Here is a 57,671-nt window from a genome sequence, read left to right on the forward strand (position 1 = left end):
ATAATACTCAAAATTAAGGCGGTTTTATACCGCCTTAATTTATTCAAAACAACAATATACCTCTTTTTTGGTATTTTAAAAGATAAGCTTGATCAAGCTCAAACTTTAGCATTCTGCGAGTAGAAAAACTTTTTTCTTTTGGTATCTTACGCTTGAATGAAAATATATATCTACGTTTTGTGTGGATATTAATAATAATTCTCAACTTTCTACTTAACCTTTTTATTACAACAAATGGAGTAATTATCGTGAACGCATTCAAAAAAAGCCTTATTGTGGCAGCGTCTTTCGCGAGTTTAAGCTTATTTAACTCAGCTACTGCTGAGCTTGTATATAAGCCATTAGAACAACCTGTTGAACCCGCAAAACCTGATTTGAAAATTGAATCTGTAAATGAAAAATTTGCAGAAAAATATCCAAATCAATATAACAGCTGGCGTTCTACAGCAAACGGCGATGGCGAAAACATTATTTATGCTGATGAAGAAAATCCGCGCCTAATCGTACTTTGGGGTGGTTATGCATTTGCAAAAGAATATAACGCACCACGCGGTCACTTTTATGCGGTAACAGATGTGCGTAATATTTTACGTACAGGTGCGCCAAAAACTGCAAATGATGGCCCTCAAGCTATGGCATGTTGGACATGTAAAGGTCCTGATGTTCCACGTTTAATCGCGGAATGGGGTGAGAAAGATTATTTCAATGCGAAATGGGCAAAGGGAGGGCCTGAAATCGTGAACTCAATTGGCTGTGCTGACTGTCACGACACAACCTCTAAAGATTTTGCTGAAGGCAAACCTGCATTACGTATTGCTCGTCCACACGTATTACGCGCCCTTGATGCTTTAGAAAAAGCCACTGCTGAAAAAGATAAAGCAGAAGGTCGCCCACACAACAATTTAAGCTTCAACACGGCGGCGCGTACTGAAAAACGTGCAGAAATTTGCGCAAACTGCCACGTTGAATACTATTTTGCAGGGGACATCAAGCAAGTAACTTTCCCTTGGGATAATGGTCAAACCGTAGATGATATTGAAAAATATTATGATGATATTGGTTTCACTGACTGGACTCACTCACTTTCTAAAGCACCAATGTTAAAAGCACAACACCCTGACTTTGAAATTTGGTCTTTAGGTATGCATGGTAAAAATGGGGTAACTTGTGTAGATTGCCATATGCCAAAAGTACAAGGTGCGGACGGTAAAGTTTACACCGATCACCAAATTCAAAATCCATTTGAGGCATTTGACAGCACTTGTGCAAATTGTCACGATCAAAGCAAAGAAAAATTACGCGATATTGTTACTTCACGTAAAAAAGAAGTGAAAGATGTAATGGGTCGTTTAGAAGACCAAGTTGTCAAAGCTCACTTTGAAGCAAAAGAGGCTTGGGACGCAGGTGCAACTAAAGAAGAAATGGAAGCAGCATTAATGGATATTCGTCATGCTCAATGGCGTTGGGATTACACTGCTGCAAGCCATGGTGGTCATATGCATGCGCCTGAAGTAGTACTTCGTGTATTAGCTTCTGGCTTAGATAAAGTAGCAGACGCACGTACTAAACTTGCTGTAATCTTAACTAAACGCGGTGTGAAAACTCCAGTTCAAATCCCAGATATTTCAACTGCTGATAAAGCGTGGAAAGTAATGGGTATTGATATTGAAAAAGAACGTAAAGCGAAAGAAGAATTCTTAAAAACTGTGGTACCACAATGGGAACAACAAGCTAGAGAAAAAGGCTTATTAGTTGATCCACCAGCACAAAAATAAATGAAAAATGCACCGCACTTTTTAGTGCAAACTGGAAAGTGCGGTGATTTTCAAGGTCAAATTTGAGGTAACCCAAATGAATTTAACTTCTTTAATCAACAAATCTGCAAAAGCGTTAGCGTTAAGTGCGGCATTTGTAGCATTGCCATTTTTGGCTTATGCCGATGATGCACAAAAACCTGCGGATCATGTTACTTATGAACCGCAATTAGATAACCAACGCGATCCTAATCAATATTGTGCTAAATGCCATAAATTCGACAAAATAGATAAAAACCAAACGCTAGAACAGTCTGGTGGCGAACTCCACTTTGGTAAATTTCACGGCGCACATTTAGATAAGAAAAATCCAAATAACGGTAAAGCAATTACTTGTGTAAGCTGTCACGGTAACATTTCTGAAAATCACCGTCGTGGTGCTAAAGATGTTATGCGTTTTGAAGGGGATATTTTCGGTAATAAAAAACCGATGTATTCAGTTCAAGAACAAAACCAAGTTTGTTTTGCTTGCCATCAACCTGACAAACTTCGTGAAAAATTATGGGCTCATGATGTACACGCAATGAAATTGCCTTGCGCAAGTTGCCATACTCTTCATCCTAAAGAAGACGCAATGAAAGGTATTCAACCAAAACAACGCGTTAAACTTTGCGTAGATTGCCATGGCAAACAACAAAAACGTAAAGCTGAACAAGATAAACTAACCGAACAAAAGGATAAACAATGACAGTCTGCTCACGCCGAAACTTTGTTTCTGGCATGGGGGCAATGATCCTTATGACAGGGACATCTTTACCTGCTTTTGCAAAAGAAAACAAGGCAGATAAACCTAAACGTTACGCAATGATACATGATGAAAATGCGTGTATCGGCTGTACAGCCTGTATGGACGCCTGTCGTGATGTAAACCAAGTGCCAGAAGGCGTTTCTCGCTTAGAGATTCTACGTAGTGAACCTTATGGGGAATTTCCAAATCAAGAATACGAGTTCTTCCGTCAATCTTGCCAACATTGTACAAATGCACCTTGCGTAGCAGTTTGTCCAACTGGCGCATCTTTTATTGATAAAGAGACTGGCATTGTAGATGTACATAAAGATTTATGCGTAGGCTGCCAATACTGTATAGCAGTTTGCCCATATCGTGTACGTTTTATTCATCCAGTACATCGTACCGCAGATAAATGTAACTTCTGCCGAGATACAAATTTAGCCAATGGTAAACAACCGGCTTGTGTGGAAGCTTGCCCAACCAAAGCATTAACCTTTGGGGATATGAATGATCCAACAAGTGCAGTTTCACGTAAAGTGAAAGAAAAATCAGTTTATCGCACTAAAGTGGAATTAGGTACACAACCAAACTTATATCACATTCCATTCCAACATGGGGAGCCTAGAAGATGACGTTAGATTATCCAGTTCCATTTCATACGCCTAATCTAGTGTGGGATTATACCATTGCGATCTACTTGTTTTTATTGGGGATCTCATCTGGTGCAGTACAGTTAGCAATTGCCTATAAACGCAGTAATAAACTAGAAAATCTAAGCCAAAACTGGATTATTCGATCTGGGGTAATTTTAGGATCTGTGCCAACATTAATTGGTTTAACGCTATTAATTTTCCACTTGACTCGACCTTGGACATTCTGGAAATTGATGTTTAACTATCAATTCAACTCCGTAATGTCGATGGGGGTCATGCTATTCCAAATCTATATGTTATTTTTAGTAATTTGGGGTGTAGTGATTTTCAAAAAAGAAATCGAAGCATTAATTAATCGCTTTATACCAAAACTGCAATTTGTGATGAAACTCATCGGTATTGCAGAACGTATTGCAAGTCCAGTCGAAGTTATTCTTTTCATATTGGCTGCAGTGCTTGGTGCATACACAGGGTTCTTACTTTCTGCATTGATTAGCTATCCAATGTTGAATAACCCAGTATTACCCGCATTATTCTTAGCCTCTGGCACATCATCTGGTATTGCTGCAACCTTCTTAATTATCTTAATTGCAGGAAAACTAAAAGGTGATTCTCACGAATCGCACTTCATCCACAAATTTGAAGTGCCAATTATGGTGACAGAACTTGGTTTGCTTGTGTGTTTCTTCGTTGGCTTACATTTTGGTGGCGGACAAAAAACAGTTGCCTTACATAATGCCTTATCTGGTTTTTGGGGAGCGATATTCTGGGTTGGAGTATTGATTATCGGTATCTTGATCCCATTAATCGCCAATATGTTTGTTAATGACCGTTTAAAATACAATCGTAACTTTATTATCTTGGTGTCAATTTTTGACTTAATTGGGGTATTCTGTTTACGTTTCTTTGTTTTATATGCGGGACAACTCACTGTAGCCTAAACTGACTTTTTATAAAAATTAATCTGCATTCTAAAAGTTTGATTAACTTTCTCACTTATTAGAGTGCAGATTTTTATATCTAAATAATCCAACTATGAAGACTAAACAGAATTTACGAAAACTTTCATTCCTGCCGTAATGCTTTATTTAAATTAAAAAGACTAAACTCAATGAATTAAAAGTTTAGTCCTTAATTTAATTATGTATTTTCTTTAATATTATTCTTTTCAACATTCACTAACAAATAGTGGTACCTTCTTCAGTACCTGTCACTACTTGACGTAATGCCCCAGGTTTACCCATATTGAACACTCTAATCGGCATGCCATGATCGCGAGCTAAAGTAAACGCCGATAAGTCCATCACTTTTAATTCTTTATCGATCACTTCTGCATAAGTTAAATTTTTATAAAGTTTTGCATCAGGATTTTTCGCTGGATCACAATCATACACACCATCAACTTTAGTCGCTTTCAACACAACATCAGCTTCAATTTCAATACCACGCAAACAAGCGGTAGAATCAGTGGTAAAGAATGGATTTCCCGTTCCCGCAGAGAAAATGACTATGCGTTTTTCGCGTAACATTTTGATTGCTTCAGACCAGTTATAAGTATCGCAAATACCATTTAATTGGAAAGCGGACATTAATTTTGCGTTCACATCAGCACGGAATAAAGAATCACGCATTGCCAAACCATTCATCACCGTAGCAAGCATTCCCATATGATCGCCCACCACGCGATTCATTCCCGCTTTTGCTAGTTTTGCACCACGGAATAAGTTGCCGCCACCAAGAACGACGCCAACTTCCACACCCATCTCCACTAATTCTTTAATTTCAACAGCCATACGATCGAGAATCGCAGGATCTATACCAAAACCATCTTCTCCTTGTAATGCTTCACCGCTTAATTTCAATAAAATACGTTTATAAATTGGTTGGCTCATTGTTTTTTCCTTCTGGCTTAAAAAAATTGGCTTATTCTATAAAATAACCGCTCAAGAGTGAAGAAGTTAAATATGGAAATTCTGAGTGAAAGGTGGATAATAGCGATATTTTCTTTTCAGGGAAGACAATGATGAACACGAAAAAAACAAGCCAAATTTTGCCCGCACTTTTTGCGGTGATTTGTGCCGCATTCGCGGGTTATTTTATTTTAATCGGTTCTGGGATGTTTACAGAACCAACTGTAGATCTTATTCTGCTTGCGACAATAACTATTCTCTTATTAAGCAGCAGTAAAAAATCCTTCTATTTTATTTTGCTACCTCTTACGTTACTGCATGCTTTTTATACACCTACGGGGCTAAATTTTGGTCCTCCAAGCTATCAATATATCGCCTCGCTTTTCGCGACAGATATATTGGAAACGAAGGAATTTCTATTGCAAATTCCAGTGAGTAGTTACTTAATTGCTTTCGCCATTCCTATTTTGATTTTTCTTCAGTACAAAAGTGCGGTGAAATTTGGCATAAAATTTTATCGTAATAAAACATTTATTGCCTTGGCGACATTGCTTTTTGCTTACAACATGCCGCTTGCTGAACCGATTAAAGAAACGGTAAGTTCCACATTAAAAATTGTAGATGAAGTACAAAAACTAAAACAAATCTCTCAATCTGATAACTGGGGAAAATCAACATTAGAAAATTCACGCTATGATGATTATGTAATTGTACTCGGAGAAAGTGCGCGGAAAGATTACCACCATGCCTACGGTTATCCAATAGAAAACACCCCCTTTATGTCTAACGCTAAAGGCACGTTGATTGATGGTTTTCGTTCAGCAGGAACAAATACCGTCGCCTCACTTCGTTTAATGCTAACCTTTCCAGACAAAGAAAAATGGGAACCCAATTACAGTTTGAGTTTAGTAGATCTCATCAAATCTGCAGGCGTGAAAACTTATTGGCTTTCTAATCAAGGTATGCTCGGTAAATTCGATACGCCCGTTTCATCCCTCGCTTCAAAATCTGATGAAACCTTTTTCTTGAAAAAAGGCGGAAGCTTTAATTCGACTAACTTTAGTGACTTTGATTTATTACCCAAATTCGCCCAAGTATTAGAAAATTCTGTTCAAGGAAAACGTTTTATTGTGTTGCATATTTATGGTTCACACCCAATGGCTTGCGATCGTATCGAAGATTATCCAAAAATCTTTGATGATAAAGATCTTAATCCGAGATATGGTTATTTAAATTGCTATGTTTCATCTATTAAGAAAACTGACGAATTTTTAAAACGTGTATATGATCAGCTTGAAGAAAACGTGAAGAAAAATCACCGCACTTTTTCAATGATTTATTTCTCAGATCACGGTTTGTGCCACCAACAAGATGAAAAAAACAATATACTTTTGTTCAATCAAAACTGTTTCAGCCGAGAGCACCATAATATTCCGCTATTCAAAATTTCATCAGATGATATGGAACGCAAAGAATATAAGGTGTTTAAATCAGGTTTAAATTTCTTAGAAGGGATTGCAAATTGGATAGGAATTCAAAATCCTCAATTAACGCAAACAGAAGATTTATTTTCTAACGAATCGGATAAAAATGACTTTGGATTGCAAAAACGAATTGATGAAAAATATCGTAAAGATGACGATCCTGCCATTGATATTCGTCCTAAACACTAGGCTATATTGAGTACATTTTATTTTTAGCTATAAATATCGTATAATCCGACAGATTTTATTTGTTTATTTTTTGTAAGGTATCAACGTGTCAGAACAACAACCAAGAGTGATCGAATCAAAAGAAATTATGACTTTATTGCCACATCGCTACCCATTTTTGTTAGTGGATCGCGTATTGGATTTTAAAGAAGGCGAATGGTTAAAAGCGATTAAAAATATCAGCGTCAATGAACCTTGTTTCACAGGTCACTTCCCGGGCGAACCTATTTTACCGGGCGTTTTAATTTTAGAAGCTTTGGCACAAGCAATGGGCATTTTAGCCTTTAAAACTCACGAATTCAAAGGCGGTGAATTATTCTATTTCGCAGGTATTGATGAAGCGCGCTTTAAACGCCCGGTGTTACCTGGAGATCAAATGGAATTAAACGTTCAAGTGATTAAAGAACGCCGTGGTATCACTTCATTTACTGGCGTTGCCACCGTAAACGGCGAAATCGCTTGTGAAGCAAAACTAATGTGCGCTCGTCGTTAATTAAGGGGTAAATATGATCCACCCAAGTGCAAAAATTCATCCAACTGCCCTCGTTGAAGAAGGTGCGGTAATTGGCGAAGATGTTTTTATTGGACCTTTCTGTATTATTGAAGGCAGTGTTGAAATTAAAGCTCGCACTGTATTGAAATCTCACGTTGTGGTACGTGGAGATACCGTGATTGGCGAAGATAACGAAATTTATCAATTCACTAGTATTGGCGAAGTAAACCAAGATTTGAAATATAAAGGCGAAGCTACAAAAACCATTATTGGTAATAGCAACCGAATTCGTGAACACGTGACAATTCATCGTGGCACGATTCAAGGCTGTGGCGTAACCTCTATTGGCAATAACAATTTATTAATGGTTAATGTTCACGTTGCACACGATTGCCAAATTAAAAATAACTGTATTCTGGCAAACAATGCAACGCTTGCAGGTCACGTAGAATTAGATGATTTCGTGATTGTTGGCGGTATGTCAGCGATTCATCAATTTGTGATTGTTGGTGCACACGTTATGTTAGGCGGTGGTTCTATGGTAAGCCAAGATGTACCGCCTTATGTTATGGCGCAAGGCAACCACGCCCGTCCATTTGGCGTAAACTTAGAGGGTTTGAAACGTCGTGGTTTTGATAAACCAACCATGCACACAATCCGTAACATTTATAAAATGCTCTATCGTGGCGGTAAAACACTTGAAGAAGTGTTACCAGAAATTGAGCAAATTGCGGAAACCGATTCAGCGATCAGTTTTTTTGTTGAATTTTTCAAACGTTCAACTCGCGGAATTATTCGTTAATAAAACTTCTTCATTTTCAACCGCACTTTGCACACCAAAGTGCGGTTATTTTTTAGGATAAATTTGATGAACAAAACAAATCCAACCATTGCTCTTGTTGCAGGAGAAGTATCTGGTGATATTCTCGGTGCTGGTTTAATTCGCCAGCTCAAAGCACATTATCCTAATGCGCGCTTTATTGGTATTGCAGGCACAAGAATGTTGGCTGAAGGCTGTAAAACGCTCGTCGATATGGAAGAGCTTTCAGTCATGGGATTGGCTGAAATATTAAAACATCTTCCTCGTTTGCTGAAAATTCGTAAAAATGTCATTCAAACTATGTTGCAAGAAAAACCTGATGTTTACATCGGCATTGATGCGCCTGATTTTAATTTGGATGTAGAACTCAAGCTCAAAGCTAACGGAATTAAAACCATTCATTACGTGAGCCCCTCTGTATGGGCATGGCGTCAAAATCGTATCCATAAAATTGCCAAAGCGACCCATCAAGTTCTTGCCTTTTTGCCTTTTGAGAAAGCCTTTTACGATAAATTTAATGTCCCTTGCCGTTTTATTGGACACACAATGGCAGATGCTATTCCGCTCAAACCAAACCGTGCCGAAGCCTGCCAAATGCTACAGATTGATCCCGCACAACGCTATTTAGCTATCCTAGTTGGAAGTCGTGGTTCAGAAGTGGAATTTCTGGCTGAGCCTTTCTTGAAAACCGCTTTATTATTAAAAGAACAATTCCCAGATTTGCAATTGCTCGTTCCTTTGGTAAACGAAAAACGACGAATTCAATTTGAATCCATTAAAGCTAAAATTGCGCCAAATCTAGACCTGCATTTAATTGACGGCAATGCACGACAAGCAATGATCGCCGCTGATGCAACACTGCTTGCTTCAGGAACAGCAGCGCTTGAAGCAATGCTTTGTAAATCCCCAATGGTGGTAGGCTATCGAATGAAACCACTGACCTATTTCTTAGCAAAACGTTTAGTGAAAACTGATTATATTTCTTTACCAAACTTGCTTGCGAATGAAATGCTCGTGCCTGAAATGATTCAAGAAGAATGCACGCCAGAATTGCTCGCTGAAAAACTATCTGCTTATCTTTCTGATGATGAAAGTGCGGTAAAAAATCGCCTTGTTTTAATTCAGCACTTCACGGATTTACACCAAAAAATTCAATGCAATGCCGATAAGCAAGCGGCTCAAGCGGTCATTGATTTATTAGAAGGAAAAGAAAATGTTTGAATATCCACAAGGCTATGAATTGATCGCTGGCGTTGATGAAGTTGGGCGAGGCCCTTTAGTTGGGGCGGTTGTCACGGCTGCCGTTATTTTGGATCCGAATAATCCAATTGAAGGACTCGCTGATTCTAAAAAACTTTCTGAGAAAAAACGTTTAGCCCTTGCTGAAGAAATCAAAGAAAAAGCCCTTGCTTGGGCATTAGGACGAGCTGAAGCTAACGAAATTGACGAGATAAATATCCTGCAAGCCTCCTTGCTGGCAATGACTCGAGCAATAAAATCTTTAAAAATTCAACCGCACTTTGTGTTGGTTGATGGCAATAAGATCCCAAAAGATTTAGCTATTCCAGCGCAAGCCGTCGTAAAAGGCGATAGTATTGTGGCTGAAATCAGTGCAGCCTCTATTTTGGCGAAAGTGGCACGAGACCAAGAAATGGAAGAATTAGACAAGCAATATCCAGAATACGCTTTTGCCAAGCATAAAGGCTATCCGACCAAATTACATTTGGAAAAATTAGCTGAACTTGGCGCGTTACCGCAACATCGTCGTAGCTTTGCCCCAGTGAAAAAAGCACTAGAACAGTTTTAGAGGTTTAACAAAGGCTGTGTTTTAATACTGTGTTGATGCTTCACTAAAATTTGATACAGATAAACAAAATTTTTTGACTTCTGTGAGTCAAAGAAAACAGGTTAAGAGAGTAATTAAACCTGTACGGTCGATAAATATACCTAAACACTCTGCTATTCCTTTGTAATAGCACATTAAAATAACTTATGAGGATTGATAACGATGAAGACAGACATTCAAACCGAATTAACCCAAGCCCTGCGATCACACGAAAAAGTATGGGAAAACGAAGAAAAAACCATTTTAGCCAAAAACATTCTGTTAGATTTGGTGGAAAAAACCGACCCGACCATTATCGGGTTGTTATTGGGGAATGATGATTTAAAACGCCATTTCTTTGTGGAAGTGAATGGTGTTTTGGTGTTTAAATTGCAGGATTTTCGTTTTTTCTTGGACAAACACCGCATCAATAATTCCTACACAAAATACGCCAATCGCATTGGCTTGACGGACGGCAACCGCTTTTTGAAAGACAGTTCGGATATTGTGTTGGATTTTCCGTTTAAAGATTGTGTGTTAAATGGCGGACAAAGCACCGAAGAAGGCGAAGAAATTTATTTTAAACGCAATAATAGCCAGCCAGCCAGCCAGCCAGCCAGCCAGCCAGCCAGCCAGCCAGCCAGCCAGCCAGCCAGCCAGCCAGCCAGCCAGCCAATTATACACTAAATTAACCCGAAAAAGACAAGAAATCTTTTTTAATCAAACCCTTGCTTTTGATGAAATTGACCGACTTTTTGACGCAAAAGCATTCTCAAAATTCTCTCGCTATACCGCAGATGGCAAACAAGCCGTTGGCGAAATCAAACGCCATTTTGACGGCACACCAGCTGAAAATCTCATTATCAAAGGCAATAATCTAATAGCCCTGCATTCGCTTGCCAAACAGTTTAAAGGTAAAGTTAAGCTGATTTATATTGATCCGCCGTATAATACAGGGGAAGATAGTTTTAAATATAACGACAAATTCAGTCATTCCACTTGGCTGACTTTTATGAAAAACCGCTTGGAAATTGCGAAAACTTTATTAGCTGATGATGGGGTTATTCTTGTTCAAATTGATAATTCTCCTAGCTCACTTCGTGAATCCCCTGAATATGGATATTTATTAGTCTTAATGGACGAAATTTTTACACGAAAAAATTACGTTACTACATTTACTTGGAAGAAAAAAGGAAACGCTAGCAATACAAAAGATGGTGTTGGAACTATTACTGAAAGTATTTTAATGTATGCTAAAGACTTTGAAAGTATTACTCCAAATTTGCAAGAATTTAAACGAAAATATAAATATACCGATAAAAATGGCAGGGAATACAATTTAGAAAATCCAGTAAAGACTAATGAAGGTACATATAAAAGGGAAACAATGGTTTTTCCAATTATTACTGCCGAAGGAACATTTTATCCACCTGAAGGCAAACGTTGGACGATTGGTAATAATATTTTAGATGAAAATGGAAAAATCAAGCCTGGTGTAAAATATGAAATTAAAGGCGGTATTTTTTATCTAAAAAAATATAGTCAAGATTATAAATTGGGCGACGCAAAATTATACGCAAACTTATTATTAGAACACGGTTCTTTAAAAGTGGCAAAAGATGAAATTGAAAAATTAGGTTTTAATCGTGAAGATTTTGATAGCCCTAAACCTGAAAAACTTATTCAAGCACTTTTAGAAATCAATACTAACGAAAACGACATCGTCCTAGACTACCATTTAGGCAGTGGCACAACCGCCGCCGTTGCTCACAAAATGAACCGCCAATACATCGGTATTGAACAAATGGATTATATTGAAACGCTTGCCGTTGAACGCTTGAAAAAAGTGATTAAAGGCGAGCAAGGCGGTATTTCCAAAGCTGTAAACTGGCAAGGCGGTGGCGAGTTTATTTATGCCGAACTTGCTCCATTTAACGAAACCGCAAAACAACAAATTTTGGCGTGCGAAAATTCAAACGACATCAAAACACTGTTTAATGAATTATACGAACGCTATTTCCTAAAATACAACGTCAGCGTGGATGAATTTAGTCAAATGATTAACGAGCCTGAATTTCAATCTTTGCCATTGGACGAACAAAAACAAATGGTGCTTGAAATGTTAGATTTAAATCAAATGTATGTTTCATTATCCGAAATGGACGATGAACAATTTGCAGGTTGCCTGAACGATGACGATAAAACGTTAAGCCGTGCGTTCTATCAACCAGTAAAAAATCAAGCGGAGAAAAAAGATGGCGAATGATAAAACGTTGTTTGAAGTAATTGAAAACCGCAAAGCTGTGTATTTGGAAGACGGAGATGATGAAAAATACAGGCTGCCTGAATTTGTTTCAAATAATTTGAAATATCCGTTTTTTGAATGGCAAAAATCGGCTTTAGAAAACTTTGTGATTTTTGACCGCACTTCAAAATTAAAGGATTTTCCCGATATCAAAAACCGCCCTACCCATTTGCTATTTAATATGGCAACAGGTGCAGGCAAAACGATGATGATGGCGGCATTGATTTTGTATTATTTTGAAAAAGGGTATCGGCATTTTCTGTTTTTTGTGAATCAAAACAATATCGTGGATAAAACGGAAAATAATTTTATTGACCCAACGCACGCGAAATTTTTATTTCAGCCAAAAATTTTGCAGGGCGATAAGGTTATTCCTATTCGCAAAGTGGAAACGTTTAGCCTACATTCAGACGGCATTGAAATTAAATTTACCAGCATTCAAAAACTGCATAACGATATCCACGCTGTACGAGAAAACCAAATCACATTGGCGGATTTGCACGAATTGAATCTTGTGATGCTGGGCGATGAAGCACACCATTTAAACGCTCAAACCAAAAGCAAAAAACAAGGCGAATTAGAGTTAGAAAAGGAAATTAACGGAACTAGCGATGCCGAAATTGAACGCAAAGGCTGGGAACACACAGTTTTGGAATTATTACTCAATAAAAAGGGTAATCCTAGCCAAAATGTGCTGTTGGAATTTACTGCCACGCTGCCTGAAAATGCTGACGTGCAACAAAAATACGCTGATAAAATCATCACAAAATTTGGGTTAAAAGAATTTTTGCAAAAAGGTTATACCAAAGAAATCAATTTGGTATCCAGTACACTGGACAAAAAAGAGCGAGTATTGCACGCTTTATTGTTTGCCTGGTATCGCCATCAAATCGCATTGAAATATGGCATTGCCAATTTCAAGCCTGTGATGTTGTTTAGAAATAAGACGATTGATGAATCAAAAGCGGATTATTTGGCATTTTTAAATTGGGTAGAAAATGTGCAAGCGGATGATTTTTCGTTTTTAACGACATTTTCAACAAGCCTGAACGATAGCGATAACGCCAACGAACAAGGCAAAACCCGCACCGAACAAGCCTTAAAATTTATGCGGGAAAATGGCTTTGAGTTTGCACATTTAGCAAATTGGGTAAAACAAAATTATCAAAAACATAATGTGATTATTACCAACTCCAAAACCAACAAAACCAAAAAAGAAAAAACCGACAGTGAAACGGAAAAATTGCTAAATAATTTGGAAGCGGCTGATAATCCGATCCGCGCTATTTTTACGGTGGACAGATTAACTGAAGGTTGGGACGTTCTGAATTTGTTTGATATTGTGCGTTTATATGAAGGGCAAAACGGCGGCGGTTCAAATAAAAAATCGGGCAAAACGGCTGCCGCTACCGTATCGGAAAAGCAGTTAATTGGTCGTGGCGTGCGTTATTTTCCATTTTCGTTTGAAGATAAACAGCCGAATAAACGCAAATTTGACAACGATATGCAACACGAATTGCGTATTTTGGAAGAATTGTTTTATTACACGCACGATGAGCAATCCCGCTATATTTCAGAATTAAAAGCAGAACTTCGCAAAGATGGCTTTATTCCCGAAAACGATAAAGATAAAGTTTTAACCACATTCAAACTAAAATCTGAATTTGCAGATAATGAAAATTTTAAAAACTTATTGATTTGGGCGAATAAAAAAATCCCCAATCCCAATGCCAAAGCCAATAATGCAGACAGCCTAAAAGCCAATCCGCCACCGCAACCGCTTCCATTCCCAGTTCACGGCAAATTGTTGCAGGAAACGCAATTTACAGCCGATGAAAATGATGAAATAGCCTTGCAACTTGGCACACAAAATAATTTTCCTCGAACCATAAAAATGAGTGAAATGGAGCGACACATTTTCAATAAAGCCTTGCATATCAAAGGAAAAAATAGTCAATCTTTATTCCATTTCGATCGCTTGCAAAGCAAACTCAACATTCAAAATCGCAATGAATTGCAAAATAACTTGTTAAAAGATTGGCAAATTGAATTTTTGGGATTGGGGCAAGATAAACAGATTAGCCCAGATGACAAACTTGCAGGCTGCCTGAAAATCTTGGAAAAGGTTGAAAAACATCTCAATGAAAGTGATAAGCCATTTATCGGTACAAAAGAATTTACGCCTAAAAAATTATGGGAAATTTTTGGCACACCAAAACAAAAATGGGTCAAAAAAGATGATGTAAAAACTGCCATTGCCACGCAAAATGATTGGTATGTGATGGATAATTTTGCTGGAACGAGTTTGGAAGAAGCGTTAATTCAATTTATTTCAGAGCGTTTGGGCGATTTGAAGTCTAAATATGATGTTCATTTAATCCGTAATGAAGAAGTGTTTAAATTGAATAACTTTGCTGATGGTGAAGGATTTATGCCGGACTTTATTTTATTGCTGAAAGACAAACAAAAATCTTCTTCCAATGGTGTAAACGACTTTTTGCATTACCAAATTTTCATTGAACCCAAAGGTGAGCATTTAGTGGAGACGGATATGTGGAAAAAAGAATTTTTAGAAGCCATCACAGCAGAATATGGCAAGGATAAGATTCTGCAAAAAGATACACCGCATTATCGTTTGATCGGTTTGCCGTTTTTTACTGACAATGAGAAAAATCCAAAAGAATATGAACAATTTACGAAGTCATTCCCTTTAGGGGAGGCATCGCTTGAAAAATAGAGTGGTGTATTATTAAAACACAACCTTAACAAAACAAGGGAGCATTAAAAAAATGCTCCCTTTCTCTTAATCAACTTAACTTTATGGAATGATGAGTAATTAAGCTTTCTGTACGCTATATGCTTCTAATGCACGTAAAGAATAAGTATAAGCTGCACCTGCATTTAATGCGATAGCTGTTGCTAATGCAGCAGCAACTTCAGCTTCGCTTGCGCCAGCTTTTACCGCTTCTTCTGCGTGTGCACTAATACAGCTTTCACAACGCGTTGTTACAGCAACGGCTAATGCGATAAGTTCACGAGTTTTAGCGTCAAGCACATTGCCCTCTGCAGCTGCCGCGCCTAATGCTTGGTAAGCTTGTAACATTTTAGGGTATTGTTTACCCAATTCACCAAATGATTTTTTAACGTGAGATGTGTGTTCTTTCCAATCTGTAAACATAATGTTCTCCTAAATATATTGAATTAATAACCAACTGGTGTGGCAAATTATAGGCGGATTAGATTATGATACTTGCTTATTTATCTCAATTTTTATCGCTAACATCTCATTATGGACTATTTAGATAAACTTACCCATTTAGCACAAGTGCGTGGAGAAATTAATATTCGCTGTGAATTTCAAGGCGAATGGCAAATATCTCATCAAGAAAAGGATGCAGGAAAAGGCATATTCCATCTTATTGAACAAGGCGAGTGCTGGCTTACACTAAATGAAAAACAATTTCATTTAAAAGAGGGGGATGTTTTTTTTCTTCCTCAAAATCAACCGCACTCTATGCATTATTCAGCAAATAAAAGAGCGGATATTCCTACAAAAAAAAGTCATCAAGGATTATTTGAGTTACATCAGATTGGACGAGGTACACCAGATTTAAAAATGTTCTGCGGTAATTTTTATTATCAACAAGATGCACTTCTTACAGCATCAATGCCTGAATATTTACATATAAATTTATGCGACACGCCAATTCATCCTTTAGTACAGCTTTTTTTACAAGAAGCGCAAAAAAATGATGCGGGTACGAAATCCGTCGTTGATGCACTTTCAAATGTACTTTTAATTTATATTTTACGCCACGCTATTCAACAAAATTTAATTGAACAAGGCATCTTATTTGCCTTGCAAGATAAGCGATTAAATACTGCACTGATCGCAATATTACAACAACCTCAAAATGATTGGCATATTGAACAATTAGCTGAACTTGCAACAATGTCTCGTGCAAACTTTATTCGTATCTTTCAACAACATATTGGTATGTCGCCAGGACGTTTTCTCACGAAAGTGCGGTTACAATCTGCGGCGTTTTTATTAAAACAATCACAACAATCTGTGCTTGCCATTGCTTTAGAAGTGGGGTATCAATCAGAAGCGCATTTTTGTAAAGTTTTTAAAAATTACTACCAACTTTCTCCAAGCCAATACAGAAAATCTGTCAGCCTATAAGTTGATTTGTTTTTGTGCTATAATAATATGCACTTCTAAAAGGCAACCCACGTTGCCTTTTCTTTTTAAGGAAAAGATATGTTTAACAAAATTTTTTCGTGGTTTGAAAATCGTTTAAATCCCTATCCAGAAAGCAATCCAACAACACCTAAAAAAGGTTTGTTCCGTTTTATTTGGTCTAGTATTACAGGAATGAAAGGCTGGATTTTTTTGCTCGCAATTTTAACCGTAGGTACAGGTGTAATGGAAGCTGTATTATTCCAATTTATGGGAACGCTTGTAGATTGGTTAGGCACATTTACACCTGAAAAATTATGGCAAGAAAAAGGTCATTTATTAATTGGAATGGCTACCCTATTACTTATTAGTATTGTGTGGGGATTTTTAGCTTCCACCGTGCATTTACAAACCTTACAAGGCGTATTTCCAATGCGGTTACGTTGGAATTTCCATCGTTTAATGCTTGGACAAAGTTTAAGTTTTTATCAAGACGAATTTGCAGGTAGAGTATCCGCAAAAGTGATGCAAACTGCCCTTGCAGTACGTGACACAGTACTTACACTTGCAGATATGTTCGTTTATGTATTGGTATATTTTATTACCTCTGGCGTAGTTCTAGTGGCATTAGATTCTTGGTTCTTATTACCATTCATTACTTGGATTATACTCTTCGGTTTGATCCTACGAACCCTCATTCCTAAACTATCAAAAACTGCACAACGACAAGCTGATGCTCGTTCTTTAATGACGGGACGTATTACAGATGCTTATTCCAATATTGCTACAGTAAAATTATTTTCTCACGGCTCGCGTGAAGCCACTTATGCCAAGCGTTCGATGCAAGATTTTATGGTAACAGTACACGCTCAAATGCGTTTAGCAACATCACTAGACACGCTCACTTACGCTACAAATATTCTACTTACATTAAGCACCGCAATACTTGGCATTATTTTATGGAAAAATGGTCAAGTTGGTGTGGGTGCAATAGCAACGGCAACTGCAATGGCATTACGCGTAAACGGGCTTTCTCGTTGGATTATGTGGGAATCAGCCCGATTGTTTGAGAATATCGGTACCGTAAACGACGGAATGAATACTTTAACTAAACCTCATACCATTGTAGATAAACCACAAGCATCGCCGTTACAAGTGAAACAAGGGGAAATTAAGTTTAACGATATTACCTTTGCTTATGATCCAACAAAACCATTGCTCAATCGATTTAATCTCACTATCAAACCAGGGGAGAAAGTCGGACTGATCGGTCGTTCTGGCGCAGGAAAATCAACGATCGTGAACTTGTTGCTGCGTTTCTATGAAGCACAACAAGGCGAAATTACCATTGATGGACAAAATGTACTCAATGTGCAACAAGAAAGCTTACGTCGCCAAATCGGTTTAGTCACTCAAGACACTTCGTTGCTGCATCGTTCTGTACGTGACAATATTATTTATGGTCGCCCGAATGCTACTGATGAAGAAATGGTTTTAGCTGCTGAACGAGCGGAAGCCGCTGATTTCATTCCATTCCTCACTGATGCTCAAGGCAGAAAAGGCTATGATGCCCATGTGGGAGAACGCGGGGTAAAACTTTCTGGTGGTCAGCGTCAGCGTATTGCTATTGCTCGTGTCATGTTAAAAGATGCGCCAATTCTATTGTTAGATGAAGCCACAAGTGCGCTGGATTCAGAAGTGGAAGTGGCGATACAAGAAAGTCTCGATAAGATGATGGAAAATAAAACTGTGATTGCCATTGCCCATCGTTTATCCACCATCGCAGCGATGGATCGCCTGATCGTACTTGATAAAGGACAAATTGTTGAACAAGGTACGCACGCTGAATTACTAGAGCTCAATGGCTTATATGCTAAACTTTGGAATCATCAAAGTGGCGGATTTTTAAGCGGAAATGCTGAATAATATTGCGTTTATCATATTTAATAGCTAAAGCAAAGTGCGGTGAGTTTTCACCGCACTTTTTGCTAGATATTTAACGTTTAATTCACGACTTCAGCTGTATATTTCAGCTTGTGAATCGCATCGAATAATTGCTGATTTGTGACTTTTGGATCTTCCACAACCGTCACTAAACCATCTTTAATAGATGCTTTTGTTGAAATAACGCCATCGATATTACGCAGTTCTTTATTGACTAAGTAAGCACAAAGCTGGCAATTCATTTCTTTTACTTTTAGCACAATTTGTTTGGTTTCATTCGCATGAGCGAAAGAAATTGCAAACAGCGAAAGCAAAAGTGCGGTACATAATTTCTTCATTTTTATTCCTAATTAGCTAATTCTAAAATCCAAGGCAAAATTGTTGGATAGGTTAAGAAAAAAATCATCACGATAAATACAATCCAATATAAAACGATGAGTTTTTTACGGGAAATATATTTGCTACAAATGATTTTTTTGGAAAACATCAACAGCCAAAATCCATAGGTAAAGGCGCATAATGAAATTATGAGCATGGGAATACGCAAATAATCATATTCGCCCAAGCCAATAAACCTGAGCTGATTAATAAGTTTGCGGACTTATTGGAAGGGTTTGGGGAGTTGTTGAATAAGGAATTTAAGGCGTGATAGTCACCGTGGGTAGGTATACCCACGGCTAATTATAGCCATAGTGGTTCCCCTTTGGGGAACGCTAACCTACCCCATCGGAGTAGCATTATGCGTAACCCAGGGTATACCTACCCTGGGTAAACAGCGGAGATATATGAAAAATAAAGAATTATTAGCAGAATTAAAAGCCTATTCGGACAGCTTGCGACAAAAGGTCGAGGCAAAGTTTGAGGGGTGGGATGATTCTCTTGCTGCCATTAGTGAGCGACGCAAAAAGGTGCTAGATCCTGTTTCGGGCTATGACTTTTTTGTGTCGAATTACTTTCTGCATTATGTGCGTTCTCGCTCTCGTTCGCAGTTGCATAACTATCTTTTTGAGCAATTGCCACAAGTATTACAACAGCCATCATCAGTGCATTTAGCCATTGCTGCGCCACGTGGTGAAGCTAAATCGACCTTGGTCTCCCAGCTCTTTACACTTTACTGTCTTGTGACACAGAAAAAACGCTATGCGTTGATTGTGATGGATAGTATCGACCAAGCCTATCCAATGTTGGAAGCCATTAAAGTAGAGTTGGAATTTAACCAACGTTTGCGCATTGATTTCCCTGAAATAGCAGGACAAGGGCGTGTGTGGCAAGCGGCAACCATTATCACAAAAGCCAATCAAAAAGTGCAAGTAGCAGGCTCTGGCAAGAAATTGCGTGGTTTACGCCACGGTGCTTATCGTCCTGATTTGGTGGTACTGGATGATATTGAAAATGACGAACAAGTGCGTAGCCCTGAACAGCGTGACAAATTGCACGATTGGTTGAAGAAAACTGTCCTTCCGTTGGGCGCGGCTGGGGATAAGTTAGATGTAGTGTATATCGGGACTATTCTCCATTACGACAGTGTTTTAAACCGCACTTTATCGAGTAAAGCGTGGAAGACAGCCAAGTTTAAAGCCTTAATTCGTCAGCCTGATGATATGAGCCTATGGGATAAGTGGGAGGACTTCTACTTAAACGAAGGCGAAGCGGTAGCTGATGCTTTCTATACGCAAAATCAAGCGGCAATGGATAAAGGTGCGGTAGTAAGCTGGGCTGCTCGCCCGATTTTAACCTTGATGAAAATTCGCGCTCGTGATGGGCATGCCACCTTTGATTCTGAATATCAAAATGACCCGTTAAGCAGTGATGATGCGATGTTTGCTAATAGTTTGACTTATTGGACGGAATTGCCAGCGAATTTAATTTATTTCGGTGCACTTGACCCATCCTTAGGAAAAGCAGGGGCAAGCAGAGACCCCTCTGCCATTTTAGTGGGCGGATATCATCGAGAAACAGGCAAGTTATATGTGGTGGAAGCGCAAGTGAAAAAACGTCTGCCTGATTTAATTATTGAAGATGTGATCCGTATGCAGAAGCAATACCACTGTCAGCGTTGGTTTGTTGAAACGGTGCAATTCCAAGAGTTTTTAAAAGATGAATTAGTGAAACGCTCGGCACAACGTGGCATTCCTGTTCCAGCGACGGCGACTAAACCAAATACAGACAAAATGTTGCGTATTGAGAGCCTACAACCCCACATGGCAAATAGTTTAATTTTGTTGCATAGCTCGCAAGCTACACTGATTTCCCAGTTACGCCATTTCCCGAAAGCAGACCATGATGATGGCCCGGATGCGCTGGAAATGTTGTGGCGTAATGCAGTGGGTAGTTCGGCAGCGATTGAGTGGATTGGGTTGGATCAGTTGGATACGTTTGATGTGGAAGATGAAGACGATGATCTTTATTCGTTTTGGCGAGATTAATTGAAATCGGGTTTCGCCGATGGCGACCTACTTTTATGAAAGTGCGGTTGGTTTTTTTAGGGAGTTTTAAGGTGGGTTAAATGGGATTTTTAGATAAGGTTAAAGGGCTTTTAAAAGGTGACAATACTGAGCCGACGCAAACTGATGAAGCGCAAGTAACGGCATCAGGTCGTGTATTAGATGATCACCCCTCTGCAAAAATTACGCCTTCAAAATTAAAGCAGATTTTAGAGGATGCCGAAAACGGTGATATTCAGGCGCAGCATCAACTTTTCATGGATATTGAAGAGCAAGATAGCAGCATTGCCGCCAATATGATGACACGTAAGCGTTCAGTGCTTACGCTAGATTGGCGTATTGTTGAACCACGTAATGCGACACCAGCGGAAGAAAAATTGCAAGCCGAGATTGATGAGTTATTTTATCAATATCCCAATCTTGAAGACTTGTTTATCGATTTAATGGATGCTGTGGGACACGGTTTTTCCGCGTTGGAAATTCAATGGGCTCAGGTGGATGGCAAATGGGTTCCAAAAGGCTTTAAACCTTGTCCGCAGTCTTGGTTTAAATTGGATAAAGACGATAGTTTATTATTACGCACGCCAGCCAATCAAATGGGTGAGCCATTACGTCCTTTTGGGTGGGTGGTGCATCGCCATAAATCTCGTTCGACACAGTTGGCTCGTGATGGCTTATATCGCACTTTAGCGTGGCTTTATATGTATAAGCATTATTCTGTGCGTGATTTTGCCGAGTTTTTAGAGCTTTATGGTATGCCGATTCGCATTGGTAAATATGGTGCCGGTGCCACTAATGCGGAGAAACGCACATTATTGCGTGCGTTGGCTGAAATTGGGCATAACGCAGCAGGCATTATGCCTGAATCGATGCAGATTGAACTGCATAATGTCGCTAATGCGGGTGCTACATCGGGTAATAATCCATTTTTACAAATGGTTGATTGGTGTGAGAAATCTATTGCTCGGTTGATTTTGGGGCAAACTTTAACATCAGGGGCGGATGGTAAAAGCTCCACCAATGCGTTAGGTAATGTGCATAATGAAGTGCGTCGTGATTTGATGATTAGCGATGCGAAACAGATTGCACAAACCATCACTCAACAAATCATTTTGCCGTATTTGCAAATTAATGTTGATCCGAATATTGCGCCACATCGTATCCCTTATTTTGAGTTTGACACAAAAGAATATGAAGATTTATCGGTCTTTGCAGAAGCCATCCCTAAACTTACGGGCATTGGCGTGCAGATTTCTGAAAGTTGGGTGCGGGATAAATTAGGAATTCCTGAACCGCAGGAAGGCGAACTGATTTTAAGCACACCGCAAGGCGAGAAAACGGACGAAAAAACGACCGCACTTTCTGCCGTATTTAATCACGGCAAAGGCTGTACTTGCGGTTGTCGTGCTGCTGTGTTGTCGGCGCAGAATGGTAAAAAGGACGAACAAGATGAATTAGACGGTTTGATTGATGATGCACTGGCAAATGCGGATTTTAATCAACAGCTTGATCCTATGATGAAACAAATTGTAGGCGTGGTCATGGCAAGTGAAAGCTATGATGAAGCACAGGAAAAACTGATCGCACTTTATCCTGATTTAACCAGTGAAAGCCATCAAGCCTATTTGGCAAGTGCGGTATTTTTAGCTGATTTATTAGGAGCAGCCAATGCCGAGCGCACCTAAGTTTGCCATTGGTGTAGAACCCAAACAAGCCATTGAGTTTTTGCGCCAAAAGAAAATGCTTGCCAGCAAGGTGTTAGTAAAAGAAATGCAGGATAGCGCATTGGCACGTGCCACGACGATTGCGCGCTTAACTAGCCTTGATATGACAAAGGATATTTACCAATCTTTAGAAACCGCTATGCGTGAGGGCAAAGGCTTTCACGCTTGGAAAAAAGAACTGGTGAGTGAATTTGAACGCAAAAGCTGGATTTTTGGGAAAGATCCGTCTATTCGTGGTATTGATGGGCATTTACTGGCAGATCCAAAAACAGGGGAATATTTTGGCACGCCGCGTCGGTTAAATACGATTTATCGTGTCAATATGCAGTCAGCTTATTCGGCTGCGCGTTATCAACGCTTGCGTGATAACGTGGATAATCGCCCTTATTGGCAATATTCCGCCGTGGGTGATGCGCGTACTCGCCCTGCCCATTTAGCATTGAGCGGTAAGGTGTATCGTTATGATGATCCGTTTTGGGCGACATTCTATCCGCCTAATGGGTTTAATTGTCGCTGTACGGTGATTGCGTTAGGCGATAGAGATTTGAAACGCCGTGGGATTGATAAGCCTGACGATAGTTCTGAATTTTTGGTGGAAGTAGAACGCCCTGCGGATAAGCAAGGTAATCGTGAAAAGACGGTAGGGTTTAAATTACCTGATGGCACGGTACGTGTGACGGATAAAGGCTTTGATTACAATGTAGGGCGATTAAACTACAAGCCTAATTTGGATCTTTATCCTGAAAAACTGGCGCATGCGTTTGCGAAGGTTGAGATGAAAGGTGGGGAGTTTAAGCACGATTTTGAATTTTTGGCAAAGCATGTGGCGGAGATGAAACAAACGCTCAGCCCAGATGGAAAAAAACTCACTGCTGATCAAATGTTACAGGTGCGTGATAGCCTTACCAAAAATTTTAAATTTGCAGCAGGTGTCTTGAGTGCGGAAAGTAAGGATTTATTGAAAAGCAAAACTGGCACAGTGTGGCTTTCTGATGATACTTTAATTAAGCAATTTAATAGTCGTGATGGGCAAGATTTTGGGATTGATGAGTATGAGGCGTTGCCAGATATCATCAATTCTCCCGAGCATTTACTACAAGTGAAAGATTTTGCAGATCGTTACACCTTTATTCGACAAGGGAAAATGCTTGTAGTGAAAATATTACCAAAAGAAATCTTTGTGCTGTCGTTTAGACGAATAAAAGACAAAGAGCTTAAAAAGCTATTAGAAAAGGATTACGCACCTAGGTAGGGCTCCCCACACCTACACACAGTCCCGAGTCTATTTCACCTCTTCGCTTGCGATCTGGGAGATTCATCGCTTTTCTAAGTGCGTAGCAAAATATACCCCTGTTTATAGGTAAAAGCAACATTATGATCGAAATTGAAATCAATAATGCGCAAGAAGTTGCCGTACTGCTTGAACGATTAGCGCAAGTCACGGCTCATCGTACTCCTTTAATGCGTAAAATTGCTGGTAAGATGGAATCGGCTGTCGCGCAGAACTTTGAAGTGGGTGGTCGCCCAAAATGGTTGGGGCTTAAATATCGCCAAGGCACACCTTTAGTGAATTCGGAACGGTTGATGGAGAGCATCACTTCCGAATATAACAACGATGAAGTCATTGTGGGGACGAATGAGCCTTACGCGGCTATTCATCAATTCGGGGGGAAAGCAGGACGAGGTCGTAAAGTAGAGATTCCAGCACGCCCTTTCTTGATTTTAACACCTCAAGATGAAGCGGATATTTTGGAAGATATACAAGACTACCTCCAACGCTTAATTAAATAAATCAGAAAATCGCTCTAAATCGCACGTAGGGCGATTTTTTTACTTTTAGGGTATAAGATTTCATCTTTAAATTTTTAAAACAATTTAAAACGGTTTTAAAGCGTTTTAAAATGGGTTTAGGTTGTTTTCAATCATTCAATCTTTCACGTCTTTAATCTGAGGCTTGTTCCTCATTGTCTAACATTTCAAATGATTTGGTTGCGCTGAAGCCAGTCATCTCTTGTTATCTCGTTCAATTCGATATTCTGCCATCCTAAATTGAGTTTTTAAGGATGGTTTCAGATGAAATTAACCGTTGCCGCTTGTAGTTTTGAAATTGATAAGGCGAAGTATGGTCGTATCCAACTTTTACCTTATGGCAAATTTCGCGCCACAGACGGCAGACCAACCGATGTGGAGGCATGGTATGTAACAGATACAAATGGCGCGGATGTGGTGGCGTTGGCAAATAATCAACGCAATCCCCTCCCTATTGACTACGAACACCAAATTATTCACTCCCTAAAAAATGGCAAAGAAGCACCGAGTGCGGGCTGGATGGAATATTTCTATTTTACCCCACAAGGGATTTTTGCTGATGTGCGTTGGACTGATAAAGCCGCAGACTATATCAAAAATGGCGAATATCGTTATATCTCGGCTGTGTTTGCTTACGACACAGAGGGCTATGTTCGCAAGATCTTTCATGCTGCATTAACCAATACGCCTGCTTTAGATGGCATGGAGGAAGCAATGGTGGCAGCCAGCGTGAATTTGTTACAAGAGGACAATCCAATGGATAAAAAATTATTAGCAGCATTATGCACACTGTTTGTTTTAAAAGCAGATGCAAGTGAGGCTGACATTACGGAGAAAGTGACCGCACTTTCGGCAGCTAAAGGCGATAGCTCTGTGGACGTGTTAGATGTTTACGCAAAATTAGCTGAAAAAGAACAATCGGTAGCAGCGTTATCCACACAAGTGGGCAATCCTGATCCTGCTAAATTTGTGCCAGTCGAACAGATAGCCGCATTACAGGCTGATTTTAATGCGCTTAAAACATCTGTAGAAGCGGACAAGAAAGCGGCATTGATCACAGCGGCATTATCGCAAGGCAAACTGGCTCCTGCATTAAAAGATTGGGCGCAAAGTTTATCTGTTGAGGCATTAAGTGCTTACTTAGAAAAAGCACCTGCAATGGCCGCATTAAGTGGTGAGCCACAAGCAAAAGGCGATCCAGAGCAGAAAGTGGCAGCGTTAAGTGCTGCAGAGAGTGCCGCAGCAAAAGCGTTAGGCTTAAGCGAAAAAGATTATATGGCAACCTATAAGGAGCAAAAATAATGGATAAATTCAAAAAATCGGAACTTTTAAAAGCCCTTGATGAAGCCTTTAAAAAAGACTTTACAAGCGGTTTAAACGTGATTAATCCTCAATGGTCAGAAATTGCGATGAAGATTGCAAGTTCTACCGAAACCAATACTTACGGTTGGTTAGGGCATTTCCCAAAATTGCAAGAATGGGTGGGTAAACGTCGTTTACGCAAAATGCAAGCGCAAGGTATGCAAGTATCGAATAAGTTGTTTGAAAGCACTGTTGCTATCCCTCGCACCAATATTGAAGACGACCAGGTCGGCTTATTTAGTCCGATGGTAAAACAAATGGGACAAAGTGCGGCGGAATTACCTGATGATTTAGTCTTTGGCTTAATTAAACAAGGTAAAAGCACCCTTTGCTATGACGGGCAGAATTTCTTTGATGATGATCATCCTGTGTTTGCGGAAGTCGATGGCACAGGCAATCAAACCACGCAAAGTAATATTACCAAAGGCAGTGCAGCAGGAAAACCAGCGTTTTATTTGTTGGATACGACGAATGCCGTGAAGCCATTTATTTGGCAAGAACGCTTAACCCCTGAAATTGAGACGAAATTTGATCCGTCTAAATCCGATACGGTATTTATGGAAGATACCTATATTTGGGGCGTGCGTGCGCGTGGTAATGCAGGTTTTGCATTCTGGCAACTTGCTCATCGTGTAGAAGACAGCGAATTAACTGAAGAGGTCTTAATGGGCGTGTTGGCAAAAATGAAATCCTTAAAAGGCGATGGCGGCAAGTTATTGAACATTCGCCCAAATGTGATTTTAGTGCCACCTACACTTGAATATACAGCAAAACGTTTAGTGGAAGCCGATATTATCAACGGTACCAGCAATGTGTTGAAAGGGACGCTTAAAGTGATGGTGTCTTCACAGATTGTGGAGTAATCCGTCTCTTTTCTTGCCTTCCCCCACTTACGAGGGAAGGCAAGAAATGACTAGGAGGAAACTATGGCAAAGAAACAGCAAAACAAGACAGACGATGAAGTGAAAACCGATTCTGCGGAAAACACCACAGAAACCGACCGCACTTTAGACGAGTTGGATGACACGCCCAAAGGTAGTGATGCGATTCATCCTATTGCCTATGCGGTAAGGTTACGTGCAATTCATCCGCAAGCCTCTTATGGTCGCTGCGGCTATCGTTTTAACAAAGAAAGTTCGGTGGAAATTCCAGTTGAAAACTTGACAGGTGAGCAAGTCATTATGCTTGCTGAAGACCCATGGTTAGAACTTATTCCCATCTGCGATAAATAAGGATGAGTGATGCATTACGCCAGTGCAGAAGATTTTGTGTTACGTGTAGGGGAAGTGCAAGCCATTGAGCTGACCGACCTCGATTTGACTGGGCAAGTTAATGACAATTTGCTTGATGTCGCATTGTCTGACAGCTCAAGCCAAATTGATGGTTATTTGGCAGCACGTTATACCCTCCCTCTTGTGAGTGTGCCACAAAACTTAGTGCGACTTTGTTGTGATTTGGCTCGTTATCGTTTAGCGAGTATGTCTCATGTGACGATTACAGAAGAAATTATTACCCGATATAAATTAAGTTTAAAAGAACTTGAGGATATTAGTGTGGGTAAGATTTCGCTTGGGTTGCCGCCTACAGAGAATAATGATGCCAACGAACACGACAATGGCGTGATTTTTACTAATCCGAAAAACAGGATTTTTGCGCGTGATCACTCAAATTGAAAATGCTCTTGTAGAACGCCTACAGCGTGGCTTAGGGCGTTTAGTCAATACCGTTAAAAGCTACGGTGGCGAGCTCGATGATGAAAGTCTTGGGACATCACGTTTGCCGATGTGTTTAGTCACTTTTGGGGGCGCACGTATCGAACGTATGGGCACTAATTTGAAGCGTCATCAATCCACAGCAAACTTTGTCATTATCGTGGCAGTAAATAGCTTGCGTAGCAATATTGCTGCACGACAAGGCGGAGCTGATAAACGAGAGGTGGGCGTTAATCAGTTGATTACAGCAGTACGCCGTTTGTTAGATGCGCAAACCTTGGGGCAATTAGTCAAGCCATTGAAACCGACAAGGGTGCGTACGCTCTTTAATAATGCCACTTTTAAAGGTGGGGCGATAACGGCTTATGCGATTGAGTATGACGCAGTCTATGACGATTTGAGCCCATTAGAAGATGGCCGTTATCCTGAAATGACGCAGGATAGCAAAAATCCTGATTATTTGTTTACGCATTATCATGGCGAGCTATCGCCACCAGATCCGATGTTAGAACGTATTGGTAACAACATTTATGACCCAATAAGCGGTGCCAAAGTGCCGTTTGAGGTGGAGACACAAAATGAAAGTGAAAGCAGCAATAGGCATTAAGGTGCCGATGGAACATCAGCCTTATACCTATATTGAACAAGTACCGGTAGAGGTAGAGCCGTCGATTTATTATCAACGTCGTATTAATGATGGCGATTTGATTGTAATCACAGCAACACGTTCTCGTAAAGAAAAGGAGAAAGACAATGGCTGAAATGAATATTGATTTTGATAATATCCCGACGAGTCTTCGTAAACCGGGTGTTTATACAGAATACAACTCACGCAATGCAGTGAGTACTTTGCCAACAAATGAGCAAAACGTCTTAATTGTGGCACCAATGTTAAATGCAACAAAAGCATTTAGCGCACCGACACCGATTTATTCGGATGTAGATGCAAAAAATACATTTGGTGCTGGGTCTTGGGCTCACTTAATGGCGCGTATTGCTATCCAAAATAATGCCATGATTCGTTTAACGGTGATTGGTTTAAAAGAGAGTGATTCAGGTGTGGCGGCAACTGGCACCATTACGCTAACAGGCACAGCAAGCAATGCAGGTGTGCTTAAAGTTGTCATTGGTGGTCTTGATTATGCGGTGGCAATCGCTAAATCGGAAACCGCCGCCAACATTGCCGCCCGTTTAAATGCTGTGATTAATGCCGGGGAATATTGTCCTGTCAGTGCAACAGTCAATGAAGGTACCGTGACGCTTACCGCAAAATGTAAAGGCGAAATTGGCAATGAGATTAGTGTCAATGCCACATTAAGCGTAAATGATATGGCAGTGAATGTTTCTGCCCTTGCAAATGGTGCCGAAAATGCCGATTTAGCAGCGGCATTAGCATCTGTAGCTGGTCAGCATTATCACGTGATTATCTCCCCTTTTGCGGATGATAAAAATGCGAAAGCTTTGCGCGAACATTTAGAGTCGGTAGCAAGTCCTGTTGAGAAAAAACCAGGTGTTGGCGTATTAGGTTTTAATGGTACGTTGGCAAGCGGTACCACTTATACCGAGAAAATTAATGCTAACCGTATTACAGTGGGTTGGTATAAAGGGGCGGTGGAATCTAATGCCTTAATCGCTGCGGGATATGGGGCGGTTATTGCAGGCGAAGAAGACCCAGCTAAACCGTTAAATACACTTGAGATTAAAGGTTTAACCCCTGTTGATGCCACTCAAACACCGTTAAAAACCGAAGTCAATCAGGCGTTATTCCACGGTTTAACCCCTATTACAGTGGTAAATAATCGTGTGCAAATTATGCGTGCAATTACGACTTATACCAAGTCACCTGCGAATGTAGATGATCCTGCGTGGTTAGATTTAACCACAATTCGCACACTTGATTATACGCGTAAAGCCATTGAACAGCGTATTGAGTTACGTTTCCCTCGTGCGAAATTATCTAATCGCACCCCACCAAAAGTGCGGTCGGAAATCCTTGATGTGCTCTATCGTTTAGAGCAACAAGAGATTTTAGAAAATGTGGATGCGAACAAGGGTAAATTGCTTGTTGTTCGCAATGGCAAAGATCCAAATCGTTTAGATACGGCAATCCCAGCCGATGTGGTAAATGGCTTGCACGTTGTCGCTAACCGAATTGATTTAATTTTATAGGGGGCGTAAATGGAAAAATATGCTGGAATGGCGGTGTTAGAAGTAAATGGCGTTGAATTTGAAATTACCGATTTAAATGTCACAAAACAAACTGGGCGTAAATTAGTCAAAACTATGAACTCTGAAGGTCGTGCACGTGGCTTTGCTAAAGGCATTACGACCTGGGAGCTGTCAGTGACTGCTGCTCTGCCGATTGATGGTTCAGAGATTGATTGGGCTGGTATCAGTGATGCGAAAATCACGGTATATCCGCTTAATCAAGAAGATAAGCGTACGTCTTACCTTGGTTGCTTTACTACCCAAGTAGGCGAGAAATACACGGTGGATAACGAAGCCGTTATTGATATCCAGATGAATGCGCTTAAAGAGGTAAAAGAATAATGCGTTTACTTCTTGGTATCTCTTATGAAGACAAGCGTTATTTTGACTTTGACGTGCGATTACTAACCTTGGGTGGCGAATGTGCTGCCCTTGAGAAAGTCGCCGAGCTTGGTTTAGATGAGAAAGAAAACCTCACGAAAGCGGAGCAAATGCTCGTGGACTTGGCTTATTTATCTGAACAGCTTGATATTATCGGTATTGCGCAAGATAAGCTCACGCCACAGTTTTTACTGGATAACCTTGCCACGGATGATTATGTGCTGATTACGCAAGCTATCGCTGAACTACGAAAAAAGCACATCGACGCTGGGGAAAACCCGAGCAAAGCCGAAACCGAATAAAACAACATTACGGTGTGTTTGATGCCGAGAAGAATTACCGAAGTGCGGTTATTTTATTGGCTAAATTTGGGTTTACTGCTGAAGAAGTACGAGCAATGTGTCACGCTGAAGTTGCTGCGTGGGTGGCAAGTTGGCAATATTCGCAAGGTATTAAAACTCAGTCAGAAAAAGGCAACACGGTGCATTACAACCTTATGCGTCGTAAAACTAAGGGGGCGTAAGCCCCTTTTTTTGTGGATTTAAAATGAGTTTAAAGAGGGTTTAAAAATGGCTGAGTTGAATTTAGCGTTGAAGCTGAAAGCGCAAGACCAAGCAAGTCGTGTGTTTCGACGAGCGCAATCGCAGATTACGCAAAGCACACGTGCTATGGCTCAAGCGCGTGAAAGGTTAGGTGTGCGAAGTGAACATAAAATCCAACAAGAAATTAATCATACCATTGCCGCTTATAACCGATTAAAACGTAGTGGCACAGCCACTAGTCGCGAATTAGCGCGTGAGGCTGAAGCGACGCGCTCAAAAATTGCTGGGCTTAATGCGGAAATGGGGAAAACCACGTGGGGGCAACGATTAGGCAATGTTGGAACTGCCATTGCTAGTGTGGGCGCAGGCATGGCGGCTGGAGCTATGGTGATGGCACAACCTATGAAAAAGGAAATGGACTATGACCGACGCTTAGCGATGGTATCCAATACTGCCTTCTCCGACCGAGACGTAGCTGGGCGAATTGCAGGAAAGAAAGAATTACATGATGCGGTGAAAAGTGCGGTAGAAACTGGAGGGGGACGAAAGAAGAAGCCTTGGGCGCATTAGATAAGTTATTAGCCTCCGGTACTGTGAAAGCTGAAACCGCAATGAAGTTATTGCCTACTTTACAAAAAGGTGCGGTGGCAACAGGTGCAAGTACAGAAGATTTATCGGCGATTGCAATTTCCGCTATGCAGCAATTTGGCATCAGCGAAGATCAAATTGGTGCGGTATTAGATAAGGCTGTGGCTGCTGGGCAAGCGGGTAACTTTGAACTTGCCGATATGGCACGTTGGCTTCCACAACAAATGGCGGCAGCTAAATCGGCTGGGCTTTCGGGCATGGATGGCTTTGAAGCATTATTAGTCGCAAACCAACAAGCGCGTGTTACCGCAGGGACAAGTGATGAAGCAGGTAATAACCTGGTTAATTTACTCGCCAAACTTACGTCTAAAGAGACTGCAGATCGTTTTTCTAAATTAGAAATTAAAGGCAAAGATGGGAAAACCCACGGCATTGATTTTATTAAATCCATGGAGAATGAGAAGAAACAAGGTAAGAATTCTATTGAGGCCTTTGGTTCTATTATGGATATGGTCGTAGGAGAAGACAAACGTTATCAAGCCTTAAAAGCGAAATTGAAAACAGCCAAAAAAGAAGAACAGCAAGCCTTAATAGAACAAATGACAAACTTAGTAGAAGGTACGGCCATTGGGCAGATTATTTCTGACCGTCAAGCCTTAATGGCACTTCTTGGGATTCGCAACAATGTTGAACTAGGCAAGCAAGTAAAAGAAGAAGTCACGAATTCTGAAGGCGCTACAGATAAGTCCCATAAAGTTGTGATGTCAACTAACAGTGCAAAAGTAGAACAAGCTAAAAATGCAGTTGAATTTGCACAAATGGAAGGCATGAAAAGTTTTAATGATGCTCTTGGTGATGCGGCTACAAAACTGGCTGAATATGCGAAAGCCTATCCTGATTTAACCTCTACACTGACTACAGCTGGCACCGTTATTACAGCATTAAGTACGGCTGCGATTGCGGCTAGTGGTGCATTAGCATTATTGGGCGTTAAACGAGGCGGAATTGGGCTTAGTGATGTAGCAGATGTCGCTGGCAATCTAGGGAAAGGGAAAAACGGTTTAAAAATTAAAGGGGGCGGTAAGTTAGGCAGTATTCTTAGTGCAGGGGCACTTTTTACCAGTGGTTTAATGATTGCTGGAGAACAACGTACAACGGAAGAAGCGAAGGCTGAAGAAAAAGCTGAGGCGAAAACTGCTCAAGAAAAACAGCTTGAAAACCAATTTTATCCCAATGCTTACGGTGGCAATAAACCGACCACAACCCATTACGCACCGCAAGGTTTCGGTTATAACAAAAATTCTGTATGGGGGACGGCTTCTCGCTCGGGCGAAGTGGCTGAAATTGCACGTAAAGATGAAGTTGCCGCTTTACGCCTTGAGCTAGGCACTCTCACTCAAGCCCAATATGATGAGCGCACGCGCCAAAGTGCGGTAAAAATTGCGGAAATTCGCAATCAGGGGAAAGGCTATTCAGGTTTATCTGTAGCGGCTAATGACACCGACTCCGCTTTAAGTCGCACACTGGGTGATTTATCTAGCTTGGCTAACTATCAAGCGGATTTTTAGCATTTTGGGCAAACCATTAGTGATGGATTAAAAACCGCCATTGAAAGCCAAAATTTTACAATTCAAAATCAAATTAAGATTGATATGGATGGGCGACCTGTTTATGAAGGGGTTGCTGAAAATATCTATCAATCAATGAAACGGGGGTAACTATGGGTTGGACAATGCCTGTGCAACGTGCAAGTTTTCGCGGCGTGCGTTTCGATGTGCTTTCGGTGGATGATGATGTCTATCGCTCGACCATTGAGCATGCTTATCCTTTCGTCAATGGCGCAGACGTGGAAGATTTGGGATTAAATCCATTAACCGTGCGTATGCAAGCCGTATTTTATGGGACAGGCTATTATACGGACTTTAAGAAGTTTTTAAGCGTGTTACAAAAATCAGGGGCAGCAACATTAGTGCATCCGATTCGTGGGCGTTTGCAAAATATGATTTGCACTGGGGCGAGTTTTCACCACGAAGCAGAAATGATTGATTATGTGGCGTTAGATTTGACTTTTATTGAATCTACGCCAGCTAAACCGATTTTTGTCTTTAATTATTCCCTATTGGCAAAAATAGATGCCTTACTGACTGAATTAGAAAATTTTGTTGATGATGTGATGGCATTGTATGGCGAATTTATGGAGATTGTTGCCTTTGCCGCTAATACAAAATCACGTTTGTTGGGTGTTTATGGCGCATTATTTGGCTGTTTTGAGCAAGTGCGCGGGTTATTTGATTTTGACAAAACCAAGTATGGTGTGTCGCCTGTCGTGACACAAGATAACTTTAAAGCAAAATCTAGCCGTGCTGTGCGTGATTTGGTAACCATGATTGATTCTGGATTGCGCCAAATTGCTTCGTGCAAGGACTTAACCCTGCGTGCAAAATTTGATGAGGTACTCCGCACAATACGTCAAATCAAGCATATTCCTGCTGATTTAGTGAGTGGTAAGAATATTAAATCTGCCAAAGAACAAGCGGCGTTGAAATCATTAACGACCTCTTTTAGTAAGGACGATACTGAATCTGTGCATTTAATGATGCAGTTAGCCTCTAGTGTTGCTTTGTTGCGTATTGCCACTGAATTGGTAGAGGACGATGATTTATTGCCACAGGATATTGAGTACATCACGACTCAAGTGCGGTCACAAATTATGGATAATTTACAATTGTTACGCAAACAAGCAGACGATGAACATCGTGGGGAAAATATCACGGTATTAAGCACACCTAATACGAGTTTTTATACGGCTGCGCACAATACGGCAGAGCAATTACGCAATAAAGCGCATAAGTTTACTCAACTTGCCCTTGCGGCAATTAATCGTAAACCGCCTTTAATGGTGCGTGAGGTGCCATTTAGCGGTACTGTGCAACAAATTGCACATGCATTTTATCAGGATTACAAACGTGCAGATGAATTATTAAGATTGAATCCGCAGATCCGTTATCCGAATTTTGTTGAGCGTGGGGAGTGGTTAAACAGCTATGTCAAATAATTACCCTTATGAAAATGATGTTACGCTGGAAGTGGACGGTAAAGCCCACAATAGCTGGAAAAGTTATGATATTGATAGTGACTTTTTAATCCCTGCCGACGCCTTTAAATTTGATTTGGGCGTGCCTTCAAACAGTACGGTTTTACCTGATTTTTCGGGGGCTGAAGTGAAAGTGCGCATTAATGGCGAATTGGTGATGACAGGCATCGTGGATACGACACAGCACACTATTAGTAAAACTAACCGCACTTATAGCCTCAATGGGCGTGACCGTGCGAGTATCCTTGTGGATTGCTCTGCCCCCATTACCAATGTAAAAGGCTTGACTGTGTTAGATGCGGTAAAAAAAATTGTTGAACCACTTGGTATTAAAAAAGTGGCATTGCGTGCGGAAAATAATCCAACATTAGATAAAGTCGATATTGACGTAGGCGAAACAGCTTGGAATGCGGCAATGCGTTGTGCGAACTCGGCAGGCTTGCACTTGTGGTTTGAGCCAAATGGAGAGCTGATTGTGGGCGGTGCGGATTACAGCACACCACCTGTGGCGACCTTGTGTTGTATGAAAGACGGCAAACGAAACAACTTTGAGCAGTCGGATTTAACGTTTGATGTGTCGAATCGGTTTAGCGAAGTCACTTTTCTTGCACAAAGCCACGGCAAGCAAGGGCAAGACAATAAAAACGATCTGAAATGGGTTTATCACGATCCTGAAATGACTATCTACAAGCCGAAAACCGTGGTGGTATCTGATGTAGATAACTTGGAAGCCTTGCAAAAATGGGCGAAAAAATACATTGCGGACAGTATGCTAGAAGGTTTTACCCTTACTATCGTTGTTCCCGATCACAAAATGCAAGACGGCACATTATGGCAACCAGGGCAACGTGTGCATGTAATTTGCGAGGAATATGAGATTGATGCCATTTTCTTTTTAATGGGGCGACGTTTTATGCTGAGCCGAAACGCTGGCACACAAACGGAACTACGCTTTAAACAAGACGGCATTTGGACACCAGACGCTTACAACGCAAAAGCAGAAAAAGCACGTAAGCGTAAGGGCAAGAAATTAATGGCTACTAACGGACATGGCAGCTGGGTGGCTGCGAATTAAGGGGACAAAATGAGACGATTAAGCCAAGTCATTCAACAAAAGGCGCAAGGTGCGGCAGAGGAAATCCGTCAAGCCTTTCGCGGTGTGCTGCACTTAGTGAAAAGTGCGGACAATATTCAGAAAGTTCAGGCTTCGGGGCTTGCCGATGAAACCTTGCAAGATGTAGAGTTGATGCAGCAGTTTGGCTTTACTTCTGTGCCTCCAGCAAACACGCAAGCGGTGATTTTACCCATTGGCGGACAAACTACCCACGGTATTGTGATTGCAACCGAGAACGGTTCTTTCCGCGTAAAAAATCTGCAAGGTGGCGAAGTGACCATTTATGATGAAAGTGGCTCTAGCATTGTATTAAAAAAGGGGCGGTTAATTGAGATTGATTGTGATGTATTAAAGATTAACGCTGCAACAAAAGTGGATATATCAAGTCCACTGGTTGAAACCGATCAGGTCTTTACTGCCCAAGGGCAAATCAATGGTAATGGTGGTATGGCTGTGCAAGGTGGCAGTGGTGCGAGCTTTACTGGTAATGTACAGCAAAGTGGCGGTAGCTTTACGACCGACGGCGACGTGGAGGCTGGTACAATTTCGTTAAGGAACCACAAACATACTGGCGATAGCGGAGGCAAAACCAGTAAACCTGAATAATCTAACCTTAAAGGAGATGCTGAAACCCTGCATCTCCTTTCTTTTTACCTCTTATCTTATCCTGTCAATATGGACAGAGAGATCAGCCCGTTTACCGGGGACTATACAAGTAAACAAATCAGTACGCTTGCCAATGCAGCGTATATCAGATTGACCACACCATTAGGCTCTTGGTGGGCAGATGGGCGTGTAGGCTCTCTGCTCCATCTTATTCCGCGCGAAAAAGATTTGTCGCACATAGGTTTAATTGCACAACAATATGCCGAAGAAGCCTTGCAACCCTTGATTGATGATGGACGTGCGGACGAAATTATTGTCAATCATACCCAACCACATAACGGTGTATTGATTTTAGATATATCCATCCGAGATAACCGGGGCGAAACCTATCATTTTAAACACCCGGTAAAAGTCATTTAAAAAGGGTTTAAACCATGTTTATTGTGCCGAGTTTAGAAGATATTCGCCAAGCGATTTTGCGCGATGTGCAGTCATTAGAGCCGAGTGCTGATGTGAGCATAGATAGTGACTATTATGCACGTGCCAGTAGCCTTGCTGCTGTAGCGGAAGGTATTTATGCTCATCAAAAATGGATTATTAAACAATTCTTTCCCGATACTGCCGACACAGATTTTCTTGAAAAACATGCTGGCTTGCGTGGTATTCGCCGTCGTAATGCGACTTATGCTAGTGGGCGTGGCGCAACAGTGACAGGTACCCCTGATGCGGTGATTAAAGTTGGATTACAAATTAAAACAGACGATAACCGATTTTACGAAACCACCGAAAGTGCGGTGATTTCTGCAAGCGGTTCTGCCGTTGTTACCGTGCGAAGTCTTGCGACAGGTGCCAGCCAAAATATTAAAACTGCGACAAAAGCAAACTTTATGGCAGCACCTTTAGGCGTGCAATCCGATGTGGTGCTAAATGATGTAATTGGTGCAACGGACGCGGAAAGCGATGCGTCTTTGCTCGAACGTTTGCTTGAGATTATTCGCCGACCACCTGCTGGGGGCAATCGTTATGACTATCGTACATGGGCATTATCGGTGGATGGCGTGGATGCTGCTTATGTTTACCCATTGCGTCGTGGGCTTGGTACGGTAGATATTGCGATCACATCAAATAACGATGTGCCAAGCGATGAAACAATACGTCGCTGCCAAGAATATATTGACGATGTGCGCCCTGTGACCGCGCGAGAAAGCAAAGTGGTGAAACCTGATGTAACAAAAGTCAATTTTAATATTCAGGTAAAAATCAGTGGCGTGACCTTACCCGAAATTAAGGCAGCGATTTCCACCGCACTTGCGAATTATTTTAATACGTTAATCCCAGGCGATGATTTGATTGTGTCGCAATGTGAAGCGGTGGTAAATAACTTGGTCGGTGTGGTTGACCGTAAGTTTACGGCACCTATCACTAATCTAAAAGCAGATGTGCGTACAAAAATTGAGTGGTTTCGGTTAGGTCAAATCACCGTTACGGAGATGGCATAATGCAAACTGACCACAAAAAGGTGTTAGCAAAACTTTATCCGCCTGTTTCATACGACGTAAATGGAGAGCGTTTTTTAGCACAGTGTGAGGTGGATGGTAATGCCTTTGACCGATTACAAAAAAGTGCGGTGGATTTATTGCAAATTATTGAACCTGCCACCTCCAATACGATGTTGTCCGATTGGGAACATTTATGCGGCATAAAAACAGATTATACCAATAACTATCAAGCACGAGTAAAACGTGTTATTGCCAAGTTAAATGCAATTGGGGGCTTATCCATTCCCTATTTTAAACGGATTGCGGAAAGTATTGGATATCGTATCGAAATTAAAGAGTTTTCTCCCCTTGCGAATGATTTACCAACAACGGGGGATTTAGCACAATTTCGTAATGAAGCGCGCGATAACTTGATTTTTATGTGGCGAGTATCGGTGCTTAATGGGGATGACAATATTGTGTATTTTCGCGCAGGTAGTTCCTTTGCAGGTAATCATTTAGTGGAATTTGGCGACCCAATTATTGAGGAATTCTTCCGAGATTTAAAACCTGCACATACTTACTGTTATTTTGCTTATCAAACAGGATCTTAATATATGAAAAGTTTAATGCCTCAAATTGATTCAAATGATGGCCTTTTTCACAATGGTAATCCAGCAACAGGTGAACAAGGCACACGAGTAACCGATACGTGGCTTAATAATTTGCAAGACCGAGTACGCGATGTACAAGCGGAAGTGCATTATGTGTTGCAAAAAGCGGGGTTCAAGCCCGTAGAAAATAAGCAAACTCAGCTTTATGAGGCGATTGTTAAGATTATTGATGACAACCGAAAGACGGCAAGTTTAACTCAAAAAGGCGAAACCAAACTTTACACAGGCTACGATAGCCAAAGTGAAGATTTAGCATTGACGCCTAAAACCGGTTATCAGTTAAAACAGCTTATTGACTCCAACACACGCTCGCTTGGCAATGTTATCCCCAACAGCAAAAAATCCAGTGTAGTCAACAGTAACAGCAACGATACCGTGGCAACCTCTGCAGCAGTCAAGACAGCTTACGATAAAGCAGTCTCTGCCGAAGAAAACAACCTCTATCAGAAAATCTATGTTGGTAAAGATAATTTGCAATTAGATCTAACAGATCGCCAGCAACTCATTAATCTTTTTGGCTATAGCTACCGCATTAACGGGCATTTATCATTCACCGCACATAACAATGCGCAAAGTAATATCACCGGCTTACCGTTAACCACAAAAAGCCCGATTGCTGTCACATTTTATATTATTGGTGGTTATTCGTCTGTTTATTGTCATTATCCACTTTTAGGTCGCTCATTTTTTAGTCGCATCAATTTTAATAACACGGCACTTACATATAAATGGATTGAGTTGCTTACCAACACTGGGGAACAAACCATCAATAATCAACTGGTTTTAGCAACAAGAGGTTGGAGTAAAATCAAGTTTCCAATTGATAGCGGGGGGGTATGGCGTGTTGAAATGAATCCAAACAGCGAAACTGACCCACGTTTTAATTTTGTGTACAAAATGAAAGATAACACGTCACGTTATTGCTCTTTCCCAGTATTAAGAAAAAATGAAGTCGTTGCGTATCAAGACTGGGTTAATGCACAAATAGCCGAAAATTTCACGCGTGGTAAACTGACCACACAAAATCTTAATGACATTAAAGCCTACGGTATTTACGCGCAAGAGGCGAATAGAGATGCTACACCTGAGCGAAATTATCCGACCAATTTTGCCGGGACGTTGATTGTCTATCCATCGGCTTATAACGTCATGCAGAAATACATCAATTTCCGCTCGGGCGAAACCTATCAACGGAATGTCAATATTGACTTGCGCACATGGAGCGAGTGGCGACGGATTGATGGGCTTAATAGCGTATCTCGTTCAGGTGATAAGATGACTGGCTCATTAATGATTGAGGGCAGTGCACCAGGGGGATTTGCCAATGGACTTATGCTTAAAAATAAAGCTGGGGGTCAAAATACAGGCGTATTTGTTGATTTTTATCAAACCGATAACATCCCTCGCGCATCAATGTTAATGAGGGATGCTGGTAATAATTCAACCCAAATTGAATTTCTGAACACTCCGGAAGGAGCGGATTGGTATAGAGATAGCCGACAAGGAGTGCTTACAATTTCATCGACTGGGGGGTTGTGGAGTAAATCTTACGGCTGGCTGCATGATCACTTTTCCAAACAAGATGATATTCGCAATGTTTGGAACGAATTAAACAACACCTACCGAAAAAATAGATACCGACACCAGTATTATCCGCACCATTACAACAGTGCAGAAGTGTTTGATATACCAATGGCAGATAATGGTGTAATGCGAGTAATTATTATGAATGTAACTATTAATGGCTACGCTAAAGTCAATCTACCTGAAGCATTTAATGGGAGCTGTGTGGTGCAAGCAACCGATGTTGGTGGCGGTCAAAAGCGTGTTGGTGCAAATATCCAAAATGGGAATGTTGTTGAAATCCACAATAGTGGACAAACAGACTTTCAAATTTTAGCTATAGGCTGGTATGGATGGTAAAAAATATGATGTTATTTAATATAGAAACAAGCATGTTCGCACCTGATTATCTAGTAACAGATAATCAAAATTGGATTGAAGTGAGCGATGAAGAAATTGATGGTATTTCTGCCAGTATAACCGGCGGTGGTGCGGTTTGGGCTGAAAATGGCAAAATCAAATGCTCGGGCAAGGCACCGAGTCGATTTCATGCTTTCAACATGGCGACTAAATCCTTTGAGCTATCGGAGGAAAAACAAACCGCACTTTTAGCCGAAACCCAAACTCGCCTTATCGCCAACATCGATGAGCACGCAGCAAAAATCTACAGTACATGGACACGCTTTGAGAGTGAGTATCGTGAGCGTCAAGCCGCAGCAGAAGCCTTTAAAGCGGCAAATTATGAAGGTGATTGCAGTCGATATATCTCAGATTTTGCGCAACGTGCCAGACTGGATAATAAGACCGCTGCAAACCTGATTTTGACACAGGCAGCAGGCTTGGAAAAGTTGCAAGTTGAGTTGGCTAACCAACGTATGCGCAAGTATGAAGTCAAAGCCCCTAATCTTACGCTTGAGCAACTGCAATCAATCCATGATGACATTATCAAACAAATGGATAACTTGATGGAGGCATATCAAAATGGCTAAGGTGTATTTGGCGATGTACAAACACAAACGCGACTGGCGCAAAGAGCCATTCAAAGAGCCATTCAAAGAGCCGACCGCATTACTCGATTTTTTACCAAAGGCAACTATTCTCACTGCGAGATTGCCATTGAGCGCATTGAGTTTGGCAATGGGCATCATTATGAGCATGCGACAGTGTATGACTGCTACTCATCATCGGTACAAGACGGTGGCGTGCGTTGCAAACAGATTGATGTGTCCGATAACACCAAATGGGATTTAATCCCACATCAACGATGTCACCGAGGCGCAAATCAAAGCCTGTTTTAACCGCACTTCTGGCAAAAAATATGACTGGTGGGGAGCATTAGGCATCGTGCTTGGGACCAAACAAAAACGCTCAAAGTATTTTTGTAGTGAGTGGTGCTTCAATGCGATTTTGGGCAGTGAAGAAGGCTGGCGGTTTAGTCCAAATCAACTGGCCGTAATGTTCAATAAAAGAAGAATTTAAAAGGGGGGGTTACCCTGCACAAAGTTTAATTCAGTAAAGAAAAGACGGCGATAACAACGGCACTAGGAATGCTCGTTGTTACCAGCTACGCAGAACGAACCTGCATATAGCCATATGCCGCCTACCTTGCGCAAGGCGGGCGGATTGTAACAAATCTTTTAACTAGGAGAAATATATGCAGTCAATTAAAGCAATCCGTTGCACATTTTGTAACAAATTATTGGCGAAAGTGGGGATAGTTGGTTATTTAGAAATCAAATGCCCTCGTTGCAAAACCGTTAATACTACACGTTAATTTGATTTGAGTGTCAGAATGCCTTGAGCATCGGAACGCCATAGAATAGAAAGGAAAAACTATGGCAAATCAAAACACCTTTAAACAAGCTCCATTACCGTTTATCGGACAAAAACGAATGTTTCTTAAACATTTTGAAACAGTTTTAAATAAGAATATTAAAGGTGATGGCGAAGGCTGGACGATTATTGATACATTCGGCGGCTCGGGCTTATTAAGCCACGCAGCCAAAGTAATTAAAACCAAAACACACGTAATTTACAATGATTTTGATGGATATGCGGAGCGATTGGCGCACATTGATGACATTAACAAGTTGCGTGCCGAGCTTTACTCTGTAGTTGGTAACGCTACGCAAAAAAATAAACGTATGACGAAGGATTGCAAAGCAGAATGCATCAGAATCATTCAAAACTTCAAAGGGTATAAAGATTTAAATTGCTTAGCGAGTTGGTTATTGTTCAGTGGGCAACAAGTAGCAACGCTTGATGACTTATTCCAACATGATTTCTGGCATTGTATTCGTCAGTCTGATTATCCAAAGGCAGACGGTTATTTGGACGGCGTAGAGATTGTACGTGAATCATTCCACACGTTACTACCGAAATTTGCTGATAATCCCAAAGCATTATTTGTGTTAGATCCTCCGTATCTATGCACACGCCAAGAGAGCTACAAGCAAGCAAGTAACTTACTTTGATTTAATCGACTTTCTACGTTTGATTAACATCACACGACCGCCTTATGTATTCTTTAGTTCTACTAAGAGCGAGTTTGTGCGGTTTATTGAATATATGGTCGAGGACAAAGTGGATAATTGGCAGACTTTTGACAACGCACAGCGCATTGTAGTCAATGCTTCGGCTAGTTATACAGGCAAGTATGAAGATAACATAGTTTATAAATTTTGAGTATGCTTTAGCCATTGAAAAGGCGTAAAATGATTGCGGAGTAGTGCGGAGGAGGTAACTATGAATAAGCTCAAAATTGATAACGGCGATGAGTATATCGAAAAATTAGTAGCATTTGTATCTCAGTTTTACGCCGACAACCCAATATTTACCGAACTAAACTTAACAGATGAACAACAAAATCTTCTTATGGATAAGCTAATCATGCCAAAATTCAAAGATATTTATGATGTTTCTTATCAAGCATTAAGGCAAAGCTATTTTAAGTTGAATGGCTAATAACAGGATTTAAACGCCCTTTAAATAGTAATTAAAGGGCGTTTTTATTTGCTTTAAAGTTGTGATTCATTTTGCATAAATATTTTTTGGTTTATGCAAAATAAAAGCCTATTTTATGCAAAAAGATTCGCAAAATTATACAATTAGCTTATTTTTCATTTTTGATATTGGAGAAAATATTTGCCAAAATTGGACCCGATACATTGTGCCAGAAACTAAATAAAGCACTTGGTACCGTTGCAATTGGGTTGAAATGTGTGGCAGCCAGTGCGGCGCCTAAACCTGAGTTTTTGTTAAAAAGAATGAAAAGAGCGGTCAATTTAAAGACGTTTTTTGAGATGTCTATCCCTAACTTGTATTTATAGGTGGCTAGGAAGTGTTTATTTGCCAAGCATTTTCATCAAGCAATTGACCAAAATGACTTTCTACAAGAAGGCGAGTGATGTTATTTTGAGGATTAGTGAAGCTCTCTCTTGGTGTACCCGATTCGATAATTTCACCTTGATCCATCACCAAGACTTGATCAGCAATGTGTTTGATAATGCCTAAGTTTTGCCCTACATAAATATAGGAAAGCCCCAAATGTTCTTGTAAATCTAAAATTAAGTTAAGTAATTGAACACGTACAGAAGCATCTAATGCGCTAAGAACATCATCATTGACATCCTCCCCGCCCTAAAGGACGGGGATTCCTACTAGCTCCCACGCTTTGCGTGGGTTACTCTCGGTGGGTTCTTGTTGCTGACCTCTATTGAGATTCACTTCACAAGCTCTACGGCTGTGTCCCAGCCTATATTTTACGCTTGGACGATAGCTCGCCCACGCTCCAAAACGTTTAACGCCCCGACCACATCCGCATTTTCTGTGTAGTCACATTCTAAGCATTCAAAATCAGCCTGAGTTTGGCGATTTTCCTTTGCGGTATAACCGCAACAAGGGCAAGTTCGACTGGTGTTCTGAGGCGGGACAGCCACTAAAAAACCACCTAGCCATTGCGTTTTATAGTCCAATTGACGGCGGAACTCGAACCAAGATTGGTCTAATATCGCTCGGTTCAAACCTGATTTCTGTTTCACATTTTTACCATGATCTTCCGCTGTGCCTTTGGCTGATTTGGACATATTCAACACCTGTAAATCTTCAACGTAGATCATTGCGTGGTTTTTGCTGATTTTGCTTGAAGTTTGGTGCAAGAAGTCTTTACGACAGTTAGCGATTTTGTGGTGCAATTTAGCGATTTTCGCCTTTAATTTCTGCCAGTTTTGGCTAAATTTAATCTTGTTTTTAAGTTGGCGTTGTAGTTTTGCTAGTTTGCCTTTGTGGGTTTTAAAGGCATTCAACGGCTTAAAATATTCACCGCTTGAAAGCGTTGCAAAACGGGCAACGCCCATATCTATCCCAATTTCTCCGCCTTGATGTGTTGGGATTTCATATTCAAATTCCGTTTGAATACTGGCAAAAAAACGACCGCACTTTTGGCTAACTGTGACGTTTTTAATTTCGCCGACGACATCACGGCTGTTGCGATAACGAACCCAACCGATTTTCGGGAGATACAAGCGGTTGTTTTGTTGTTCCAGTTTGCAACCTTGCGGAAAACGAAAGCTCTCTTTCAAGCCTTTTTTCTTGAACTTCGGGAAGTCAGCACGCTTTTGAAAGAAGTTTTTGAACGCACTTTCAAGATCTTTCAGACTTTGCTGTAAAACTTGACTGTGGCAGTCTTTGAGCCAAATCAGTTCTTTTTTCCATTGCGGAAGCAGATTGGCTATTTTCGTATAACTGAATTTGACGCTGCGATCTTGCTCATATTGCTCATTCTGCCAAGCCAACGCCCGATTGAAGACAAAACGAGAGCAACCACAGAACTGCTTAATTCTGCGGATTTGTTCGCCGTTTGGCATTATTTCGAACTTAAAGGCTTTGCGTAGTTGCATTGGCAAGGTTTAGAATATGATTTTCCCACATTCTACACTTGGTCTATGAAAAAAGAAACTGAAATCAGACACGGCAGGCATTGTGTTTTTAATATGCACGTTCACTTAGTCTTTGTTACAAAATACCGCCGTGATGTTTTTACGAAAGCGATTTTAGATGATCTCAATTTGATTTTCGAAAGCGTCTGCAATGATTTTGAAGCAAAATTAGTCGAGTTTGACGGCGAAGACGATCACGTTCATTTACTCATTGAATATCCGCCGAAAGTGGCAGTTTCTACGCTAGTAAACAGCCTAAAAGGTGTATCAAGTCGAATGATTAGAAAGAAAAATTACCCAAGTATCCGAAAAAAACTTTGGGGCAATCAGCTTTGGTCGCCCTCTTATTTTGCCGGTAGTTGCGGTGGTGCACCTATTTCAATTATTCGCCAATACATCGAGCAACAACAAACACCCGATTAGTTAGCTTTGAAACGGCTACGCCGTTTGTGCCTTATATCTCCGCCCTGAAGGACGGAGTTTTACTGCACAGGGCTGATAATAATAATTTCAGGCTGAAGAATCAGTGCGCGAGCTAAGGCGATCCGCTGTTTTTGGCTCATTGAGAGATGTTTAATTTTAAGATTAGTATAATCGGGATAAAGTCCCACTAATGAAAGCGTTTCAAAGATCTTTTGATTGCGTGTTTCTTCATCCCAATCGGTAATTAATTTCAATGGTGCGTCTAAGGCTTGTCCTATATTTAAGCGAGGGTTAAATGCTGAATTCGCATCTTGGAAAACCATTCGGATATGCTGTGCTCGATTATGAAAATCTTCAAATTGTAACGGTAAATCATTGAATAATATTTTTCCTGAAGTTGGGGGGGGAATCCCTGCGATCATTTTAACTAAGGTTGATTTACCCGAACCATTTTTACCAATGATCGCAAGCGTTTCTTTGCGATTAAGTGAAAAGCTTATCTCTTTTACTGCATAAAACTGCTCTGTACCAAAAAATTTAGCCGGACCTTCAAAGGTTTTGCTAAGATTTTCCACTTGTAGTAAAGGCATTATTCACTTCCTTTTGATTCTGTATTGAGCGTAAGTGGTGACGTTGTCATTTTATCTTTAAACTGCCTTTCTCGGATATTTATTGGATGATGGCAGGAAAACTCGTGCTGTTTAATGCGATATCGGCTTGGCTTTTGAATACATTCACGTTGTGCGAAAGGACAGCGAGGCCCTAATCGACACCCCATCGGCATTTGTTCCAGAATGGGGACAATGCCTTCCAATGTTCCCAATCGGCTTTTAAAACTTAAGGGGCGACTAAAGTCGGGAACTGAGTAGAGTAATGCTTGTGTATAAGGATGATGAGGCATTTCTAATAATTGCTCGGTTGGGCCAGACTCTGTATTTTGACCACAATAAAGCACAGAAATGCTATCACACCATTCACTAATACTTTTCAGATCATTACTCGCTAATAAAATCGTTGTGCCTTGGTTTTGATTCATGCTTGAAAGTAAGCGGAAAATTTGTAATGCTGTAATTGACTCCAAAGAATTGGTGGGCTCATCCGCAATTAATAAGCGAGGCTGATTTGCAATCGCTACTGCGATCATGACTTTTTGACCTTCACCTTCTGTGAGATCGTCAGGATAATGCCATAATGTCCAGGTGATCTTTAATACCTACACGGTGTAGTAATTCAATTGCTCGACGTTTTTTCCAGCCGAACCATTGCCACCAATGACCTTTAAATGTCCAGTTCGGAATACTCTGAATAAGCTGTTTGCCGATTCTTCGGCTTGAATCTAGGTAGCTTAATGGATTTTGGAAAATCATTGAAATTTCTTTACCAACGATTTTTCGACGTTGATTCGGTGTTAGTTTAAGTAATTCAACATCATTAAAACGAAAACGGTCAGCCGTAACAATCCAGTTATCTTTAATGGAATTACTGATTATTTTAGCGATTAAACTTTTACCGGAACCGGATTCACCAACAAGTCCTAGAATTTCCCCTTCATTGACTGAAAGATTGACGCCGTCCACAATTTTTATACGGCCGTTTGGTGTTTGAATTTCAATATTAAGATTGCGAATATCTAACAGCGCCATGGGTTACTCGTAATATTTATTGATTGCTTTACACAATCCGTTAGTAAAAATAATGCTCAATAAAATGGTAAAAATAATAGCAAAACCGGGTAATAACACTGTCCATGGTGCAAGATAAATTAATTCTAATGAATCTTTAATCATTGCGCCCCATTCAGGCATTGGACGTTGTGCACCTAGAGAAATAAAGCTTAATGCTGCAATATCTAAAATAGCAACCACAAATGCACGGGCGATTTCTTGCGTATAGGTAACACTAATATTCGGCAAAATGGTGCTTTTTAATAGCTCCCAGTTTGAAATCCCATCTAATCTTAGTAAGAGAACATAGTCTTTCTTCAGCTCTTGTTGAATGGCTTGATAAATGGCATGTACAAAATACGGCAAAATAGCTAATAGGGTAGCAAATATGGCATTCATCAAGCTCGGTTCCATTAATGTTGAAATGATAATGGCAATCAACAAAATAGGAATGGATAAAAACGCATCAAAAATATGGCCTAAGACACGAAATTTAATCCCTTCTGACATGCCCGCAAGAATACCTAATGCACCACCAATAATCGCTACAGCAATGACGACTAAAAGAGATGAACCAAGGGTATAGTGCGTTCCCATGATGAGTCGACTGAATACATCACGACCGAGATCATCGGTTCCAAAGAAAAAGGCAATACGGCCTTTTTCGACCCAAGATGGCGGCATCAATTCTTCTCCCACAAATTCCATGCTTTCGTTATAAGGCATGATTAGCTTGGGAAAAAGTGCGATAAAAATAAGAAAAACAAATAAATAGAAACTAAATAACGCTACACGATTTTGACGAAAAAGCAACCAAATCTGAAAAAAGGAGGTACTTTCACGAAATTCATCAGGTTCTCTATCTTGCATACCATCCCTTCTTATTAAATGGATCTAATATAAACATGAGTAATTTGGCTAAGGTATCAATAATGATTATACAAATACCAATTACCACTACACCGGCAGAAATGCTATTGTAATCTTGTTGGGTTACAGCATTTATGAGCCAAAGTCCAATACCAGGCCAGCCTAAGACTGTCTCTACTAGCATACATTGTGTTAACACTAAGGTAAATACACGAGTAAACTGTGGAATTAATAATGGAAATGTATTTCGAAAAACATAACGTCTTAAGATCATCCATTTTGACCATCCACGAGTTACTGCTGCTTTAGCATATTCTTGCTGAAGTAGATAATTTGCTCGTTGTTGAATAATACGGATAAATTCCATTGTTGGTAGAATGCAAAGCACCAATGTGGGCAAGGCTAAATGTTGTAAAACGTTCTGTACTATTTTTGTTCGGTAAGTCACATCTAAAAACCACATATCAATGATGGGAAAACCTGTTATTGGTTTGATTTCATAGAGTAAATTATATTGTCCAATTGCTGCAATTTCCCAATTTTGAATTGCTGCAACATAAAGCAAAATAGGGGCTAACCAGAAACTAGGAATCGATAAACCAACATTCGAGATACTTTGCAATGTTCGTGAAAAAGCACCTTGATTATAGACCGCACTTAATACACCCAAAGGAATACTTAAAAGACAAGCTAATAAGAGCGCAGTAAAGCAGAGTTCTAATGTGGGTGGTAAGACGGTGAAAATTAAATCTTTTAAGGATTTTCCGCCGTTATAAGTAATGCCCAAATCGCCTTGTAATAATGATGTTAAATAGTGATAGTAAGTACTATAAATATTATTGGTAATAAGAGCAGCATTAAGCGGATCACGCATTAAAATGACAAAGCTTAGCAAAGAGAGAATCAATAATAAGATAATCACCCAAACTATATGTCTAATTGCTGAAAGGAGCATTATTTTTTCTCCTTAGTTTTCATAAAATATAAAGTAGAAAAATTGATGCTACCAAATGGTGTCATTTCTATGCCTTTTACGTGCCACTTGCGACTAAAAGTCGTTGAACGTTTGCAATTGGCACAATAGGTAATTCATTTAAAATAAGTTCTTGTGCGCTATTATAAGCTTTAGAACGCTCATATAAATGATTAGTCGACAGTGCACGATCCATCATCTTATCAAATTCAGGGTTACACCAATTTGATAAATTTGTGATTTCATTTTGAGTATCACAACTTAAAATCGGGCGCATAAAACCATCAGGATCAAGGTTTCCTGCAAGCCACCCCGTTAAAATCAAATCGTAATCTTCAGTGTGATTGCGTAATTGTTCGGTTAAAAATGTACGTGTGACTGACCGCACTTTAACATCCACTCCAACCTTTGCTAAATCCCATTTGATAAGTTCAGCCATTTTAATGGGGGCAGGATTATATACTTGCTCTTCGTTTATTACCCACATTTTCAATGCTAATTTCTTATCTCGTAAGATTTTTTCCGCTTTTGAAGGCTGATAATCATAAGTAAAATCAGGTGTGTTAATCGCCGAAGCCCAAGAAATATCAGGAATAATATTATTCGCTACAGTTGCCGTGTTATGATAAATGTTTCGTACAATTCTAAAACGGTTTAAGCTTTGCGAAATGGCTTGACGAATAGTTTTATCCTGCATTAACGATTTTTGAAAATTGAAAGCTAAATAAGCTAAATTCATCCCTTCTGTTGATTGTAAATAATAAGAGGCATTTTTTTCACTTAACAAACCAAGTTGGCTGATTTCTGGAGAAGAAGCAATCTGACATTCATTATTAAAGAATTTTATTAAACGACCACTGCGCTCAGCTGAAAGATCTACAATAATATTTTTAATTTTGGCTTCTTTTTTCCAATACTCCTCATTACGTATTAAGCGAACATATTGATTATAAACGTAGTCTTTTACTTGGTACGGCCCCGTGCCGACAGGATGAGTATCCAATTGGGAGAGGTTATCATCAGCACTTAATTGGTATGCATATTCTTGCGAGAAAATAATAGAGTATTGACTGGCAAGATGCGACAGAATTGAGGCATCAGGTTCAAACAGTTCAATTTTGACCTGATAAGGATTCGTTGCTGTGATACTTTTAATTTTTTGATTCAGCTTAATACTTTCAAAATAGGGAAAGTGAACCTTCTTGGCTTGCTCGTGAAAGATTCTATATTGTGGATTTTTATAGGTTACTACATCGTCTGAAAGTGTCGGTAGATAAGTATCATGCCCTAAAACACGATTAATCGAAAAGACCACATCTTCTGCATTAAACTCACGTGTTGGGGTAAACCAAGGCGTACGATGGAATTTCACCCCTTGACGAAGATTAATGAGAATTTGTTTGCCATCAGATGAAATTGAATAGGATTGTGCTAACACAGGAACAAGTGCTGCACTGTGGTCTTTCATATCAAACAATTTGTTATAAATTTGCTCCGTCACCACATTCATACTGGTACCTGCGTCTGCAGTTTGCGGGTTAAAGGAAAAACCCGATGCATTTGTGCAGTATGTTAAGCCATTTTCTGTCAGCATTTTAGGTATGCGCGGGGCAGCTTGTGCCAGATTAATTAGGCTCAACCCACACAATAAAAAACAAAAAGTGACATTTCGATGTAACATAGCTTTATTATTAAAGACCGTTTTTTGATAAATTGAGTGAATTGTAAAATAATCAATCGTGGATTTGACCGCACTTTGCGCTTGGCTGTAACCGGGTTAAGTCGAAGCGGTAAAACGGCTTTTATTACGAGTTTGATTAATCAACTGTTACATATTAATCAAGAGGAAAATGCTCATCTTCCTTTATTTGAGGCTGCCCGAAATCAGTCTATTTTGGCGGTAAAACGAGTGCCTCAACAGGATTTAAGTATTCCACGTTTTGATTATGAAGCGAATCTCAATGATTTAGTGAATAATCCACCACAATGGTGCCAATCTACTCGAGGGGTGAGTGAAACACGTCTTGCTATTCGTTTTGAACGTCAATCGGGCTTACTTCGTCATTTTAAAGAACGTGGCACATTATACTTGGATATTTTCGATTATCCTGGTGAATGGCTATTGGATTTACCTTTGCTGAATCTAGATTTTCAACAATGGTCACTTGAACAAGCTAAAATTACATCGGGTATTCGCCAACAGTTTGCCCAAGAGTGGTTGGATAAACTGAAAAAGCTCGACTTAAGTGCGGTCGTCAATGAAGATGTTTTAGCGCAGATTGCAAAATCTTATACCGACTATTTACTTGCTTGCAAAGCAGAAGGAATGCAATTTATTCAACCAGGCCGATTTGTCTTGCCTGGGGAATTAGAAGTCGCACCTGTTTTGCAATTTTTCCCGTTATTGCATTTGTCGGAAGAACAATGGCAAAAACTGAAAAGAGAGGCGAAATCCAATAGCTATTTTGCCGTGTTAAATAAACGATATGATTATTATCGTAATAAGGTGGTGAAAGGCTTTTATGAAAATTATTTTTCTACTTTTGATCGCCAAGTAATTTTAGCGGATTGCTTAACGCCACTGAATCATAGCCAACAAGCCTTTATTGATATGCAAACAGGTCTTAATGAGCTTTTCAAAAATTTCCGTTATGGGAAACGCAATTTACTTAATCGCTTGTTTTCCCCGAATATTGATAAGCTCATGTTTGTGGCAACAAAAGCCGATCATATCACGACAGATCAAATTCAAAACTTAATTAGTCTGATGCGCCAATTGGTGCAAGAAGGCGGTCGTCATGTAGAATTTGAAGGGATTGATACAGAATATACGGCAATTGCTGCGATTCGAGCGACAAAACAAGTTTTAGTTAATCAAAACGGTAAACAAATCAAAGCTATTCAAGGTGTGCGTTCTTTAGATAAACAACTGATTACACTTTATCCAGGATCTGTTCCAAGTAAACTACCTAATGCTGAGTTCTGGTCAAAACAATCTTTTGACTTTGATTCCTTTGAACCTCAAGTTTTACAACAAGGTGAAAGCATCCCGCATTTAAGAATGGATGCAGTTTTACAGTTTTTATTGGCGGATAGGTTTGATTAATTTTTATCCGGATGTAAGGGAAGGATCACTCGATTATAAAAACTACCATTAATCATGGTTTTATTCAGATGATATTTGCGGTAAGCCTCAAATACAGGCATATCAGGCTTGGTTGGATTTTGCCAAAATGAAGCCAAATCCCCTTGGTGTGTAAGACCTTCAAAATGATAATTAGCACGCCCAAGCGTAATAACGGGCATTCCATGTAATAAGGCTGAAATACCACTCGTACTGTTTAATGTTACCATGCCTTTTCCATGGCGAAGTAGAACAGGCAATGACACATCGTACACATAGAATAGTCGCCCTTTTAATTGAGGATAGCGGCTTTCAAACTCTAGAATAACAGACTCATAATGAATAAAACCTCTATCCATTGGGTGGTGCTTAATGATCAAGTTTAAATGATTAGGCGCAGATGTAGCAAAAGACTGTAGTACTTCAGCTAAGAATTCACCGACGCTATTGAAGTCGCAATGTACTTTTACTTGGCTGTCATCGTAAACTTGCAGTGGTACAATAAAAAAATAACCGAGTTCTCCTTTTGTTACTTTTTTTGCAAACGAGCGATCACGCAAGTAATAACAAGTCCGCTTAATGCCTGATGTAACCCAGAGTTTTATATAGTATTTCAGATTCAGAATACGGTGGTGCTGGTATTTCGGGTAATTATCTCGCCCCAAATAAGCTTTAATATAATAAGCGATTGCCACTTTTGCCATCGGTAAAAAACCTTTGGCTAATTTAAGTGGTACAGCTGGCTCAGGTAAATTTTCGGCTTGCTCAAGATAGAAATCTGCTTGACGAGGAAGAGGAGAGAACGCATTTACCCCTTGTTTTTCGAGTGTGACGTAATCAGGACGGAAATAGCCTTCTTCAAACACCCAAAATGGAATTTTTTCATCTTGTGATATTTTTTTTGCAATTTTGTGGTATTTACGGTTGTCACCAAAGCAAACCATCGCATCAATATTGTGTTGTTTGCAAAATAGTTGCAAGTAAGGGTAGAACTCACTCACTGAGCCACGATAAGCAATCGTGTTTTCAATCGATGACGGATAAAAATGCTCATCGCCACCGTTAAAATTGATTTTATAAACGGTTTTTCCTTGTCCCACTAACCAAGCTGAAAGATCGGTAAAAAAGTGGCCGATTGGTCCTTGCAAAAGTAAAATCCGTTTCGAACTTTGGACTAATTCATCTAAATAGTGGTTCATACGAAAATGATTATTGATTATATGATTAAGACATATTGCCATAACTGCATTGTTAAGTACGCAATGTGCGCACTAAATGCTGTAATTTGCCATATTGTTTTGCCAACCAATGGCGATGAATGCCACTGTGATTAAGCGCTAAACGCTGTGCTTTTAAAATTTCAATCGCTGTTTGAGCATTGGTTAGCTCACCCGTATTCGGATTAACATATTGTGGATAATAGACCAATGTGCCAGCAATAAGTTCTAACAATGAAAGTTTTCGATTGCGGCGGTTAAAAGAGCAGTGATCAACGGTCAATCCCCAGTGGCTATAAAATGGCAAACCATAACAATGCACCGTTTTGTTTCTTAGCAAGGCTTCAAAACCTGCAAGAGATGTCATGGTGTGTAGTTCATCCACGGCATTGATGCAGTCAAGCACGTTTTCTGTTTTTGCAATTTGATCCGCTAATTTGACCGCTTGCGATTCTGCAATATGACCAATGCGATTACCACTTACAACATCCGGGTGTGCCTTATAAACGATATAAGCTTGAGGATTTGCGGCGCGTACTGTTTTTAATAAATCTAAATTAGTGCGAATATTCGGTGAGGCAGTTCGAATAGAGGCATCGTCTTCGACCTGTCCTACCACTAAAATTTTCTTTTTGACTGTATTCGGTAAAGAAAATGTTCCTTCACCGACATTATATTTACCGATATGTTGCGATACCAACACATGTTGTAGCTGACTGGCTTCGATTAAATCTGCTTCGGTAAATTGTTGATGCTGCAAAATCTCTTCTAAGCGAGAAGGACTTTCTGCATTGAAATAGATACCTAAATCGTCACACACTAAAGAAAGTGGTGCAACCAAGTTTGAGCCAAGCCCAACTGAACGAATAAACCCATCTTCCATTCTGAGCACGTTAATATTATGCGCTTTAGCATAATTTAGCGCGGCTTCTTTACCCGTTCCCCATAGTAACAAGCGGTCATTTTTTGTGAATGTTTTACCATTGAGTTTGCTCACATCTTTAACAAAATGTAGCTTGCAGCTTGGTAAACGGAAAAACGGTTTAATAACCGCACGTTTCCACAAGGATATTCCAACGCAATAGAGATTGCCTTGTAAGCGCAAGTTAAGTGCTTTGGTGTGAATGATGTGGTTAATGACATCAAAAATCGTTCCCGATTTGCCGGTATTCGGATTCAAATAACGAGTATATTGAAAATACGCCGCATAAAACAGTTGTAAAATTGACCGCACTTTACGGCGCTCACTTTGTGCTAGCGCTTTAGCATTAGGATGACGATCATCCGTTACGCCCCAGCCAGCAAACCATGGTACGCCAAAAGTCACCACTGGTTTACCCACTAATAATGCTTCAAACCCCATTTGAGAGGTAACACAATAAACTTTCTCTACGGCTTTAATTAGCGAAATCGGATTGACGGGATCACCAAAAAAATGCACGTCGCTTGGATCATTTTCATTTGGCGAAAAATAACCCTGCTTTTTACCACTTAATACATCAGGATGGGTTTTCACTAAAATTTTGGCATTGGGATTTTCTGTAATGGCAGCTTGTAACATTTGTGCAAAATGCTCAGTATCGGCTTGACCATATTTAACCGCTATATCGCCAAAGGTTTGGTCGATAACAAGCACTAATGGCTCGTCACCTTCTTTCTCATAATCCACTAATGTTTGGTTATATTTTGAAAGTTGATACGTCACAATTTGTGTCCGAGCCTTTTCCGCTAAAACCTCATCACATTCACCTGCCTGAATAAGCTGTTCCAATGTTGAGGGACGAGTCGTGTCGTAATAAATACCTAATTTATCCACGACCATAGAAAGTGGTGGATAACCATCAACCCCTAGACCAAGAGAACGTAAAAAACCGTCTTCTAAGGCGATAAACGGTAAGTTATGCTTTTGTGCATATGCACGTGATTTTTTCGTGGAAGGACGTAACCCCCAACCCAACACAGAATCAGCCTTCGGCACAGAAAAAATGCGCGCGAAAGCCAATTTTTGATTAGGGAAAAATGAGGCTAAATGCGGAATTTTTTTGATTCCGTGCGAGAAAATCAGAGCAGTTGGCATGGTTCTAATTTGAATTTTTATATGATTGATTGTGTTTTTAATGCCTAAAAAAACATATCATACTTTTAGCTAACATAATAAAGTAATAGTATATTTTATGATTTCTATTTCAATATTTTTTGATATAGAAATTGGTTCTATAAGTACTTTAGTCTGATGTAGTTCTTCTATAAAATATGAGCATTCTATACTATGCAATGGTAACAATAATATTTTTTTTACATCATTCTTTATTATTTCTCCTTCATTGAAATATGTTATTTTTATTTCAAAATCTTGATTTTGTTTTTCATTGTTTTTTATTTTTAACAAAATAGAGTTGCTCTCTTTTTCTAAGTTGTTTGAGGTTATTTCAAAGACGCCATTTATTTTTTGTATATGATGTTTTTGTATTGTTTTTTTTGGCATGTCATCTGAAAAATTTCTAACGTTATATAGATAAATATTAGCAACTAAATTACTACCATATTCATTTAAGTGTTGTTTATCATAAAAATAGGCCTCTGTTTTTGGTACTATCAAGTCCAAATCAATAACCTTATACCCAAGATAAGAATTCTCTCTAATAATATCATTCATCATTTTAAGTTGGCGTTTAGATGAATTTGAACAGCAAGTTGATATAAAGAGATCGATACTGTATAACTCACATAGTTTAGATAGCATAATAATATTATTCTGTATCTGAATTAAATTATCTTGAATAGTTTTGAATCTAAAAACATCACTTTCTACTGATGGAATAATATTAGAAAAATATTTACTATTGTTATAATATCCATTTTCATATAGTAAAGCAGAAAAATCACAGGAAGGTTGAGAGTATATAATAACGTCAGGCTTTAAAATAATAATTTTATTAAGTATAAGGTTAAATAAGTTTAACCCTGTAGAACCAGATACTCCAGCATTATATACTTTTACTTCTTTTCCTTCTTGAAATAGAAAGCTTTCTTCCATAATTGCGTTTATTCTCTTTGATTCATCGATAAAAATACTTTCTATGAATGAATCACCAACTAAAAAAATTTTTTTATCTTCTTGGATATTTAAATGAGATTGCATAAATCCATTATTGTCAACTTTCTGAAAATAAGATCTATTTTTTTGTAGTAAGGGGGATTTTTTTATATAACTTTCTGATGGTGTATGAACTCTATGGATTCCCGGAAAAAATTCTTTTAGTCTAATGTGTCTCTTATTATTCATTTTTCAATACCTCATTTAATAATCTTTCACAGTTTTTATTATCATTATATTTATACATATTTCTAATTCTATATAGATATTCATTTTTAATAGAAAAATTAGAAATTATACTTTTAATAATTTCAGATATTAAATCATCTGTGTTATAAGTTACTTTTCCTGGCGCCATGCTAGTAAAGTCAAAGAATCCTTTTTTATAGTGTTTTGAATAGAATTCATCTTCATCAAATTGGAAAAATATAGATGGTTTTTCTTTGTAAGAGAAATCAAAAAACACACTAGAATAATCCGTTATTAATAATGATGCTTCATTAAAAAGATCCTTGTAAGATAGAGATAATTCATCGATAATAAGAATTTCATTTGATTCTAACTGTTTAAAGTATTTAGCATACTGTTTAAATCCAGGATGTAAAACAAATTTAATAATAACATTATTTTCTTTTAATGTATTAATTAGTAATTTATTTGATAATAAATCGACAAAATTTTTATAGTAGTCAGATTCTTTAAAGATTTCTAATTCAGCATGCAATCCATTTTTTATAATATTTCCACTTAGATAGGATCTCCATGTGGGCATAATGAGTACAATCTTATCTTCATCTTTTTTCTTAATTAATTTATCATATCTTGGAAAACCCACATTAAATAAGTCTTCTTTATTAAAAAAGAAATTCTTATTTTTAAATATTGAATTTTCAAAGTTTGCTGCCGTTACAATTTTATAAATATGCTTGTTAAATTTATTTGCAGCTATTTCTATGTTATTCATAGTTATACCATGCTGTAACCATATAATTTTTGTTTCTATCAAATCATTATAATATTTTAAATGCTTAAATGATATTGGTTTAAAAAATGATGTTGCTAAATGCGATGTAAATATATACTTAGAATTTAAATAAAGTAACTTATGTTTTAGGCTATTTTGAATGATAACTTTACCTATTTTCTTGATTCTACTTATATCTGGGGAATTTTTATCTAGAACAAAATAAGAGTTCTTAGCGATATGAGGAACCGATTTATTAATATACGTAAAGAATGCTTCTGCATTATCATTAGCATTAATTGGTCGGTCATTAAATAGCCAGTACTTAGGTTTATTAAGTTTTAATAATCTTAACCATTTCCATGTTTTATGTCTTTTTCTTATTAAAAATAATGATTTTATCCTATTTGATATTTTATTAATTACAGTAGAGCTTTTTATATAAAAAGCTTTTTTATATAAAGATATACTAGTATTCTGTTCAGAATAAAGCTTAAATAAATTTGAATTAAATACGCCATTGCCAAGGAATGGACTTTCGCTATATGTTCTAAGTCTATTTACTATATGTAAGAAGCCATTGCTTTTTCTCTTAAAATAAAGTCGATATTCACCTTTTCTAAATACTGGTATTTCGAATCTAGAATATAATATGTTATTACTTGATTTTATATCACAGCATTTATGAATATAGAGGCTGTCGCAATAATATTC

Annotated in this window: 50 protein-coding genes and 9 pseudogenes (1 of these 59 cut by a window edge); 43 read left to right on the forward strand and 16 right to left on the reverse strand. The window is 39.4% G+C overall.

Annotation, left to right across the window (positions count from 1 at the left end; translation table 11 throughout):
- The first annotated feature begins 248 nt into the window (after positions 1–248).
- The 4 genes from nrfA to nrfD all read left to right on the forward strand — a co-directional run bounded on the left by nrfA (position 249) and on the right by nrfD (position 4,138).
- The gene (gene nrfA, locus DQN24_RS08455; protein ID WP_005662840.1) at positions 249–1,775 is read left to right on the forward strand and encodes an ammonia-forming nitrite reductase cytochrome c552 subunit; all 1,527 of its coding nucleotides are present in this window, start codon (positions 249–251) and stop codon (positions 1,773–1,775) included.
- A gap of 76 nt (positions 1,776–1,851) precedes the next feature.
- Entirely contained in the window at positions 1,852–2,502 is a 651-nt protein-coding gene (gene nrfB, locus DQN24_RS08460) for a cytochrome c nitrite reductase pentaheme subunit (RefSeq protein WP_111695713.1), read from the forward strand.
- Entirely contained in the window at positions 2,499–3,176 is a 678-nt protein-coding gene (gene nrfC / locus DQN24_RS08465; protein WP_021034896.1) for a cytochrome c nitrite reductase Fe-S protein, read from the forward strand. Before nrfB ends, nrfC begins: the two co-directional genes overlap by 4 nt.
- Positions 3,173–4,138, forward strand: a complete 966-nt coding sequence (gene nrfD, locus DQN24_RS08470; protein WP_005669842.1) for a cytochrome c nitrite reductase subunit NrfD — start codon at positions 3,173–3,175, stop codon at positions 4,136–4,138. The genes nrfC and nrfD overlap by 4 nt, the downstream gene beginning before the upstream one ends.
- 237 nt (positions 4,139–4,375) lie before the next feature.
- Here the strand turns inward: nrfD and pyrH are convergent, their stop codons facing one another.
- A complete protein-coding gene (gene pyrH / locus DQN24_RS08475; protein ID WP_005662848.1) occupies positions 4,376–5,089 on the reverse strand; it encodes a UMP kinase in 714 nt (237 codons plus the stop codon).
- 131 nt (positions 5,090–5,220) lie between these two features.
- Here pyrH and DQN24_RS08480 point away from each other — a divergent pair, with 131 nt between their 5' ends.
- The 8 genes from DQN24_RS08480 to DQN24_RS08510 all read left to right on the forward strand — a co-directional run bounded on the left by DQN24_RS08480 (position 5,221) and on the right by DQN24_RS08510 (position 14,999).
- Positions 5,221–6,780 (forward strand): phosphoethanolamine transferase, encoded by a 1,560-nt coding sequence (locus tag DQN24_RS08480; RefSeq protein WP_041175403.1) that lies wholly within the window; start codon positions 5,221–5,223, stop codon positions 6,778–6,780.
- Positions 6,781–6,907: 127 nt separating this feature from the next.
- Positions 6,908–7,312, forward strand: coding sequence for a 3-hydroxyacyl-ACP dehydratase FabZ (gene fabZ / locus DQN24_RS08485; RefSeq protein ID WP_050838232.1), 405 nt, complete (start codon positions 6,908–6,910; stop codon positions 7,310–7,312).
- A gap of 13 nt (positions 7,313–7,325) precedes the next feature.
- Entirely contained in the window at positions 7,326–8,114 is a 789-nt protein-coding gene (gene lpxA / locus DQN24_RS08490) for an acyl-ACP--UDP-N-acetylglucosamine O-acyltransferase (protein WP_021034894.1), read from the forward strand.
- A gap of 66 nt (positions 8,115–8,180) precedes the next feature.
- Positions 8,181–9,353, forward strand: coding sequence for a lipid-A-disaccharide synthase (gene lpxB / locus DQN24_RS08495; RefSeq protein WP_012055378.1), 1,173 nt, complete (start codon positions 8,181–8,183; stop codon positions 9,351–9,353).
- Entirely contained in the window at positions 9,346–9,939 is a 594-nt protein-coding gene (rnhB, locus tag DQN24_RS08500) for a ribonuclease HII (protein WP_111695714.1), read from the forward strand. Before lpxB ends, rnhB begins: the two co-directional genes overlap by 8 nt.
- Positions 9,940–10,140: 201 nt before the next feature.
- Positions 10,141–10,644, forward strand: a complete 504-nt coding sequence (locus DQN24_RS09255) for a site-specific DNA-methyltransferase (protein WP_172453992.1) — start codon at positions 10,141–10,143, stop codon at positions 10,642–10,644.
- 238 nt (positions 10,645–10,882) lie between these two features.
- Positions 10,883–12,223, forward strand: a complete 1,341-nt coding sequence (locus DQN24_RS08505) for a site-specific DNA-methyltransferase (protein ID WP_197711755.1) — start codon at positions 10,883–10,885, stop codon at positions 12,221–12,223.
- The gene (locus DQN24_RS08510) at positions 12,213–14,999 is read left to right on the forward strand and encodes a DEAD/DEAH box helicase family protein (RefSeq protein WP_111695715.1); all 2,787 of its coding nucleotides are present in this window, start codon (positions 12,213–12,215) and stop codon (positions 14,997–14,999) included. The genes DQN24_RS08505 and DQN24_RS08510 overlap by 11 nt, the downstream gene beginning before the upstream one ends.
- Positions 15,000–15,098: 99 nt before the next feature.
- Here the strand turns inward: DQN24_RS08510 and DQN24_RS08515 are convergent, their stop codons facing one another.
- A complete protein-coding gene (locus tag DQN24_RS08515; RefSeq protein WP_005651693.1) occupies positions 15,099–15,440 on the reverse strand; it encodes a carboxymuconolactone decarboxylase family protein in 342 nt (113 codons plus the stop codon).
- 111 nt (positions 15,441–15,551) lie between these two features.
- On the opposite strand from DQN24_RS08515, the gene DQN24_RS08520 reads away from it, so the two are divergent.
- Both DQN24_RS08520 and DQN24_RS08525 read left to right on the forward strand, forming a co-directional pair.
- Entirely contained in the window at positions 15,552–16,448 is an 897-nt protein-coding gene (locus DQN24_RS08520; protein WP_005665936.1) for a cupin domain-containing protein, read from the forward strand.
- A gap of 78 nt (positions 16,449–16,526) precedes the next feature.
- Positions 16,527–18,371, forward strand: a complete 1,845-nt coding sequence (locus DQN24_RS08525; RefSeq protein WP_111695716.1) for an ABC transporter ATP-binding protein — start codon at positions 16,527–16,529, stop codon at positions 18,369–18,371.
- A 77-nt stretch (positions 18,372–18,448) separates the two neighbouring features.
- On the opposite strand, the gene DQN24_RS08530 is transcribed toward DQN24_RS08525, so the two are convergent.
- Both DQN24_RS08530 and DQN24_RS08535 read right to left on the reverse strand, forming a co-directional pair.
- The gene (locus DQN24_RS08530) at positions 18,449–18,727 is read right to left on the reverse strand and encodes a heavy-metal-associated domain-containing protein (RefSeq protein ID WP_005651690.1); all 279 of its coding nucleotides are present in this window, start codon (positions 18,725–18,727) and stop codon (positions 18,449–18,451) included.
- 8 nt (positions 18,728–18,735) lie between these two features.
- Positions 18,736–18,960 (reverse strand): annotated as a pseudogene (locus tag DQN24_RS08535) (hypothetical protein); the annotation flags it as partial.
- Positions 18,961–19,174: 214 nt separating this feature from the next.
- On the opposite strand from DQN24_RS08535, the gene terL reads away from it, so the two are divergent.
- The 27 genes and pseudogenes from terL to DQN24_RS08675 all read left to right on the forward strand — a co-directional run bounded on the left by terL (position 19,175) and on the right by DQN24_RS08675 (position 42,652).
- Positions 19,175–20,815: a phage terminase large subunit gene (terL, locus tag DQN24_RS08545; RefSeq protein WP_111695717.1), complete on the forward strand. Its 1,641-nt coding sequence runs from the start codon at positions 19,175–19,177 to the stop codon at positions 20,813–20,815.
- An 80-nt stretch (positions 20,816–20,895) separates the two neighbouring features.
- The gene (locus DQN24_RS08550) at positions 20,896–22,518 is read left to right on the forward strand and encodes a DUF935 domain-containing protein (protein WP_021034885.1); all 1,623 of its coding nucleotides are present in this window, start codon (positions 20,896–20,898) and stop codon (positions 22,516–22,518) included.
- Entirely contained in the window at positions 22,502–23,809 is a 1,308-nt protein-coding gene (locus DQN24_RS08555; protein ID WP_111695718.1) for a phage minor head protein, read from the forward strand. Before DQN24_RS08550 ends, DQN24_RS08555 begins: the two co-directional genes overlap by 17 nt.
- Before the next feature lie 122 nt (positions 23,810–23,931).
- On the forward strand, positions 23,932–24,348 hold the full coding sequence (locus DQN24_RS08560) for a phage virion morphogenesis protein (RefSeq protein ID WP_021034883.1): 417 nt from the start codon (positions 23,932–23,934) through the stop codon (positions 24,346–24,348).
- Between the two features lie 282 nt (positions 24,349–24,630).
- Positions 24,631–25,668 (forward strand): phage protease, encoded by a 1,038-nt coding sequence (locus tag DQN24_RS08565; RefSeq protein ID WP_021034882.1) that lies wholly within the window; start codon positions 24,631–24,633, stop codon positions 25,666–25,668.
- The gene (locus DQN24_RS08570) at positions 25,668–26,591 is read left to right on the forward strand and encodes a Mu-like prophage major head subunit gpT family protein (protein ID WP_021034881.1); all 924 of its coding nucleotides are present in this window, start codon (positions 25,668–25,670) and stop codon (positions 26,589–26,591) included. Before DQN24_RS08565 ends, DQN24_RS08570 begins: the two co-directional genes overlap by 1 nt.
- Positions 26,592–26,654: 63 nt before the next feature.
- Complete coding sequence (locus DQN24_RS08575) at positions 26,655–26,960, forward strand: hypothetical protein (protein WP_021034880.1); 306 nt, start codon at positions 26,655–26,657, stop codon at positions 26,958–26,960.
- A 9-nt stretch (positions 26,961–26,969) separates the two neighbouring features.
- The gene (locus tag DQN24_RS08580) at positions 26,970–27,401 is read left to right on the forward strand and encodes a gp436 family protein (RefSeq protein WP_021034879.1); all 432 of its coding nucleotides are present in this window, start codon (positions 26,970–26,972) and stop codon (positions 27,399–27,401) included.
- Entirely contained in the window at positions 27,385–28,047 is a 663-nt protein-coding gene (locus DQN24_RS08585; protein WP_021034878.1) for a DUF1834 family protein, read from the forward strand. The genes DQN24_RS08580 and DQN24_RS08585 overlap by 17 nt, the downstream gene beginning before the upstream one ends.
- Positions 28,019–28,201: a DUF2635 domain-containing protein gene (locus DQN24_RS08590; protein WP_041175294.1), complete on the forward strand. Its 183-nt coding sequence runs from the start codon at positions 28,019–28,021 to the stop codon at positions 28,199–28,201. Before DQN24_RS08585 ends, DQN24_RS08590 begins: the two co-directional genes overlap by 29 nt.
- Positions 28,194–29,609, forward strand: a complete 1,416-nt coding sequence (locus DQN24_RS08595; RefSeq protein ID WP_021034876.1) for a phage tail sheath subtilisin-like domain-containing protein — start codon at positions 28,194–28,196, stop codon at positions 29,607–29,609. The genes DQN24_RS08590 and DQN24_RS08595 overlap by 8 nt, the downstream gene beginning before the upstream one ends.
- 9 nt (positions 29,610–29,618) lie before the next feature.
- A complete protein-coding gene (locus tag DQN24_RS08600; protein ID WP_021034875.1) occupies positions 29,619–29,990 on the forward strand; it encodes a hypothetical protein in 372 nt (123 codons plus the stop codon).
- Positions 29,990–30,331, forward strand: coding sequence for a hypothetical protein (locus tag DQN24_RS08605; RefSeq protein ID WP_021034874.1), 342 nt, complete (start codon positions 29,990–29,992; stop codon positions 30,329–30,331). Before DQN24_RS08600 ends, DQN24_RS08605 begins: the two co-directional genes overlap by 1 nt.
- A 56-nt stretch (positions 30,332–30,387) precedes the next feature.
- Complete coding sequence (locus DQN24_RS08610; protein WP_218834128.1) at positions 30,388–30,552, forward strand: hypothetical protein; 165 nt, start codon at positions 30,388–30,390, stop codon at positions 30,550–30,552.
- 46 nt (positions 30,553–30,598) lie between these two features.
- Positions 30,599–32,877: pseudogene (locus DQN24_RS08615) on the forward strand (phage tail tape measure protein).
- 2 nt (positions 32,878–32,879) lie between these two features.
- On the forward strand, positions 32,880–34,214 hold the full coding sequence (locus DQN24_RS08620; RefSeq protein ID WP_021034870.1) for a DNA circularization protein: 1,335 nt from the start codon (positions 32,880–32,882) through the stop codon (positions 34,212–34,214).
- Positions 34,204–35,328, forward strand: a complete 1,125-nt coding sequence (locus DQN24_RS08625; RefSeq protein ID WP_021034869.1) for a phage baseplate assembly protein — start codon at positions 34,204–34,206, stop codon at positions 35,326–35,328. Before DQN24_RS08620 ends, DQN24_RS08625 begins: the two co-directional genes overlap by 11 nt.
- Positions 35,329–35,337: 9 nt before the next feature.
- Positions 35,338–35,973, forward strand: a complete 636-nt coding sequence (locus DQN24_RS08630) for a phage baseplate assembly protein V (protein ID WP_021034868.1) — start codon at positions 35,338–35,340, stop codon at positions 35,971–35,973.
- 69 nt (positions 35,974–36,042) lie between these two features.
- Entirely contained in the window at positions 36,043–36,393 is a 351-nt protein-coding gene (locus DQN24_RS08635) for a phage GP46 family protein (RefSeq protein ID WP_041175293.1), read from the forward strand.
- Positions 36,394–36,407: 14 nt separating this feature from the next.
- Complete coding sequence (locus DQN24_RS08640) at positions 36,408–37,472, forward strand: baseplate J/gp47 family protein (protein WP_111695719.1); 1,065 nt, start codon at positions 36,408–36,410, stop codon at positions 37,470–37,472.
- On the forward strand, positions 37,469–38,065 hold the full coding sequence (locus tag DQN24_RS08645) for a YmfQ family protein (protein ID WP_172454002.1): 597 nt from the start codon (positions 37,469–37,471) through the stop codon (positions 38,063–38,065). Before DQN24_RS08640 ends, DQN24_RS08645 begins: the two co-directional genes overlap by 4 nt.
- Positions 38,066–38,068: 3 nt before the next feature.
- Positions 38,069–40,048 (forward strand): pyocin knob domain-containing protein, encoded by a 1,980-nt coding sequence (locus DQN24_RS09190; protein WP_227894332.1) that lies wholly within the window; start codon positions 38,069–38,071, stop codon positions 40,046–40,048.
- A gap of 5 nt (positions 40,049–40,053) precedes the next feature.
- Positions 40,054–40,677, forward strand: coding sequence for a hypothetical protein (locus tag DQN24_RS08655; RefSeq protein ID WP_227894330.1), 624 nt, complete (start codon positions 40,054–40,056; stop codon positions 40,675–40,677).
- Positions 40,670–41,167, forward strand: a pseudogene (locus DQN24_RS09195) (enoyl-CoA hydratase). Before DQN24_RS08655 ends, DQN24_RS09195 begins: the two are co-directional and overlap by 8 nt.
- Positions 41,168–41,342: 175 nt before the next feature.
- Positions 41,343–41,462: a Com family DNA-binding transcriptional regulator gene (locus DQN24_RS08665; RefSeq protein ID WP_005641687.1), complete on the forward strand. Its 120-nt coding sequence runs from the start codon at positions 41,343–41,345 to the stop codon at positions 41,460–41,462.
- A gap of 61 nt (positions 41,463–41,523) precedes the next feature.
- Positions 41,524–42,373: pseudogene (locus tag DQN24_RS08670) on the forward strand (hypothetical protein).
- A gap of 60 nt (positions 42,374–42,433) precedes the next feature.
- Complete coding sequence (locus tag DQN24_RS08675) at positions 42,434–42,652, forward strand: hypothetical protein (protein ID WP_021034860.1); 219 nt, start codon at positions 42,434–42,436, stop codon at positions 42,650–42,652.
- 148 nt (positions 42,653–42,800) lie between these two features.
- Here DQN24_RS08675 and DQN24_RS08680 read toward each other — a convergent pair.
- From DQN24_RS08680 to DQN24_RS08690, 3 genes and pseudogenes are all read right to left on the reverse strand, one after another.
- Positions 42,801–42,944, reverse strand: a pseudogene (locus DQN24_RS08680) (bile acid:sodium symporter family protein); the annotation flags it as partial.
- Positions 42,945–43,021: 77 nt separating this feature from the next.
- Positions 43,022–43,309: pseudogene (locus DQN24_RS08685) on the reverse strand (peptide ABC transporter ATP-binding protein); the annotation flags it as partial.
- A gap of 140 nt (positions 43,310–43,449) precedes the next feature.
- A complete protein-coding gene (locus tag DQN24_RS08690) occupies positions 43,450–44,586 on the reverse strand; it encodes an RNA-guided endonuclease InsQ/TnpB family protein (RefSeq protein ID WP_041175292.1) in 1,137 nt (378 codons plus the stop codon).
- Positions 44,587–44,631: 45 nt separating this feature from the next.
- Here DQN24_RS08690 and tnpA point away from each other — a divergent pair, with 45 nt between their 5' ends.
- Positions 44,632–45,048, forward strand: coding sequence for an IS200/IS605 family transposase (tnpA, locus tag DQN24_RS08695; RefSeq protein ID WP_041175397.1), 417 nt, complete (start codon positions 44,632–44,634; stop codon positions 45,046–45,048).
- A 74-nt stretch (positions 45,049–45,122) separates the two neighbouring features.
- Here the strand turns inward: tnpA and DQN24_RS08700 are convergent.
- The 5 genes and pseudogenes from DQN24_RS08700 to DQN24_RS08720 all read right to left on the reverse strand — a co-directional run.
- Positions 45,123–45,638, reverse strand: a pseudogene (locus tag DQN24_RS08700) (ATP-binding cassette domain-containing protein); the annotation flags it as partial.
- Positions 45,638–46,691: pseudogene (locus DQN24_RS08705) on the reverse strand (oligopeptide/dipeptide ABC transporter ATP-binding protein). The pseudogenes DQN24_RS08700 and DQN24_RS08705, both read right to left, overlap by 1 nt.
- Before the next feature lie 3 nt (positions 46,692–46,694).
- Positions 46,695–47,582, reverse strand: coding sequence for an ABC transporter permease subunit (locus tag DQN24_RS08710; protein ID WP_111695720.1), 888 nt, complete (start codon positions 47,580–47,582; stop codon positions 46,695–46,697).
- The gene (locus tag DQN24_RS08715) at positions 47,572–48,537 is read right to left on the reverse strand and encodes an ABC transporter permease (RefSeq protein WP_050948615.1); all 966 of its coding nucleotides are present in this window, start codon (positions 48,535–48,537) and stop codon (positions 47,572–47,574) included. Before DQN24_RS08715 ends, DQN24_RS08710 begins: the two co-directional genes overlap by 11 nt.
- Positions 48,537–50,236 (reverse strand): annotated as a pseudogene (locus DQN24_RS08720) (ABC transporter substrate-binding protein). The gene DQN24_RS08715 and the pseudogene DQN24_RS08720 overlap by 1 nt, the downstream one beginning before the upstream one ends.
- Positions 50,237–50,272: 36 nt before the next feature.
- Here DQN24_RS08720 and DQN24_RS08725 point away from each other — a divergent pair.
- Positions 50,273–51,661, forward strand: a complete 1,389-nt coding sequence (locus DQN24_RS08725; protein ID WP_111695721.1) for a YcjX family protein — start codon at positions 50,273–50,275, stop codon at positions 51,659–51,661.
- Here DQN24_RS08725 and DQN24_RS08730 read toward each other — a convergent pair.
- The 4 genes from DQN24_RS08730 to DQN24_RS08745 all read right to left on the reverse strand — a co-directional run.
- On the reverse strand, positions 51,658–52,878 hold the full coding sequence (locus DQN24_RS08730; RefSeq protein ID WP_111695722.1) for a capsule biosynthesis protein: 1,221 nt from the start codon (positions 52,876–52,878) through the stop codon (positions 51,658–51,660). The two genes, DQN24_RS08725 and DQN24_RS08730, sit on opposite strands and share 4 nt — an antisense overlap.
- 52 nt (positions 52,879–52,930) lie before the next feature.
- The gene (locus DQN24_RS08735) at positions 52,931–54,973 is read right to left on the reverse strand and encodes a capsular polysaccharide biosynthesis protein (protein ID WP_111695723.1); all 2,043 of its coding nucleotides are present in this window, start codon (positions 54,971–54,973) and stop codon (positions 52,931–52,933) included.
- Positions 54,974–55,042: 69 nt separating this feature from the next.
- Complete coding sequence (locus DQN24_RS08740) at positions 55,043–56,182, reverse strand: SGNH/GDSL hydrolase family protein (RefSeq protein ID WP_021034851.1); 1,140 nt, start codon at positions 56,180–56,182, stop codon at positions 55,043–55,045.
- Positions 56,175–57,671 carry the 3' portion of a bifunctional glycosyltransferase/CDP-glycerol:glycerophosphate glycerophosphotransferase gene (locus DQN24_RS08745; RefSeq protein WP_111695724.1) on the reverse strand. The gene runs 1,167 nt beyond the window's last position, so only the last 1,497 of its 2,664 coding nucleotides appear in the window; its start codon lies off the right edge, out of view; it ends in the stop codon at positions 56,175–56,177. The genes DQN24_RS08740 and DQN24_RS08745 overlap by 8 nt, the downstream gene beginning before the upstream one ends.

This window comes from Haemophilus influenzae, assembly GCF_900475755.1.
Lineage (GTDB): Bacteria > Pseudomonadota > Gammaproteobacteria > Enterobacterales > Pasteurellaceae > Haemophilus > Haemophilus influenzae_D.

Coding starts and splice junctions, on each gene's coding strand:
- nrfB (WP_111695713.1), top strand. CDS start 1,852: ATGAATTTAACTTCTTTAATCAACAAATCTGCAAAAGCGTTAGCGTTA.
- nrfC (WP_021034896.1), top strand. CDS start 2,499: ATGACAGTCTGCTCACGCCGAAACTTTGTTTCTGGCATGGGGGCAATG.
- nrfD (WP_005669842.1), top strand. CDS start 3,173: ATGACGTTAGATTATCCAGTTCCATTTCATACGCCTAATCTAGTGTGG.
- pyrH (WP_005662848.1), bottom strand. CDS start 5,089: ATGAGCCAACCAATTTATAAACGTATTTTATTGAAATTAAGCGGTGAA.
- DQN24_RS08480 (WP_041175403.1), top strand. CDS start 5,221: ATGAACACGAAAAAAACAAGCCAAATTTTGCCCGCACTTTTTGCGGTG.
- fabZ (WP_050838232.1), top strand. CDS start 6,908: ATGACTTTATTGCCACATCGCTACCCATTTTTGTTAGTGGATCGCGTA.
- lpxA (WP_021034894.1), top strand. CDS start 7,326: ATGATCCACCCAAGTGCAAAAATTCATCCAACTGCCCTCGTTGAAGAA.
- lpxB (WP_012055378.1), top strand. CDS start 8,181: ATGAACAAAACAAATCCAACCATTGCTCTTGTTGCAGGAGAAGTATCT.
- rnhB (WP_111695714.1), top strand. CDS start 9,346: ATGTTTGAATATCCACAAGGCTATGAATTGATCGCTGGCGTTGATGAA.
- DQN24_RS09255 (WP_172453992.1), top strand. CDS start 10,141: ATGAAGACAGACATTCAAACCGAATTAACCCAAGCCCTGCGATCACAC.
- DQN24_RS08510 (WP_111695715.1), top strand. CDS start 12,213: ATGGCGAATGATAAAACGTTGTTTGAAGTAATTGAAAACCGCAAAGCT.
- DQN24_RS08515 (WP_005651693.1), bottom strand. CDS start 15,440: ATGTTTACAGATTGGAAAGAACACACATCTCACGTTAAAAAATCATTT.
- DQN24_RS08520 (WP_005665936.1), top strand. CDS start 15,552: ATGGACTATTTAGATAAACTTACCCATTTAGCACAAGTGCGTGGAGAA.
- DQN24_RS08525 (WP_111695716.1), top strand. CDS start 16,527: ATGTTTAACAAAATTTTTTCGTGGTTTGAAAATCGTTTAAATCCCTAT.
- DQN24_RS08530 (WP_005651690.1), bottom strand. CDS start 18,727: ATGAAGAAATTATGTACCGCACTTTTGCTTTCGCTGTTTGCAATTTCT.
- terL (WP_111695717.1), top strand. CDS start 19,175: ATGAAAAATAAAGAATTATTAGCAGAATTAAAAGCCTATTCGGACAGC.
- DQN24_RS08550 (WP_021034885.1), top strand. CDS start 20,896: ATGGGATTTTTAGATAAGGTTAAAGGGCTTTTAAAAGGTGACAATACT.
- DQN24_RS08555 (WP_111695718.1), top strand. CDS start 22,502: ATGCCGAGCGCACCTAAGTTTGCCATTGGTGTAGAACCCAAACAAGCC.
- DQN24_RS08560 (WP_021034883.1), top strand. CDS start 23,932: ATGATCGAAATTGAAATCAATAATGCGCAAGAAGTTGCCGTACTGCTT.
- DQN24_RS08565 (WP_021034882.1), top strand. CDS start 24,631: ATGAAATTAACCGTTGCCGCTTGTAGTTTTGAAATTGATAAGGCGAAG.
- DQN24_RS08570 (WP_021034881.1), top strand. CDS start 25,668: ATGGATAAATTCAAAAAATCGGAACTTTTAAAAGCCCTTGATGAAGCC.
- DQN24_RS08575 (WP_021034880.1), top strand. CDS start 26,655: ATGGCAAAGAAACAGCAAAACAAGACAGACGATGAAGTGAAAACCGAT.
- DQN24_RS08580 (WP_021034879.1), top strand. CDS start 26,970: ATGCATTACGCCAGTGCAGAAGATTTTGTGTTACGTGTAGGGGAAGTG.
- DQN24_RS08590 (WP_041175294.1), top strand. CDS start 28,019: ATGAAAGTGAAAGCAGCAATAGGCATTAAGGTGCCGATGGAACATCAG.
- DQN24_RS08595 (WP_021034876.1), top strand. CDS start 28,194: ATGGCTGAAATGAATATTGATTTTGATAATATCCCGACGAGTCTTCGT.
- DQN24_RS08600 (WP_021034875.1), top strand. CDS start 29,619: ATGGAAAAATATGCTGGAATGGCGGTGTTAGAAGTAAATGGCGTTGAA.
- DQN24_RS08605 (WP_021034874.1), top strand. CDS start 29,990: ATGCGTTTACTTCTTGGTATCTCTTATGAAGACAAGCGTTATTTTGAC.
- DQN24_RS08620 (WP_021034870.1), top strand. CDS start 32,880: ATGGGTTGGACAATGCCTGTGCAACGTGCAAGTTTTCGCGGCGTGCGT.
- DQN24_RS08625 (WP_021034869.1), top strand. CDS start 34,204: ATGTCAAATAATTACCCTTATGAAAATGATGTTACGCTGGAAGTGGAC.
- DQN24_RS08630 (WP_021034868.1), top strand. CDS start 35,338: ATGAGACGATTAAGCCAAGTCATTCAACAAAAGGCGCAAGGTGCGGCA.
- DQN24_RS08635 (WP_041175293.1), top strand. CDS start 36,043: ATGGACAGAGAGATCAGCCCGTTTACCGGGGACTATACAAGTAAACAA.
- DQN24_RS08640 (WP_111695719.1), top strand. CDS start 36,408: ATGTTTATTGTGCCGAGTTTAGAAGATATTCGCCAAGCGATTTTGCGC.
- DQN24_RS09190 (WP_227894332.1), top strand. CDS start 38,069: ATGAAAAGTTTAATGCCTCAAATTGATTCAAATGATGGCCTTTTTCAC.
- DQN24_RS08655 (WP_227894330.1), top strand. CDS start 40,054: ATGATGTTATTTAATATAGAAACAAGCATGTTCGCACCTGATTATCTA.
- DQN24_RS08665 (WP_005641687.1), top strand. CDS start 41,343: ATGCAGTCAATTAAAGCAATCCGTTGCACATTTTGTAACAAATTATTG.
- DQN24_RS08675 (WP_021034860.1), top strand. CDS start 42,434: ATGAATAAGCTCAAAATTGATAACGGCGATGAGTATATCGAAAAATTA.
- DQN24_RS08690 (WP_041175292.1), bottom strand. CDS start 44,586: ATGCAACTACGCAAAGCCTTTAAGTTCGAAATAATGCCAAACGGCGAA.
- tnpA (WP_041175397.1), top strand. CDS start 44,632: ATGAAAAAAGAAACTGAAATCAGACACGGCAGGCATTGTGTTTTTAAT.
- DQN24_RS08710 (WP_111695720.1), bottom strand. CDS start 47,582: ATGCAAGATAGAGAACCTGATGAATTTCGTGAAAGTACCTCCTTTTTT.
- DQN24_RS08715 (WP_050948615.1), bottom strand. CDS start 48,537: ATGCTCCTTTCAGCAATTAGACATATAGTTTGGGTGATTATCTTATTA.
- DQN24_RS08730 (WP_111695722.1), bottom strand. CDS start 52,878: ATGAACCACTATTTAGATGAATTAGTCCAAAGTTCGAAACGGATTTTA.
- DQN24_RS08735 (WP_111695723.1), bottom strand. CDS start 54,973: ATGCCAACTGCTCTGATTTTCTCGCACGGAATCAAAAAAATTCCGCAT.
- DQN24_RS08740 (WP_021034851.1), bottom strand. CDS start 56,182: ATGAATAATAAGAGACACATTAGACTAAAAGAATTTTTTCCGGGAATC.